Origin of the sequence: Psychrobacter piscatorii, assembly GCF_904846415.1 — a bacterium.
Classification (GTDB): Bacteria; Pseudomonadota; Gammaproteobacteria; order Pseudomonadales; family Moraxellaceae; genus Psychrobacter; species Psychrobacter piscatorii.
Genome location: NZ_CAJHAR010000011.1, coordinates 1 through 57,671 on the forward strand (window position 1 = coordinate 1; position 57,671 = coordinate 57,671).

Annotated in this window: 46 protein-coding genes, 1 tRNA gene and 1 pseudogene (1 of these 48 running past the window's edge); 13 read left to right on the forward strand and 35 right to left on the reverse strand. The window is 43.8% G+C overall.

Annotated elements, in window-relative coordinates; translation table 11 throughout:
• Window positions 1–99: pseudogene (locus JMX83_RS06655) on the forward strand (IS1 family transposase); the annotation flags it as partial.
• A gap of 97 nt (window positions 100–196) precedes the next feature.
• On the opposite strand, the gene JMX83_RS06660 reads toward JMX83_RS06655, so the two are convergent.
• The 8 genes from JMX83_RS06660 to pilM form a co-directional block, all read right to left on the reverse strand.
• Window positions 197–1,285, reverse strand: coding sequence for a hypothetical protein (locus JMX83_RS06660; protein WP_227675766.1), 1,089 nt, complete (start codon window positions 1,283–1,285; stop codon window positions 197–199).
• Between the two features lie 135 nt (window positions 1,286–1,420).
• Complete coding sequence (gene aroB, locus JMX83_RS06665; protein ID WP_201599879.1) at window positions 1,421–2,530, reverse strand: 3-dehydroquinate synthase; 1,110 nt, start codon at window positions 2,528–2,530, stop codon at window positions 1,421–1,423.
• A 78-nt stretch (window positions 2,531–2,608) separates the two neighbouring features.
• Window positions 2,609–3,169: a shikimate kinase AroK gene (aroK, locus tag JMX83_RS06670; RefSeq protein ID WP_201599881.1), complete on the reverse strand. Its 561-nt coding sequence runs from the start codon at window positions 3,167–3,169 to the stop codon at window positions 2,609–2,611.
• Window positions 3,170–3,374: 205 nt separating this feature from the next.
• Window positions 3,375–5,747, reverse strand: coding sequence for a type IV pilus secretin PilQ (gene pilQ / locus JMX83_RS06675; RefSeq protein WP_201599883.1), 2,373 nt, complete (start codon window positions 5,745–5,747; stop codon window positions 3,375–3,377).
• Between the two features lie 27 nt (window positions 5,748–5,774).
• Window positions 5,775–6,308, reverse strand: coding sequence for a pilus assembly protein PilP (locus JMX83_RS06680; RefSeq protein WP_201599884.1), 534 nt, complete (start codon window positions 6,306–6,308; stop codon window positions 5,775–5,777).
• On the reverse strand, window positions 6,308–7,045 hold the full coding sequence (locus tag JMX83_RS06685; protein WP_201599885.1) for a type IV pilus inner membrane component PilO: 738 nt from the start codon (window positions 7,043–7,045) through the stop codon (window positions 6,308–6,310). Before JMX83_RS06685 ends, JMX83_RS06680 begins: the two co-directional genes overlap by 1 nt.
• Window positions 7,042–7,692 carry a PilN domain-containing protein gene (locus tag JMX83_RS06690; RefSeq protein ID WP_201599887.1) on the reverse strand — a complete coding sequence of 217 codons (651 nt, stop codon included), beginning with the start codon at window positions 7,690–7,692 and terminating at the stop codon, window positions 7,042–7,044. Before JMX83_RS06690 ends, JMX83_RS06685 begins: the two co-directional genes overlap by 4 nt.
• On the reverse strand, window positions 7,692–8,747 hold the full coding sequence (gene pilM / locus JMX83_RS06695; protein ID WP_071002928.1) for a type IV pilus assembly protein PilM: 1,056 nt from the start codon (window positions 8,745–8,747) through the stop codon (window positions 7,692–7,694). The genes JMX83_RS06690 and pilM overlap by 1 nt, the downstream gene beginning before the upstream one ends.
• Window positions 8,748–8,939: 192 nt before the next feature.
• Here pilM and JMX83_RS06700 point away from each other — a divergent pair, with 192 nt between their 5' ends.
• On the forward strand, window positions 8,940–11,573 hold the full coding sequence (locus JMX83_RS06700; protein WP_201599889.1) for a penicillin-binding protein 1A: 2,634 nt from the start codon (window positions 8,940–8,942) through the stop codon (window positions 11,571–11,573).
• A 99-nt stretch (window positions 11,574–11,672) separates the two neighbouring features.
• Here JMX83_RS06700 and JMX83_RS06705 read toward each other — a convergent pair whose 3' ends face one another.
• The 15 genes from JMX83_RS06705 to JMX83_RS06775 form a co-directional block, all read right to left on the reverse strand.
• Window positions 11,673–12,197, reverse strand: a complete 525-nt coding sequence (locus tag JMX83_RS06705) for a DUF6586 family protein (RefSeq protein ID WP_201599891.1) — start codon at window positions 12,195–12,197, stop codon at window positions 11,673–11,675.
• Between the two features lie 165 nt (window positions 12,198–12,362).
• On the reverse strand, window positions 12,363–16,580 hold the full coding sequence (gene rpoC, locus JMX83_RS06710; protein WP_201599893.1) for a DNA-directed RNA polymerase subunit beta': 4,218 nt from the start codon (window positions 16,578–16,580) through the stop codon (window positions 12,363–12,365).
• Window positions 16,581–16,731: 151 nt separating this feature from the next.
• Window positions 16,732–20,850 (reverse strand): DNA-directed RNA polymerase subunit beta, encoded by a 4,119-nt coding sequence (rpoB, locus tag JMX83_RS06715; RefSeq protein ID WP_201599896.1) that lies wholly within the window; start codon window positions 20,848–20,850, stop codon window positions 16,732–16,734.
• A 764-nt stretch (window positions 20,851–21,614) separates the two neighbouring features.
• Window positions 21,615–21,986 carry a 50S ribosomal protein L7/L12 gene (gene rplL / locus JMX83_RS06720; protein WP_057761722.1) on the reverse strand — a complete coding sequence of 124 codons (372 nt, stop codon included), beginning with the start codon at window positions 21,984–21,986 and terminating at the stop codon, window positions 21,615–21,617.
• A 120-nt stretch (window positions 21,987–22,106) separates the two neighbouring features.
• Entirely contained in the window at window positions 22,107–22,634 is a 528-nt protein-coding gene (rplJ, locus tag JMX83_RS06725; RefSeq protein WP_025652244.1) for a 50S ribosomal protein L10, read from the reverse strand.
• A gap of 474 nt (window positions 22,635–23,108) precedes the next feature.
• Window positions 23,109–23,810 carry a 50S ribosomal protein L1 gene (rplA, locus tag JMX83_RS06730; protein WP_201599898.1) on the reverse strand — a complete coding sequence of 234 codons (702 nt, stop codon included), beginning with the start codon at window positions 23,808–23,810 and terminating at the stop codon, window positions 23,109–23,111.
• On the reverse strand, window positions 23,810–24,241 hold the full coding sequence (rplK, locus tag JMX83_RS06735) for a 50S ribosomal protein L11 (protein WP_058025423.1): 432 nt from the start codon (window positions 24,239–24,241) through the stop codon (window positions 23,810–23,812). Before rplK ends, rplA begins: the two co-directional genes overlap by 1 nt.
• Before the next feature lie 90 nt (window positions 24,242–24,331).
• Window positions 24,332–24,862, reverse strand: coding sequence for a transcription termination/antitermination protein NusG (gene nusG, locus JMX83_RS06740; protein WP_201599900.1), 531 nt, complete (start codon window positions 24,860–24,862; stop codon window positions 24,332–24,334).
• Window positions 24,863–24,933: 71 nt separating this feature from the next.
• Entirely contained in the window at window positions 24,934–25,419 is a 486-nt protein-coding gene (gene secE / locus JMX83_RS06745; RefSeq protein WP_201599902.1) for a preprotein translocase subunit SecE, read from the reverse strand.
• A 51-nt stretch (window positions 25,420–25,470) separates the two neighbouring features.
• Window positions 25,471–25,546, reverse strand: a tRNA-Trp gene (locus tag JMX83_RS06750).
• 355 nt (window positions 25,547–25,901) lie between these two features.
• Window positions 25,902–27,092: an elongation factor Tu gene (gene tuf / locus JMX83_RS06755; RefSeq protein ID WP_201599904.1), complete on the reverse strand. Its 1,191-nt coding sequence runs from the start codon at window positions 27,090–27,092 to the stop codon at window positions 25,902–25,904.
• A 223-nt stretch (window positions 27,093–27,315) separates the two neighbouring features.
• Window positions 27,316–29,442, reverse strand: a complete 2,127-nt coding sequence (gene fusA, locus JMX83_RS06760) for an elongation factor G (protein ID WP_201599905.1) — start codon at window positions 29,440–29,442, stop codon at window positions 27,316–27,318.
• A gap of 351 nt (window positions 29,443–29,793) precedes the next feature.
• Window positions 29,794–30,267 carry a 30S ribosomal protein S7 gene (gene rpsG / locus JMX83_RS06765; protein ID WP_057761735.1) on the reverse strand — a complete coding sequence of 158 codons (474 nt, stop codon included), beginning with the start codon at window positions 30,265–30,267 and terminating at the stop codon, window positions 29,794–29,796.
• A 207-nt stretch (window positions 30,268–30,474) separates the two neighbouring features.
• Entirely contained in the window at window positions 30,475–30,849 is a 375-nt protein-coding gene (rpsL, locus tag JMX83_RS06770; RefSeq protein ID WP_011281154.1) for a 30S ribosomal protein S12, read from the reverse strand.
• Between the two features lie 410 nt (window positions 30,850–31,259).
• On the reverse strand, window positions 31,260–32,348 hold the full coding sequence (locus tag JMX83_RS06775; RefSeq protein ID WP_201599906.1) for an EcsC family protein: 1,089 nt from the start codon (window positions 32,346–32,348) through the stop codon (window positions 31,260–31,262).
• A 525-nt stretch (window positions 32,349–32,873) separates the two neighbouring features.
• Here JMX83_RS06775 and JMX83_RS06780 point away from each other — a divergent pair.
• Window positions 32,874–34,109, forward strand: coding sequence for a beta-ketoacyl-ACP synthase II (locus JMX83_RS06780; RefSeq protein ID WP_201599908.1), 1,236 nt, complete (start codon window positions 32,874–32,876; stop codon window positions 34,107–34,109).
• A 3-nt stretch (window positions 34,110–34,112) separates the two neighbouring features.
• Window positions 34,113–35,801 (forward strand): anthranilate synthase component I family protein, encoded by a 1,689-nt coding sequence (locus JMX83_RS06785; protein ID WP_201599909.1) that lies wholly within the window; start codon window positions 34,113–34,115, stop codon window positions 35,799–35,801.
• A 114-nt stretch (window positions 35,802–35,915) separates the two neighbouring features.
• On the opposite strand, the gene hisC is transcribed toward JMX83_RS06785, so the two are convergent.
• From hisC to JMX83_RS06825, 8 genes are all read right to left on the reverse strand, one after another.
• Window positions 35,916–37,049, reverse strand: a complete 1,134-nt coding sequence (gene hisC, locus JMX83_RS06790; RefSeq protein WP_201599910.1) for a histidinol-phosphate transaminase — start codon at window positions 37,047–37,049, stop codon at window positions 35,916–35,918.
• 76 nt (window positions 37,050–37,125) lie between these two features.
• Window positions 37,126–38,421, reverse strand: coding sequence for a histidinol dehydrogenase (gene hisD, locus JMX83_RS06795; RefSeq protein WP_201599911.1), 1,296 nt, complete (start codon window positions 38,419–38,421; stop codon window positions 37,126–37,128).
• A gap of 251 nt (window positions 38,422–38,672) precedes the next feature.
• Entirely contained in the window at window positions 38,673–39,365 is a 693-nt protein-coding gene (gene hisG / locus JMX83_RS06800) for an ATP phosphoribosyltransferase (RefSeq protein WP_201599912.1), read from the reverse strand.
• Window positions 39,366–39,461: 96 nt separating this feature from the next.
• Window positions 39,462–40,730: a UDP-N-acetylglucosamine 1-carboxyvinyltransferase gene (gene murA / locus JMX83_RS06805; protein ID WP_201599914.1), complete on the reverse strand. Its 1,269-nt coding sequence runs from the start codon at window positions 40,728–40,730 to the stop codon at window positions 39,462–39,464.
• Window positions 40,731–40,841: 111 nt separating this feature from the next.
• Entirely contained in the window at window positions 40,842–41,087 is a 246-nt protein-coding gene (locus tag JMX83_RS06810) for a BolA/IbaG family iron-sulfur metabolism protein (protein WP_178379289.1), read from the reverse strand.
• A gap of 169 nt (window positions 41,088–41,256) precedes the next feature.
• The gene (locus tag JMX83_RS06815) at window positions 41,257–42,249 is read right to left on the reverse strand and encodes an alpha/beta hydrolase (RefSeq protein WP_227675767.1); all 993 of its coding nucleotides are present in this window, start codon (window positions 42,247–42,249) and stop codon (window positions 41,257–41,259) included.
• Window positions 42,250–42,584: 335 nt separating this feature from the next.
• On the reverse strand, window positions 42,585–43,385 hold the full coding sequence (locus JMX83_RS06820; RefSeq protein WP_201599917.1) for a BON domain-containing protein: 801 nt from the start codon (window positions 43,383–43,385) through the stop codon (window positions 42,585–42,587).
• Between the two features lie 192 nt (window positions 43,386–43,577).
• Window positions 43,578–44,063 carry a YraN family protein gene (locus JMX83_RS06825; protein WP_201599919.1) on the reverse strand — a complete coding sequence of 162 codons (486 nt, stop codon included), beginning with the start codon at window positions 44,061–44,063 and terminating at the stop codon, window positions 43,578–43,580.
• Window positions 44,064–44,194: 131 nt separating this feature from the next.
• On the opposite strand from JMX83_RS06825, the gene rsmI reads away from it, so the two are divergent.
• Both rsmI and JMX83_RS06835 read left to right on the forward strand, forming a co-directional pair.
• A complete protein-coding gene (gene rsmI, locus JMX83_RS06830) occupies window positions 44,195–45,151 on the forward strand; it encodes a 16S rRNA (cytidine(1402)-2'-O)-methyltransferase (protein WP_201599922.1) in 957 nt (318 codons plus the stop codon).
• Between the two features lie 54 nt (window positions 45,152–45,205).
• Window positions 45,206–46,225, forward strand: coding sequence for an adenosine kinase (locus tag JMX83_RS06835; protein ID WP_201599925.1), 1,020 nt, complete (start codon window positions 45,206–45,208; stop codon window positions 46,223–46,225).
• Between the two features lie 115 nt (window positions 46,226–46,340).
• Here JMX83_RS06835 and JMX83_RS06840 read toward each other — a convergent pair whose 3' ends face one another.
• Together JMX83_RS06840 and nfuA are read right to left on the reverse strand one after the other, a co-directional pair.
• Window positions 46,341–47,651, reverse strand: a complete 1,311-nt coding sequence (locus JMX83_RS06840; protein WP_201599928.1) for an O-acetylhomoserine aminocarboxypropyltransferase/cysteine synthase family protein — start codon at window positions 47,649–47,651, stop codon at window positions 46,341–46,343.
• Window positions 47,652–47,853: 202 nt separating this feature from the next.
• Window positions 47,854–48,516: a Fe-S biogenesis protein NfuA gene (gene nfuA, locus JMX83_RS06845; protein ID WP_201599931.1), complete on the reverse strand. Its 663-nt coding sequence runs from the start codon at window positions 48,514–48,516 to the stop codon at window positions 47,854–47,856.
• Between the two features lie 488 nt (window positions 48,517–49,004).
• Here nfuA and JMX83_RS06850 point away from each other — a divergent pair, with 488 nt between their 5' ends.
• The 4 genes from JMX83_RS06850 to JMX83_RS06865 are packed head-to-tail and all read left to right on the forward strand — an operon-like array spanning window position 49,005 to window position 52,471.
• The gene (locus tag JMX83_RS06850) at window positions 49,005–50,072 is read left to right on the forward strand and encodes a bifunctional nicotinamide-nucleotide adenylyltransferase/Nudix hydroxylase (RefSeq protein ID WP_201599934.1); all 1,068 of its coding nucleotides are present in this window, start codon (window positions 49,005–49,007) and stop codon (window positions 50,070–50,072) included.
• A gap of 29 nt (window positions 50,073–50,101) precedes the next feature.
• Window positions 50,102–50,251, forward strand: coding sequence for a hypothetical protein (locus JMX83_RS06855; protein WP_201599936.1), 150 nt, complete (start codon window positions 50,102–50,104; stop codon window positions 50,249–50,251).
• On the forward strand, window positions 50,238–51,635 hold the full coding sequence (locus tag JMX83_RS06860) for a nicotinate phosphoribosyltransferase (RefSeq protein ID WP_201599938.1): 1,398 nt from the start codon (window positions 50,238–50,240) through the stop codon (window positions 51,633–51,635). The genes JMX83_RS06855 and JMX83_RS06860 overlap by 14 nt, the downstream gene beginning before the upstream one ends.
• Entirely contained in the window at window positions 51,629–52,471 is an 843-nt protein-coding gene (locus JMX83_RS06865) for an SGNH/GDSL hydrolase family protein (protein WP_201599940.1), read from the forward strand. The genes JMX83_RS06860 and JMX83_RS06865 overlap by 7 nt, the downstream gene beginning before the upstream one ends.
• 96 nt (window positions 52,472–52,567) lie before the next feature.
• Here JMX83_RS06865 and JMX83_RS06870 read toward each other — a convergent pair whose 3' ends face one another.
• Window positions 52,568–52,846: a type B 50S ribosomal protein L31 gene (locus JMX83_RS06870; protein WP_201599942.1), complete on the reverse strand. Its 279-nt coding sequence runs from the start codon at window positions 52,844–52,846 to the stop codon at window positions 52,568–52,570.
• A gap of 481 nt (window positions 52,847–53,327) precedes the next feature.
• On the opposite strand from JMX83_RS06870, the gene JMX83_RS06875 reads away from it, so the two are divergent.
• On the forward strand, window positions 53,328–53,933 hold the full coding sequence (locus JMX83_RS06875; RefSeq protein WP_201599944.1) for a YceI family protein: 606 nt from the start codon (window positions 53,328–53,330) through the stop codon (window positions 53,931–53,933).
• Window positions 53,934–54,151: 218 nt separating this feature from the next.
• The gene (locus tag JMX83_RS06880; protein ID WP_201599947.1) at window positions 54,152–55,240 is read left to right on the forward strand and encodes a peptidogalycan biosysnthesis protein; all 1,089 of its coding nucleotides are present in this window, start codon (window positions 54,152–54,154) and stop codon (window positions 55,238–55,240) included.
• 180 nt (window positions 55,241–55,420) lie between these two features.
• Here the strand turns inward: JMX83_RS06880 and JMX83_RS06885 are convergent, their stop codons facing one another.
• Window positions 55,421–55,855: a COG4315 family predicted lipoprotein gene (locus JMX83_RS06885; RefSeq protein ID WP_201599949.1), complete on the reverse strand. Its 435-nt coding sequence runs from the start codon at window positions 55,853–55,855 to the stop codon at window positions 55,421–55,423.
• A gap of 515 nt (window positions 55,856–56,370) precedes the next feature.
• On the opposite strand from JMX83_RS06885, the gene JMX83_RS06890 reads away from it, so the two are divergent.
• On the forward strand, window positions 56,371–57,671 hold the 5' portion of the coding sequence (locus tag JMX83_RS06890; protein ID WP_227675768.1) for an FAD-dependent oxidoreductase. The gene runs 328 nt beyond the window's last position; 1,301 of the gene's 1,629 nt are visible here — the first part of the coding sequence; its start codon is at window positions 56,371–56,373; its stop codon lies beyond the right edge, outside the window.

Consider the following 57,671-nt stretch of genomic DNA (forward strand, 5'->3'; position numbering starts at 1 on the left):
CGAGCCGTTAGAAGAACCTGTTGTTTCTCTAAGAAGCTCGATAATCACTTAAAAGTGTTTGATCTGGTGTTCTTTTATGTCAATTATGGCTACGTCTGATGCCAGCATACTTTTTAGAACACCACCAAAAAACGAAGTATAAAAAAACCCCACTAACCAATTAGCTAGTGGGGTTTTCGATGACAGAAAATGCGTATCAGTTGCTTTTATCTTCTATGAGCGCTTTTATACTGTCACTATTATTGTTTTTAGGAGTATTTGCATTATTACTAGCACCATTGTTACTTGTGCTTGGCGGTTTTGGCGCAGGTACGACGGGTGGTTTTTTGATACTGCTATTGTTATCCGTTCCCGATGCTACTGGTTTTTTATTATCCTGTTTGGGCTTGTTGGCATTACCTTCGTTTTGAGTTGGTGCTTCAGAGACTGACTGTGACTCATTACCAACCGTCCGCTCTTCGGTAACGGATAACGTTTCAGAAGTATCAGCTGACTGGCGAATACTCTCCTCTGAAATACTTTCGTTAAAGCTTCCTTGACTATCGCGACTGGTATTACTATTGGCAGCTTGGTCATTGTTAGTATTGTTGACTGCTTGGGCTTGCTGACGTGCTGGTATTTCACGCTTAGTCGGTTTTAGATTGACAGCGCGCGTACGCTTCGTACTTAAGTCTTTTACCGGATCAGGACGCTCGTAGTTATCGATAATACTGACGTATCGATTGATCTCCTCCGGTAGCACACGCACATTAGCAGGCAGTTTAAAATCTATGAGCTTTGCTGCACCAACCGCCTCCTGTGGACTACTCATGATTCCGTAAGTCAGCATATAACGAACTTGATTTTCACTATCAAGATAACGGAAATAAGCGAATTTATCGCGATCTTCACGGCCCTCTAAATAACTGACAATCACGTCATTTTCAGCGACATTCATCACCTGCACGGTCCACTTACCCTTGTTGGCAAGTAGATAGCGCTTGTCTTTAAACTCGTCAGGATAATTACGCAAGTCACGGACAGTCGTATCAAAACTAATCGGCTGTACATCGGTATCCAGCTCGTGAAGCGACTCGATTTTTAATGGTTGCTCAAACTCATCAGCCAACATTTGCGGTGCTGATACTGGTTCGTTTTCAATTTTGGCACCCATCGCTGGCGTTTGGCTTAGCATCCAGACTAACGCTGTCACAACACCTAATAGTAACGTCGCGACCAGCCAGATCAGGGCTTGACGACTGTATGATTGGCCAGCGGTACGCGCCTTCGATTTTGATGCTGCCATGGGGAGGTCCTTGGTAAAAACATATTTAAAAGCATTATATCAATGCTCATTCAAATAGAAGTGCAGTTAGTGCAGCCTATGAATCTGCTGTACATATCAAATTTTAGTACAAATACTCACTAAAATTTTGATACATTATGCGCTGTGTTGTGACAATACTTTGAGCAATAGATCGTTATCGAAGTCATTGGTCAATACTGCACTCCCTATTGATTTTAACAAAATCAGCCGAATTTGTCCGTGTTTCACTTTTTTATCGTGTCCCATTAAGTTCAGAGCAGTTTGTACATCAATGGTAGGCGGTTTGGTTGGCAGGTTACCTAGCATCAAAACACGCTTAATACGCTCAACCTCATCAAGGGTCAACCAACCAATTTTTTGGGACAATTCAGCCGCTTGCATCATGCCCGCCGCTACCGCCTCACCATGCAACCAATTGCCGTAGCCTTGATGGGTTTCAATCACATGACCGAATGTATGCCCAAAGTTCAACAGAGCACGCACACCTGACTCTCTTTCATCTTGAGCGACCACATCTGCTTTGTATTGACAGCAGCGCTTCACGGCTTCACCAAGTACTGCCAGATCTAGCGCCATCATTGCAGGTAAATTCTCTTCAAGCCATGTCAGAAACGCTTCATCCATGATAAGCGCATACTTGATAATTTCAGCGATTCCTGCTGACAGCTCACGTGCAGGCAACGTTTTGAGCGTACTCATATCAGCGAGCACCATTTGCGGCTGCCAGAATGCGCCAATCATATTTTTGCCTTGCGCATGATTGATGCCCGTTTTGCCGCCAACGCTAGAATCGACTTGCGATAATAAGGTCGTTGGAATTTGGATAAAGTTGACCCCGCGCATAAAACTTGCCGCAGCAAAACCTGTCATATCACCCACTACGCCACCACCAAGTGCGATAAGCGTGACATCACGATTGAAATGCTCTGCCATTAGTGCATCATATATTTGGTCAATGCTTGTCTGGTTCTTATATTGTTCACCATCTGGTAACACGCAAACTTTTACCGTAAATTGCTCTGCTAGCTCGTCTTCTAAAGTTTGCAAGTATAGAGGTGCCACGGTATCGTTAGTCACAATCAATACTTGGCAACCCTTAATATAAGGTGCGACTTGCTTTGCCATACTGCTATCTTTTGACGTCGCATCTTCAGTAATAATGATTGGATAATCATGACTTTGCGTACGAACTGTTAAGCTATCATGAAACAGTGACGTTGCCATGAGACACTCCTTAAGCATTTATAATTGGGTAAAAGTAGCTGAGTATACCTACCTATCATATCAATAGATAATATCGGTCTACTCTTTATTGTCTTTTGGTGTTGTGTCAGTACAATCAAAAAATGCGTTCAGCTGCTGCATTAATTGGCTGACCATATGACGCGGATAAGTGTGACCAGTGGGCATAATAATATGCGCGACCTGACGATATAATGGATCGCGAATACTATATAGATCTTGCAGTATTTTTCTAGGATTAGGCTGTTGTAAAAGAGGCCGTGACTTGTCTTTAGAAGTGCGGGCCATTTGCACATCGACTGGGGCATTGAGATAAACCACGATGCCACGCTGTTTTAAGAACTCTCGGTTTTCAGCAGCCAATACTGCGCCACCACCAGTTGCTAATACAATTTGAGGGGCTTGAGTCAGCTCATCAATGGCACGCGTTTCACGCTCACGAAAACCCGCTTCACCTTCTTTGGCGAATATCCAAGCAATGTCAGCACCAGTTTGCGATTCGATATACCAATCACTATCTACAAAAGTGCGACCTAACTGCTTGGCCAGTAACTTACCGATCGTCGTTTTCCCCGCTCCCATCGGACCCACTAAAAACACCGACGGCAATTCCTGCACCATAATACTCACTCAGCTAAATTAGCTATCATACAACGTCATTGATATTCTGGCTAGTAATGCGCTGTGATTATTGTTAGTAATATTTAGAGCTTATCATCCATTAATCCATGCATATAGCTCGCAACATTAAAGATGCTAAGTTTATGCACAAAAAAAAGTAAGCACTAAGGCTTACTTTTTTAGCGAATAATCAACAGATTTATGATTAATTCAAGCGACTTGTGCCATCATTGATCAATTTTGGTGTTACAAAGATAAGTAACTCCTCTTTATCATTACTACGCACATCTCGGCGGAATGCGCGACCAATATACGGTAAATCGCCTAAAAACGGTACTTTGTCCACGCCATTATTAGTACGGTTTTTAAAGACACCACCTAATACCACCGTTTGACCATCTTCAACGATCACATTGGTTGAGATAGAATCCTCAGAGATAGCCACCTGATTGTTGATAATAGTCGGCGTACCGTTAGTAATAAGTAATTGCAAACCAATCTTGCCATCGGGCGTGATGTTTGGTGTCGCCTCTAAACTCAGTGCCGCTTCTCTAAAGCTGGTCGTTGTTGCGCCACTGGCTGAGGCTTCCTGATAAGGGATCTGGGTACCAGAAGAAACTTTTGCGGTTTGCTTGTCAGCCGTCAACACTTTCGGGGTCGAGATGACTTCACCGCGGTTATCGGCTTGCAACGCTGACAATTCAAGATCAAGCATCACATCAGATAGGCTCAGTAAACCAAAGGCGATACTACCAGCTGCTGGATTAGTAACACCCAAATCAACGTTTAGGTTATCAGGACGGCTGATGTCATATGAAGGATAAGAAACCGTTTGTCCATTGACAGTCGTGGTCTCTACGTCAAAATCTTTTAAGTCCCATAAAGTTTGATCACTACCACCAACCAACAAACTACGATTATTGGCTGCACCATTTGATAAGATTCCCCAGCGAACCCCAATCTCCTTACTAAAGCTGTCAGTTGCACTCACGATACGCGCCTCAATCATAACCTGACGTACAGGAATATCAATCTTGCCAATTAAGGTACGAATATTTTCAATACTATCCGCCACATCTTTGACGATCAAGGTATTGGTACGCTCATCAACTGTCACCGTACCACGATCCGACAATAATGTATTATTGTCATTGCCACGATTTGTAAGTCCGTTCGTGCCGCCTATACCGCTGCTACCAGATGAACCACTTCCTTGAGAAATCAAAGTCAGGACATCTTGTGCTTTTGCGTAGCTCAAACGAATATATTCAGTACGTAATGGCGCATAAGATTGAACGGCTTGCTTCGCTTCAAGCTCACGTGCTTCTTGTTCAGCGAGTTCAGTAGAAGGCGCAACCAAAATCACATTACCATTTTCGCGCTTGCCTAGATTTTTACTTTTTAGAATAATATCGAGTGCTTGATCCCAAGGCACATTGATCAAACGCAAAGTGATATTACCAGCGACTGAATCACTCGCAACGATATTCATTTCGGTAAACTGCGCTAAAATATCTAACACGCTGCGAATTTCAACGTCTTGGAATTCCATAGATAGCGGTTCCCCACTATATACTCTCTCCTCAAGAGTCGGTTCACGTAGTAGCTCAGGCTTGCTAATACTAATATTTAACTGATTGCCTGACTGGTAAGCTTGATACTCGTAATCATCAGACATGTTAATGGTGATGACACCATTTTGTCCTTGGTTTTTAGTATCGATGCTACTCACCAGACCACTATTAATATTTAATCGACGTAGCAAATTTCTTGGGACTGTACTGCCTGTTAAACGTACGACAAGCTTATTACCTTGGCGTTGTACATCTACCGGAATGGCTTCGTTGGCAAGTACCATGCTGACATTACCGCCACCATCATTACCTGCCGAAAAATTGACCGCACTGAGACCATCATAGCTGTACTGTTTACTTACTTGTGCAGAAGCAAGTTGTGGGTTCAACAACGGGTTAACTCTCACCACCATCGTATCAGCTGGCACGTCATTTTTTACGACTGTCGTGCTAGTGGTGCGAACAGCCGCAACAGGAACCGTACTAGTCTCGACGATTGGCGTGACGACTGCAGTGGTGGTGATACCGCTAGAGTTATTAAGGACATCTTGTATAGGGTCACTAGTAATCACTGGGCGATCAGGATCGGTAATGGTCAGTAGCAGATCGTTACCCTCAATCGCTGTTGTATAATTGCCTGACTGCTTGAGGCCAACGATAAGACGCGTCGTACTGTCGCTACTCAACGTGGTGACATCATTGACCATACCGATATTGTATTCGTTAAAACGACTGGCAAGACCGTTTTGTACTTGTTCAAAGTCTAATACCAAGCGGCTAGGATCATCAAGCTGGTAGGCTGCAGGCAATACTGGTAAACCTGTGAACCCCAAACGCATTTGTGTCACTGCTGGTGCAGTTTGCACTACAGACACATTATTGATGCGCTGTGCAGCGTGGGCGCTACTACTTACTGCCACCATGCTGACTGCCAGTGCTGAAATGGCAAAAGCAGAAGAAACGCGGTTGCTCATCATCATTACCTTGTTATTGCGTACTGTCATTATTTATTCCTCAAAAAATCTGCCGACTTAGCTTATAGGGGATACCAGCGACTGGGGTTTTTCAATAAACCCAGCGCGGCTGTCTGGCACAATTTCAATCAAGTTGATCTGGGTCGGCGTGATTTCAACAATACGGCCGTCATTCAATCCAAGATAATCACCCACCTTCACACTAGCAACTGAACCATCAGGACGTTGGACTAATGCATATCGCTGACCTTCGGGAGAAACGACTACACCTCGAAAAACCAGTTGCGATAACTCGTATTGTTCAAGTGGTTCTTTCACACGTGTAATGTCTGGGCGCACGCCATCAATAGAAGTGGTAGGACCCTCTACATTCACCAAGCTCGGTGGCAAAAACGGGCTACGCTGTGAGCTTGCACTATAGACGAAGTCTTCTACCAGTTCAGCTTTGGGTGGTGGTTCGATAGGCTGCGCTGGCTGGTTACGGATATCAGTCATCGCTTGCTCTGCCATACCGATACGATCCGTACAGCCAGTTATCGCTAGCGCTGCGATACTTAAAGTCAACATCATGGGTAGTTTTTGCATACTCATTAGTTACCTCCTGCATTTGCATCAGTAGCGGCGGCGGCATCACCTGCAGGAGCCGTTTCATCTTCAGGAGTCGCTTCTTTTGAACGATAGGTTTTGGTTTGCAAGACTAGATTAAGCTCAGGTAAGACATCTAAGCTCGGTTGTGGATTACTCACCTCAAAATCATGCATGGTGATGATACGAGGCAGCGCTGCAAGGCCACTGATAAAACTACCAAACTGATGATATTCACCTAAAGCAGCAATGCGAATCGGCTGCTCAATGAAAAATTCATTTTCAATTTCAGGTTCGACAGAGATGTCTTGAAAACGAATATTACTGCCGACACCTGTCATATTGATACCTTCTACCAGCTCTGACACACGCGTATCTTTTGGCAACTGGTCTAACAAGGTATTAAACTCCGTTTCCATCTGAATGACCTGTGCTTGATAAGCTTCTAGGTGACGCGCGCGCGATTCTTTTTCACGATAGCTTTCAAGCAAGGTCTGTTGCTGACTTTCAGCAGCATTGATCTCATCGATTTTGCTACTAATCGGTAGCGCCCATGATAGGGCCGCTATAAAGGTAATAATAAGACCGATCACCGTCACCTTCACTGGTAGCGGCCAGCTGCCATAGTTTTCAGAGTCTAGTGACTCAAAACTGCGACGAAATTCATTAAGATCAAACTGCTTCTTTGGTTTTGAAGCAGTTTTTTTGGTCTTAATTAGGCTTTTTTTACGGACAAGTTTCATAACTCCCCTCCCACACCATCTTCCGCAGGGACAGGCGTTTCTGATTGTACTTTAGTCGTCACCACGAACTGTACATAACTGTCTTCAGGATAAACTGGACGTGTTGTCTCACCAGCCGTAGTGACTGTATTATTCAGTACAGGGGCCGCTTCATAAGCGCTAATGTTCTGTTGAATATTGCTAACTGCTGAGTTACCCATCCATTTACTACTATCCAAATTACGAATCAGGCTAGATACAATATTTGGGTTATCAGCCAGACCAGTCAATGTTAATACATCGCCTTCGCGTTTGAGATTGGTTAGATAAAGCGCTGGTGGAATCGCTCTTGCCAGATCATCCCACAAGCGTACTGGTACGGGACGCCGACCTTGCAAATCTTGAATGACCTGCATACGTGAGATAATATCTTCACGGCGCTGCTCTAAACTGTCAATCTCAGTCAATGCGGTGTCTAAACGTGCATTTTCTTGCTCAATCAAGGCATTAGCATCAAGCTGTTCATCAAGCTCATTGTTAAAATAGCTCCATGAAGCAAAGGCCGCCAATAAAGTGAGCAAAGTCACTGCAACTATCAGAGTCATAAACTCTTTGTTGCGACGTTCACGCTCTTCTTGTCGCCAAGGTAAAAGGTTAATACGAGCCATTAGTCAAAGCTCCTTAACGCAAGACCGCATGCGGCCATTAAGCCTGGCGCATCAATGGTCAATTGCTCATTATCAATATTAGGCGCAATGGTCATATTGGTAAACGGATTGGCAACACTAACGCTCACACCGAGTTTTTGTTGTGCCATCCCAGCAAGACCTGCAATGGAGCTACTACCACCCGCAAGTACCACGTGGTCAATACTACTATACTGACTTGATGAGAAGTAAAACTGTAAGGAACGAGTGATTTGCTGAATGGTATTTTCTATAAAAGGGGTCAAAACTTCAGGATAATAGTCATCAGGCAATGTGCGCTCACGTTTGCTCAGCGTTGCTTCTTCAGCTGACAGTCCATAACGGTTTTGAATCGCTTCTGTTAACTGAACGCCGCCAAACAATTGCTCGCGACTATAAATAAACTCACCATTCTTTGCGATGTACAAAGTAGTTTGATTATGGCCGATATCAACCAAAGCGACCAGTTCCGGCATATTGGGCAGATTGTCTGCCATTAGTCCAAAAGCACGCTCTATCGCATGTGATTCGATATCCATAACCTTGGTTTGCATACCACCAAAGGCCAACGCATCAACACGTTGATCAACGTTTTCTGAGCGAGAGGCCGCAAGCAGTACTTGTACCATATCCTCACTCACTAAAGATGGACCTAGCACCTCAAAATCTAAATTGACATCTTCTAATGGATAAGGCACATATTGATCAGCATCCAAACGTATTTGTGCTTCACGCTCAACATCGCTTAGCATCATATCCATATCAATAATTTTGGTGATGACGGCAGATCCTGATACGGCCGTTGCAGCATTACTGCCCGCAACTTGGCAACGTCTTGCTAGACTCGCTATAATGTTGCCAACCGCTTCTGTATCAACTAGGAGTTTGTCTACGACTACACCTTCCGGTAGTCTCTCAATACCGTAGGATTTTAGGTGGAACATGCCTTGTTGACGCTGTATGTCCACTATTTTTACTGAAGTGGCACAAATATCCACACCAATCAAATGTCGACTTTTTGAAGTAAATAGCCTCACAAACTCTATACCTTATATTAAGTGTACAATCTGATAGTTATTTGTAATAATTCAATACAATACTTTACTTAATTGATAGATTCAAGCGTTTAAAAATATATTAAGGCCTACTTACACATTTATTATGACCTGTTGATTTTGTTCAAGGTATAATAAGTTATCCGCTACAAATTCTAATTAATAAGTCTTATTATGGCCAAAAAAAATGCTACCGCTCGTCTCATTCATTTCTTGGTGGGACTTTTTGTCGCTTGCCTAGCATTGGCAGTTATCTTAGCGCTTGCTGTACCTATTGGTTTTTATGGTATGGCGATGTATTTATCGCCAACTTTGCCAAGTATTCAAGAGATAAAAACTGCCAATTTAGAAATGCCATTGCAGATTTATAGTAGCGATGACAAATTAATCGGCCAATACGGCAATCGTTTATCGTTACCAGTCACATTTGATGAAATTCCTGAAGATTTGACTCATGCTTTTTTAGCAGCAGAAGATGCTTCTTTCTTTCAGCATAGTGGCATCAGTATTAAAGGTCTTGGGCGCGCGGTCACTGAGGTTGTGACTGATGATGACAGTCAGACTGGTGGCTCAACTATTACGATGCAGGTCGCCAAAAATTACTTTTTAAGTCCTGAGCGCACGCTAAACCGCAAACTGACAGAGCTGTTTGTGGCGCGAAAAATGGAAGATGAGCTTAGCAAAAATGAGATCCTTACTCTCTATGTCAATAAGATTTATTTGGGTGAAGGCGCTTATGGTATCCGCGCTGCTGCCAAAAAATACTATAGTAAATCACTAGATAATCTCACTATTGCTGAAATGGCAATGCTTGCCGGTTTACCAAAAGCCCCTTCTAAATACAATCCTGTTGCCAATCCTAGCCGCGCGTTGACTCGACGTAACTGGATTATTGGCCGTATGCATGAGTTGGGCTATATCACAAAAGCTCAGTATGATGAGGCCGTTAACTCCCCCGTTGGCATTAAGCTATATCAAGAAAAACTCGACGTTAATATGCCGTATTTGGCAGAAATGACACGCGCGACTCTAGTCGAGCGTTACGGTGAGCAGGTAATGCATGGTGGTTGGCGTGTTCGCCTGACTGTTGATAGTAAGGCACAAACCGATGCAGAAGCTGCCGTATTAACAGGCTTAGTAGCTTATGAGCATCGTCATGGCTGGCGCGGCGCAGAGGCAAATGACGAGCCTCTCGAAAACTTTCAGCGCTATAGCAATATGTCTCCTGCCAAAGTCACCAAAGTCAACTCTCGTAGTTTTGAAGCGACATTACAGTCTGGTGAAAGCGTGACGGTCAATTGGCCTGGCATGAGCTGGGCACGCAAATACATCTCTGCCAATCGTATCGGTTACTACCCTAATAATGCTAGCCAAATAGTGAGCAAAAACGATATTGTTCGCGTGATACCTACCGCAAATGGTAATTGGCAGCTAGGGCAAATACCCAAAATACAAGGTAGTCTGGTCTCATTAAATCCAGAAACTGGCGCAGTCAATGCATTAGTAGGCGGTTTTGATTTCAAACATAGTAAATTCAACCGAGCCTTACAAGGATGGCGCCAACCTGGCTCAACCATCAAACCATTGGTCTATACCGCCGCTTTGGAAAAAGGCTATCATCCAGACAGTATTGTTTCAGATCGCCCTATTCAAGTAGGCGACTGGAAACCTAAAAACTCTGATGAACGCTTCTTAGGTGATATTACCTTACGTCGTGGTTTGTATTTATCTCGCAACTTGGTTTCTATCCGTCTTCTGCAAGCCATTGGTATTTCTGATGCGCGCAATCTGTTAGATGAGTTCGGCCTAGATAAAGAAAAACTACCAACAACTTTATCGTTGGCTCTAGGGGCAGGACAAGCAACCCCATTGCAAATGGCAACGGCGTATTCGACCTTTGCTAATGGTGGTCACCGCGTACAACCTTACTTTATTGAGCAAATTTATAACTATAAAAACGAGTTATTATTTCAGGCCAATCCACTTCAGGCTTGCGCCTTATGCTTCAATGAGCAACTTGAAGCGGTTAATAAAAACCTGATAGAAGAATATAACAAATCATTAGAAGACGAAAACAGTACTACTGATAAATCAGCTAATGAGAGCGCAGAGCTAGAAAGTAGTGAAATTGATGAAGGAATCGACCTTACTGTCTATGATGCTGGTCCACAATCAGATCGCCTAAAAGCACCTGTCGTACAATACGTAGCAGCCAAACAAGCACCAAGAATATTAAAGCCTAGAGTAGCATTTGAGATGGCAGATATTTTACGTGATGTGGTGCAGCGTGGTACAGCAGTACGAGCAAAAGCCTTGGGCCGTGATGATATTGGCGGCAAAACCGGTACAACCAACGAAGCCAAAGACGCTTGGTTTGCAGGATTTCATCCTACCAATGCAACGGTTGTATGGATGGGGTTTGATCAGCCAACATCTATGGGTCGCCGAGAGTATGGTGGTGTGGCTGCCCTGCCCGTCTGGATGGACTTCATGAAAGCTCAGCTCAAAGACACGCCAAATCAATGGGTGTCTATCAATAACCGCTCAAAATCTAAAAAGCAGCAGCAGCAAATTATAGAAATGACCGATGATGGTATTATAACTGATGATGACGACATCTCTGATAATAGCGCACCAGCAAAACCGGTCAAGACTCAAACTCAGCAGCGTAAGCCGACCCTACCTGAACCAACTACAGATACTAACAACTCAGCAGCTCAAGCAAATAATAGCCGTAGTAACGATAGCGTGCCGCAAAACCCTTTATCGGTCACACCGGTCCAGCGTATGCCCCCGATGCCAGAATAATCTACCAGTATCTCTAATTACCGATATAAAAAAAGGCTTGTTCAGTCATCACTGAGTAAGCCTTTTTGTAGATACTATACTTCGGATAGACTCATCTTGCTAAAACTCAACCATCCCTGCACGTAGTTGCTCGATCAGCTCTAAAAGCTGATTACGCCATTCTCTTATCGTTGCCTCATCAGGTAACCATTGATTTGACAAAGTAACGACATTCACAATAAGGTCGGGCGCAGATAAATCGTTACTTGGTTTTTCATCCACAACCGTATCTGGTGGTACCGCATAGAGACAACGCTCATAAGCGCGCTCTATGTTTGCAATAAAGCCTTGCTGCTGTAATTGCTGCAAGCGCTGAATCTCAGGAGATACCTGCGTGCGCTCGCTTAGTGCTTGCTCAATATCTGACAAAGTTGGTGCGGTCATATTTAAACTATAAAAATGACCCAGCTCTTGAGTGAATGCCAGCAACGCACCATATAAATGAAAAATAGCAGTTTCGCAATGGGCTTGATATAACTGCTTATCGCTAGTATTGCCTGCTGTTTGGCAGGATAGACGACAAAAATACAGTTTTTGATTGGTACGATCTGCTTGATATTTGGCAACGCGAGTTTTACCTGCCATTTGCGACTTATCCTTCTATAGATAGTAAATTGAGGCTTGTTTTCCAGTGTACTATTTTTTTAGATAATAGCACCATGCCTTTCTCAGTTTTTATACACACAAAAAAGCCAGCGACTTAGGCTGGCTTTTTCTTAAATTGGGAATGAATCAAAATACTCAATACGATTAATTATTTTGATTTAACTCTTGAGCAAAGGCTTCATCAAAGCTTGCAAAGTCTTTGCTGTCAGTGCTTGCAGTCATATCAAACGCTGCATTAAGATCATTGTCTTGTAGCTTCTGATCCGCTTTCTCTTTGCGTGCCTTGTGATAAGCAAGACCCGTACCTGCAGGAATCAAGCGACCAACGACCACGTTTTCTTTCAGACCACGTAGCTCATCCACTTTACCAGTCACAGCAGCCGCAGTTAGTACACGGGTGGTTTCCTGGAAAGAAGCCGCTGAGATAAAGCTTTCAGTTGCCAGACTTGCTTTAGTGATACCTAGTAATTGACGCTCGAACTGTACTGGGAATTTATCTTCCGCTTCTAGTTTCGCATTCAATGCTTTGATATCTGCATACTCGACCTGATCACCTTTGAAGTGGCTTGAATCGCCGCCATCAGTAATCTCAACTTTACGGAGCATCTGACGAATGATAACTTCGATGTGCTTGTCGTTGATTTTTACACCCTGCAAGCGATAAACGTCCTGTACTTCGTTGACGATATAATCAGCAAGTGCAGTCTGACCTTTCAAACGCAAGATATCATGTGGGTTCTGTGGACCATCAGCGATCACTTCACCACGTGCTACCGTCTCGTTTTCAAAGACGTTGATTTGACGCCATTTTGGAATCAGCTCTTCATGTACTTCACCATCTTCATTGGTAATAATGAAGCGGTTCTTACCTTTAGTCTCTTTACCAAAGCTTACGACACCAGTCATTTCTGCCATGATGGCGTGATCTTTTGGACGACGTGCTTCGAATAGATCAGCAACACGTGGTAGACCACCGGTAATATCTTTTGTACCAGAAGACGCTTGTGGTACGCGGCCTAGAATCGAACCGGCTGCTACTTTTTCACCATCGCTCACGCGGATGATGGTTTCAGCTGGTAAGAAGTAAACCACTTCTTTGCCTTCGTCAGTGTTCAAGATAATCGCAGGACGTAAGTCTTTTGCTGAGCTTGAACGGTCACGCGTGGCTAGAATCTCAAATGAGCTCATACCAGTCGCATCGTCAACTTTTACTGTTGCAGTCATACCATCAGTGATGTCACTGAAGCGTGCTGTACCAGCAAATTCTGTGATGATTGGATGCGTGTGCGGATCCCATTTAGCGATAGTTTGACCGCCTTCAACCTGCTCTTCATCTTTCACAAGTACGCTTGAACCATATGGTACTTTATAACGCTCACGCTCACGGCCAAGCTCATCGGTCAATGCGATTTCAGCTGAACGCGATACGATGACTAAGTGACCATCGGTATGCTGTACTGTTTTCATGTTTTCAAAGTGCGCTTGACCAGCATTACGTACAGAGATGCTATTGTCTACAGATGCTGAACTCGCAGCCCCACCTACGTGGAACGTACGCATGGTCAACTGAGTACCTGGCTCACCGATAGACTGAGCGGCCATAACACCAACTGACTCACCAATGTTCACTTTATGACCACGTGCAAGATCACGGCCATAACACTGTGAACAAACACCATGCTCAACATCACAAGTAATAACTGAGCGTACCCAGATATCATCAATCGCGTTGCTATCAAGGACGTTAACCCAATACTCATCAATCAACGTACCAGCTGGAACCAATACTTTATCAGCATCATCGTTATACGTCACATCACGTGCAGTCACACGACCAAGTACTAGCTCACCTAATTTCTCAATGATTTCACCACCTTGGATATGTGGCTTCATGAGTAGGCCTTCTTCAGTACCACAGTCATCACTCGTGATAACCAAATCTTGTGCCACGTCAACCAGACGACGAGTTAGGTAACCCGAGTTAGCTGTTTTTAGTGCTGTATCCGCTAGACCTTTACGTGCACCGTGAGTTGAGATGAAGTACTGTAGTACGGTCAAACCTTCACGGAAGTTCGCCTTAATCGGTGTTTCAATGATTGAGCCATCTGGTTTCGCCATCAAACCACGCATACCGGCCAACTGACGAATCTGTGCTGCACTACCACGAGCACCAGAATCCGACATGATAAAGATCGAGTTGAATGATTTCTGCTCGTCTTCCTCACCTTGCGCATTGATGACTTTATCTGTTGCCAAGTTATCCATCATCGCCTTAGCGACTTTATCATTGGTACGTGACCAGATATCGACTACTTTGTTATAACGCTCACCAGCGGTCACAAAGCCTTGCTCAAACTGATCTTCGATTTCGCGAACTTCGCCTTCTGCCACTTCGATGATTTGCTTTTTCAGTGGTGGAATGACCATATCGTCGATACCGATAGACACACCAGATAGCGTCGCTTGAGCAAAACCAAGATACATCAATTGGTCAGCAAACATAACACTTTCTTTTACGCCAACTTTACGGTAGCAAGAGTTGATCAAACGAGAGATGTTTTTCTTCGTCATCTCTTGGTTACACTCATCAAACGTCATACCTTTAGGCATGATGTTCCAGATAAGTAGACGACCAGCAACCGTATCTTTGATACTGATTTCTTTGGTCTCGTTACCTTCTTCGTCAATTTGCGTCTCAGTAACACGCACTTTGATCTTCGCGTTTACATGTAGGTCGTTTGAACCAATCGCACGTAATGCTTCATTAACGGTAGCAAAAATCATGCTCTCGCCTTTGGCATTGATCGACGAGCGACTGATGTAATATAGACCTAGTACAACATCCTGAGATGGTACGATGATCGGATCACCGTTCGCAGGTGACAAGATGTTGTTGGTAGACATCATCAGCGCACGTGATTCAAGCTGTGCTTCTAGCGTCAATGGCACGTGAACGGCCATTTGGTCACCATCAAAGTCAGCGTTGAATGCAGTACAAACCAGCGGATGCAACTGGATGGCTTTACCTTCGATCAATACTGGCTCAAATGCTTGCAAGCCCAAACGGTGAAGTGTTGGCGCACGGTTAAGAAGCACTGGATGCTCACGGATAACCATGGCCAGCATATCCCACACTTGTGGCTCTTCACGCTCTACCATCTTTTTGGCAGCTTTAATCGTCGTTGCCAAACCATGAGACAATAGTTTGTTATAAGTAAATGGCTTGAATAATTCTAGCGCCATTTTCTTAGGTAGACCACACTGATGCAGACGTAGTGTTGGGCCTACAACGATAACCGAACGACCAGAGTAATCGACACGCTTACCAAGTAAGTTCTGACGGAAACGACCTTGCTTACCTTTGATCATATCTGCCAAAGATTTCAATGGACGCTTGTTACTACCAGTGATGGCACGACCGCGACGACCGTTATCAAGTAACGCATCTACTGACTCTTGCAACATACGCTTTTCGTTACGTACGATGATATCAGGTGCGCTCAGCTCAAGAAGACGCTTAAGACGGTTGTTACGGTTGATCACACGGCGATATAGATCGTTTAGATCTGACGTCGCAAAACGGCCGCCTTCTAGCGGTACTAGAGGACGCAAATCTGGTGGTAGTACTGGCAAGATGTTCATTACCATCCACTCAGGCTTGTTATTAGAATCACGGAATGCTTCTAATAATTTAAGACGCTTAGACATTTTCTTAAGCTTAGTCTCAGAACCTGTTTGCGGAATCGCTTCACGCAGCTCATCAATCTCAAGATCCATATCGATATCTTTCAATAGATCTTGGACAGCCTCAGCACCCATCTTGGCAGTGAATTCATCACCAAACTCTTCAAGCGCTTTGTAATAATCTTCATCATCAAGCAACTGATACTTCTCTAAAGAAGTCAGACCAGGCTCAGTCACGATGTAGCTTTCAAAATATAGAACGCGCTCGATATCACGTAGCGTCATGTCTAACAATAGACCGATGCGGCTTGGTAATGATTTTAGGAACCAAATATGCGCAACTGGACTGGCTAGGTCGATATGACCCATGCGATCACGACGGACTTTCGCAGTGGTAACTTCAACACCACATTTTTCGCAGATAACACCTTGGAACTTACGGCGCTTATATTTACCACATAGACATTCGAAATCTTTTACTGGACCAAAGATTTTGGCACAAAAAAGACCGTCACGCTCAGGCTTGAACGTGCGATAGTTGATGGTTTCAGGTTTTTTTACTTCGCCATGTGACCATGACTTAATGACGTCAGGTGAGGCTAAAGTAATTTGAATGCTATCAAACTCTGTATTACCGTTGCCGGTAGGGCTTTGCATGATATCGAGTAAATCTTTCAAGTTGCTTCTCCGTTATCTTTATAATCATCTGACAGCGTACCATTGACGCAGATAAGATGAATGAAGGCAATGAATAGGGTTGAGACAAATCACTAAAAGCAGCAGCAATAAAGCAGACTGCCTTTAGTGGACAACTAAGTTAAACAACGGGCTAGTTGCTTTGTTTTAACTCAATATTAATACCCAGTGATTTGATTTCTTTGGTCAGTACGTTGAACGACTCAGGCATGCCTGGATCCATATACTGCTCACCATCAACGATGTTTTTGTACATACGAGTACGGCCTTCAACGTCATCCGACTTCACCGTTAGCATTTCTTGCAACGTGTAAGTCGCGCCGTATGCTTCTAGTGCCCATACTTCCATCTCACCGAAGCGCTGACCACCAAACTGAGCTTTACCGCCGAGTGGCTGCTGCGTCACTAGAGAATAAGAACCCGTTGAACGCGCATGCATTTTGTCATCAACCAAATGGTTAAGCTTGAGCATGTACATGTAGCCGACAGTTACTTTACGGTCAAACTTCTGACCCGTACGACCATCATATAATGTCTGCTGACCATCGCGATCCATACCAGCAAGCTCGAGCAAGTCTTTAACTTGGCTTTCTCTTGCGCCATCAAATACTGCTGTGCCCATCGGTACACCGCCACGTAAGTTGTCTGCTAGCGCCATGATGTCATCATCACTTAAGCTATCAAGATCAACTTGTTCGCCACCGACTTGGTTATAGATTTGATCCAAGAAGTCACGTAGCTCTTTGATCGCTGCTTGAGATTTGAGCATACCATCAATCTTCTCGCCCAATCCTTTCGCTGCCATACCCAAATGCGTCTCTAGAACCTGACCGATGTTCATACGAGATGGTACACCAAGTGGGTTCAACACGATGTCAACGGTATTACCATTTTCATCATAAGGCATGTCTTCAACTGGCATGATGCGCGATACCACACCTTTGTTACCATGACGACCGGCCATCTTATCACCAGGCTGAATACGACGCTTAACCGCTAGATATACTTTAACGATTTTTTGTACGCCATGTTGTAAGTCATCACCAGCAGTCAATTTGCGTTTTTTCTCAGCAAACTTCACATCGATGTCTTTCTGCTTATCAACCAAGTAATCAGCGATTTGCGTTAGACGCTCAGAGATTTCTTCTTCTACTGGTTGAATATCAAGCAAGGTCTCAAGGCTCATATCTTTCATATCAGCCAATGCCATAACCGTACCAGCTTTTAGACCAGCACCACCGCTGACTTTTTGGCCATCTAATAGATTACCAATACGACCACGTGCCGCTTCTTCGAAGATACGTAGCTCTTCTTTTAAATCTTTGCGATAGCTATCAAGCTGCGATTTTTCAATCGCTCTTGCGCGTGCGTCTTTTTCAACGCCATCACGGGTGAAGACCTGTACATCAATAACCGTACCTTTACTTGAAGTCGGTACGCGTAGTGAAGTGTCTTTCACATCAGCCGCTTTTTCGCCAAAGATAGCCCGTAGTAGTTTCTCTTCTGGCGTTAGTTGCGTTTCACCTTTTGGCGTCACTTTACCAACTAGAATATCACCAGCATCAACTTCAGCACCGATATAGACGATACCTGCTTCATCAAGACTTGATAGTGCTGCTTCACCAACGTTTGGAATATCAGCAGTGATCTCTTCTGTACCTAGCTTGGTATCACGAGCCACACAAGTTAGTTCTTGGATATGAATCGTAGTGAAACGATCTTCTTTAACTACTTTTTCAGATAACAAGATTGAATCTTCGAAGTTGTAACCATTCCACGGCATAAATGCGATGCGGATGTTCTGGCCCAGTGCTAGCTCACCAAGATCCGTTGATGGACCATCAGCCAAGATATCACCCAGAGCAATCTCGTCACCTTGGTTAACAATGATACGTTGGTTGATACAAGTGTTTTGGTTAGAGCGCGTGTATTTGATCAAGTTATAGATATCGATACCCGCTTCACCAGCAGTCATCTCGTCTTCGTTTACACGAACAACGATACGTGATGCATCAACATCTTCAATCACACCGCCACGCTTAGCGATCACACAAACACCAGAGTCACGAGCAACGTGACGCTCCATACCAGTACCTACTAACGGCTTATCAGCACGTAGGGTAGGAACAGCCTGACGCTGCATGTTCGAGCCCATCAAGGCACGGTTAGCATCATCATGCTCTAGGAACGGAATCAGACCTGCTGCAACCGATACTACCTGACTTGGTGATACATCCATATGCGTTACTTTTTCTGGCGGCATACGAACAAATTCACCATAGCTACGTACACTGACCATCTCGTCAGATAACGCGCCATCTTCAGTCATCGGAGAATCAGCCTGTGCAATGACGGTGCCGACTTCTTCGATTGCTGATAAATACTCAATAACGTCTGTTACTTTACCATCAACCACACGGCGATAAGGCGTTTCTAAGAAGCCAAAGCTGTTGGTTTTAGCAAAGGTCGCTAGTGAGTTGATCAGACCAATGTTTGGACCTTCAGGAGTCTCAATCGGACATACACGGCCATAATGCGTATCATGTACGTCACGTACTTCAAAGCCTGCACGTTCACGAGTTAGACCACCAGGTCCTAACGCTGATACACGGCGCTTATGGGTAACTTCAGACAACGGGTTGTTCTGATCCATAAACTGTGACAACTGGCTTGAACCAAAGAATTCTTTAACCGCAGCCGCTACTGGCTTAGAGTTAATCAAATCTTGTGGTGACAAGTTGTCTGATTCTGCTGAGCTCAAACGCTCTTTAACCGCACGCTCGACACGCACTAGACCAACACGGAATTGGTTTTCTGCCATCTCGCCCACTGAACGAATACGGCGGTTACCCAAATGGTCAATATCATCGACATCGCCGCGACCGTTACGAATCTCGATAAGTTCTTTTAGAACGTTAACGATATCATCGTTGGTCAATACACTGCGTTCGCGCTGCACGTCTGGGTCATCGGTGTTTTCAAATGGCAGACCAAGGCGACGGTTGAACTTCATACGACCGACGTTGGATAGGTCATAACGATCTGCGTTGAAGAACATGCTCTCAAACAGTTTCTCAGCAGTTTCAACCGTTGGTGGCTCACCTGGACGCATAACTTTATAGATTTCGATCAATGCTTCTTCACGGCTTGAGGTACTATCAGCACGTAGCGTATCGGCAATATAACTACCTTGGTCGATATCGTTAGTGAACAGAATACTGAACTCTTTGATGGCACCACTGGCTTCAAATGAGTTCAATTTCACCAATAACTCGTGGTCAATTGGCGTATTTGCTTTAGCGATGATTTCATCATTAACAACGATGTCTTCAGCTAAGATACGCTCATATAGATACTCATCAGGCACAGCAATTTTCGTCATACCTGCTTCTTCAAGCTGACGGATACGGCGTGCGTTGATACGTTTGCCCTGCTCTACAATAACGTCACCTTCAGGTGATACGATATCAAACTGAGCCATCTCGCCACGTAGACGATCAGCAACTAGATCAATCTCGAACGTCTCTTCAGCTTTATAAACAGCCACTTTATCAAAGAACAAATCTAGAATTTCAGATGTGGTCAGACCAAGTGCACGTAAGATGATAGAAGCCAATAGTTTACGGCGACGGTCAATACGAGCAAAGACCAAGTCCTTTGCATCAAATTCAAAGTCTAACCATGAACCACGGTAAGGGATGATACGTGCGTTATAAAGCACTTTACCACTTGAATGCGACTTACCTTTATCATGGTCAAAGAACACACCAGGTGAACGATGTAGCTGAGATACGATAACACGCTCAGTACCATTAATGATAAAAGTACCGTTAGCTGTCATCAAAGGCATCTCGCCCATGTAAACGCTTTGCTCACGGATATCTTTGATAGCAGCTTTGCTATCTTTGTCTTTACTGTCTTTGTCTTTGATGATCAAACGGATTTTGACACGCATTGGCGCCGCAAACGTTGAACCACGTAAGATACACTCACGCTCATCAAATTCAGGCGTGCCTAAATAGTACTCAACAAATTGCAACTCGGCGTTACCAGAGTGACTCTCAATTGGGAAAATAGAGGAATACGCAGCTTGCAAACCAGTATTCTCACGAGCTTTTGGCTTTTTGTGCTCTTGCAAAAATTGCTCATAAGAATCTACTTGAATAGACAGTAAATAGGGAACGTCCATTACAGTGGGCAATTCAGCAAAACTTTTGCGAATACGCTTTTTTTCAGTATAAGAATATGCCATCGAGAGTCCTTACAGTAAACGTGGAAACAAATTAAAAGCGTGGCCAGTATGCATAAATACGATGCAAACATGGCGACGTAAACGATAATATAAAACGGGTTTTCGTGTTCAGTTCATGTCTTTTCTGTCAATTACTACTTTACTCATCAGTGCTTACCTAGCACACTTCACTTAATCTCGTCGTTGCTTGCTAAATTCATGGTAAGTGAATCAATCTATATGACTGTTGCAACCAAAAAATTCAATATTATATAATCTATAATGCATTGCCTATGAGGCTTAATTTACAAATACATTGCTGGAAAATAACGTCTATTAAGATTGCATATAAACCACTTGCCATCTAGACTGCTTATTTTACCGAACTATGTTCCCTACACATACAAACTGTCTATAAGACTAAATATCGACAGTCATGCCACACTAAGTAGGCAACTTATGATCAACAGCTTTTTCAGAATACCGCTTTTTTCAGGATTAATAATCGGGGTAACTATAACTTTAAGAATCAGTATAAACTATAGTGTTGATAGGAAAGCATGCAGACACAAAAAAATGCCAAACATCTACAGACGTTTAGCTGATATTAACTGATTTTAAAAAATGGTATGTGTACTTGCATGTATATCGTCTGTCCTTTTGATGGGTATCCACCGTTAATGCATACGTATGTTGGCAGACACAAAAGGTCAAGCTACGAATTATAATAAAAAAAAGCTGGCAATGCAAGGCATTACCAGCTTTTTTTCTGTACAGCGTTAAACTTATTTTAGTTCAACAGTTGCACCAGCTTCTTCAAGTTTCTTTTTCAACTCTTCAGCTTCAGCTTTAGATGCGCCTTCTTTGATTGGAGCTGGAGCGCTTTCAACCAAATCTTTCGCTTCTTTTAGGCCAAGACCAGTTGCTTCACGTACGGCTTTAATTACGCCAACTTTCTTCTCGCCAAAGCTAGCAAGAACTACGTCAAACTCGTCTTTTTCTTCAGCAGCAGCAGCAGCAGGACCAGCAGCAGCAGGTGCAGCAGCAACAGCAGCTGTTACGCCGAATTTTTCTTCCATGTCGCTGATTAACTCAACGATATCCATTACTGACATTTCAGCGATTGCATTTAACACGTCATCTTTAGATAGTGCCATGAGAACTCTCCGTTATCTGATAAAAATTAATTGATTCTAATATCGCTTTGATTGATTGCCGAATGTGGCAATAAAATTCAACCAAAATTAGCGATGTTAAAGTTACGTTAAAACAAGCAATTAAGCAGCTTCTTTTGCGTCTTTGATTGCCGCTACAGTGCGAACGAACTTGCCAGGAACAGCGTTCATAGTCTGGACAAGCTTGGTCACTGGTGCATTCATAGTAGCCATCAAGATAGAGATTGCTTCGTCGCGAGTTGGTAGCTTCGATACGCGCTCTAGCTCTTCTGGACCATAAACTTCACCACCGACTGATACTAATTTGGTCTCTAAAGCTTTGTTATCTTTGCTAAAGTCGAAAACGACTCGTGCTGCAGATCCCAAATCTTCCATAGAGAAAGCCAAAAGTAGTGGACCAGTCATACGGTCTGACATGCTCTCAAACTTAGTGCCTTCAAAAGCGCGTTTTGCTAGTGTATTTTTTACCACTTTCAAAACAACACCTTTATCACGAGCTTGTTCGCGAAGCTGAGTAAGCTTAGCAACACCAATTCCGTGATACTCGGCAGCTACTGCTGAGTAAGCATTAGCAGCAACTTCAGACACTTCAGCCACAACTTGTTGTTTTTGCTCTAGCGTTAATGCCATAAGTTGACTCCTTTAATCTTATCAATCTGCTTATCATAAAAGCGCTAAAAATCGAAATTTTCGCAGGCTTAAATTTTAAGCTGGGACTGACTTGATACGACACATTACCAGCGGATTCAATTAATGAAAAAAGCATCTACTGGTAACGACTGATTACGGCACCGTTATCAGAATGACGTTGAGTAATAGTTTGAAGGTTATATAAATAACCTTACCGCCCTATTCGCTCGTGTCTTAAACTGTGTGGGCCACCGTCTGCGTAGGACAACTAAGATTTTCATCTGTCGTCGATTAACAAAAGTGACTCAGTATCATATTTAACCATTCGAAAATTGCTATCTATGACGCTAAACCACTCTCTACCTACGGTCTTAGACAGCGTAGCAAATACTACGCTGACCTAATTTTTAAATATAGTGTGTGCTCATCATTCAAAATACTTGAAGTTCAAGTACTCAAAAATAGAGACTTTAATTATTTTGCAGTACGATAAGGAACAGCGTCGATCGTTAGACCAGGGCCCATCGTGCTAGACAAGGTAATTTTCTTAATGAAAGTACCTTTAGAAGTAGCAGGCTTAGCACGCTTTAGATCAGAAAGAATCGCTTGCGCGTTTTGCTCGATTTGATCAGCAGTGAAACCAACTTGGCCGATAGTTGCATGGATGATACCAGCTTTATCAACACGGTACTGTGCTTGACCTGCTTTCGCGTTAGTCACAGCTTCAGCAACGTTTGGCGTTACCGTACCAACTTTTGGGTTAGGCATTAGGCCACGTGGACCTAGGATTGTACCTAACTGACCAACAACACGCATAGCATCTGGAGCTGCGATAACAACATCAAAGTCCATGTTACCGGCTTTGATTTCTTCTGCTAGGTCTTCAAAACCAACGATGTCTGCACCAGCTTCTTTAGCGGCTTCAGCAGCAGCGCCTTGAGCAAATACAGCAACACGTTTGGTTTTACCAGTACCAGCAGGTAGGTTAGTTGCACCACGAACCACTTGATCAGATTTACGTGGGTCAACACCCAAGTTTACTGCGATATCAATAGACTCTTTGAATTTTAGCGCTGGCAAATCGTTTAGGATTTGAACCGCTTCTTCAATAGTGTACTGTTTTTCGTTATCAATACGGCTTTGAATTTCTTTTTGACGTTTGGTTAGCTTAGACATTATACACCCTCCACGGTAATACCCATTGAACGTGCAGTACCAGCGATGGTACGAACAGCAGCGTCAAGATCAGCTGCAGTTAAGTCTGCATTCTTAGTCTTAACGATTTCTTCTAGTTGTGCACGGTCAACTTTACCAACTTTAGCAGTGTTCGGTGTACCTGAACCTTTAGCAATACCAGCAGCTTTACGTAGTAAGTACGCAGCTGGTGGTGACTTCATGATGAAGGTAAAAGATTTGTCGCTGTATACCGTGATCTCAGTTGGGATCGGTAGACCTGGCTCTTGGCCTGAGGTCGCAGCGTTAAATTCTTTACAGAACGCCATAATGTTCACGCCTTTTTGACCCAAAGCTGGACCAATAGGTGGTGAAGGATTTGCTTTGCCTGCAGGCACTTGCAGTTTGATGTAACCATCAATCTTCTTAGCCATGATACTCTCCTAAATGGGTGATAGCGCCAAATCAATGTGGTATATACCTAATTGACTAACAGCTCCCCGGTTGATGAACTTTTTGCTGATTTAGTCTAGTTTTTCAACTTTACTAAACTCAAGCTCAACCTGTGTAGGTCGATTAAATACGTTTACCGTTAGATGTAGTTTAGACTTCTCATAATCCACTTTTTCTACCAACCCTTTAAAGTCAGTGAATGGACCATCAATAACCAACAATTCTTCGCCTGGCTCAAATAGTGTTTTAGGACGTGGGTCAGTTTCAGTCTGGTTCAAACGGTTTAAGATACGATCAGCTTCTACTTGCGTAATTGGCGCAGGCATCTCAGGCGTACCACCGATAAAGCCCATAATACGCGGACAGTCTTTTACGATGTGCCAAGTATTGTCGTTCATTTCCATCTGGATCAATACATATCCAGGAAAGAACTTACGCTCACTCTTACGTTTTTTGCCGTCTTTCATTTCGACGACTTCTTCAGTAGGCACCAATACATCACCGAACGACTCAGTAAAGTCACTACGGTTAATACGATCAGTTAATGAACGTTGTACTTGTTTTTCATATCCTGAAAACGCTTGGACAATATACCAACGCATATCACGCTCCTGATCATTATAAATAAGTTGTTAAAAGTAAATATCTCGCCAATAATCACTAATACGTGCTATTAACCGATAAAGATACCAACAAACCAATTAAAAAAGTTATCCAATAACCAAATAAAGAACCCAGCAATCGCAATCACAACAATAACTTGCCATGTGTATTGAAAGGTTTCGTCTTTACCTGGCCATGTTACTCGGCGAAGCTCAACACCTGCGTCTCTTAATAATATTTTAAAAGCACGGCCTTGATGCGTCATTGCCAAGCAAATTAATGCAAATACAATAAGTGCGACAATGATACCAATACGTACCCAGACGTCGTTGGCTGGTTGCCAATAGCCTGGTAAATATTGATTAACTAGAGTCGCACCGATCAAAACAATTGCGGCAAGTAGCCACAAAATCAAATCTTTGATTGAGCCAGTCTTAGCAACTTCAACAGCAGAAGTACCGTTCGCTGAGATGTGCTTATCTTTAGACAGCATTCCACCAGCAACCGCCTTGGCATCAGATAACTTAGTCTCGAGGTTATCTTGATTATTGCTCATAAAGAACTCGCTTCGGAGATGGTGGGGTACAACAAAGATGAGATAAGAAGATGGCAGGCGATGTAGGACTCGAACCTACAACCCTCGGTTTTGGAGACCGATGCTCTACCAATTGAGCCAATCGCCTATGGGTGTAAAGGACAGCATTATACAATATTTAGCATAGAATGCAAGCCTTTGGCGGTAAAATTGTTAATTTTTACCTGATATTGCATTTACCAAAAGTCACTATATTAATCATAGGCTTTCTCACTATGGTTTAGATTAACCATACACGTTAAATGCAGCGCTAATATAGCAAGCTATGCGCCAAATTACAATACAGTATATTATAAATAAATGGCCAGTATCAAAAGAACCATTTTACCAAAGCTTAGATCTAATTGTGCAAACACCTCTATTTCAACACCCAAAAAAAAGCCACCCTAGATAGGATGGCTCTTTTATGACTAATTCATAAGCTCATTGCTGAGACTGATTGATTAGTTCAATACGTTAGCAACAACACCAGCGCCTACAGTACGGCCGCCTTCACGAATTGCGAAGCGAAGACCTTTGTCCATAGCGATTGGGTGGATAAGCTCTACGCCCATCTCAACGTTGTCACCAGGCATGACCATTTCAGTACCGTCTTGTAATTGGATTGCGCCAGTTACGTCAGTGGTACGGAAGTAGAACTGTGGACGATAGCCGTTTAGGAATGGTGTGTGACGACCACCCTCTTCTTTTGACAGTACGTATACTTCTGCGTCAAATTTGGTGTGAGGCGTGATTGAACCTGGCTTAGCTAGTACTTGGCCACGTTGTACGTCTTCACGCTTAGTACCACGTAGTAGTACGCCACAGTTTTCGCCTGCACGACCTTCGTCAAGCAGTTTACGGAACATCTCTACACCAGTACAGGTGGTTTTTTGAGTGTCACGGATACCAACGATTTCGATTTCGTCACCAACTTTTACGATACCAGATTCAACACGGCCGGTTACTACGGTACCACGACCTGAGATTGAGAATACGTCTTCGATTGGCATTAGGAATGCTTTGTCAACGTCACGCTCTGGCTCTGGGATGTAGGTGTCTAGTACGCCTAGTAGTTCTACAACGGCTGGTTGGCCGTATTTTTCTTGTGAGCCTTTTAGGGCTTCAGTAGCAGAACCGTGGATGATTGGGGTGTCATCACCTGGGAAGTCATAGTCGTTCAATAGTTCGCGAACTTCCATTTCTACTAGCTCAAGTAGTTCTTCGTCATCTACCATGTCACATTTGTTCATGAATACGATGATGTATGGTACGCCAACCTGACGTGACAACAAGATGTGCTCACGAGTCTGTGGCATAGGGCCGTCAGTTGCTGATACAACTAGGATTGCGCCGTCCATCTGGGCTGCACCGGTGATCATGTTTTTAACATAATCGGCGTGACCTGGGCAATCTACGTGTGCATAGTGACGGCTGTCTGTGTCATATTCTACGTGTGAGGTGTTGATGGTGATACCACGTGCTTTTTCTTCTGGTGCTGAGTCAATAGACGCGTAGTCTTTGGCTTCGCCACCAGAGGTGATTGCAGCTACGGTTGCGATTGCAGCGGTAAGGGTGGTTTTACCATGGTCAACGTGTCCGATGGTACCGACGTTGACGTGTGGCTTGCTACGTTCAAACTTGGCCTTTGCCATGGGTATTTCCTCTTTTTTTTGGTTCCAAGGCTTAATTCATATAAATATGACAATTAAGACAATCTTGGTCACCTTAAGATAATTGTTAAAAGGTCGCACATACTAATGTGCAGATATTATAAGAAAATTGCGACCAATAACAAGTCTTTTAACAAGTTATTGGCCTATTCTTTAGTGACAATACACAGAGATACTCTATATTGCCACCTTCAGTAAGTTTTATTTACTCGTCATCATCTTTAGAATTGAACTTAGAGATGATTTCAGCAGCAACTGATTTTGGAATTTCAGCGTACTTTTGGAATTCCATTGAGTAAGTTGCACGGCCTTGTGACATAGAGCGCATTTGAGTGGCATAGCCAAACATTTCCGCTAATGGTACTTCAGCACGAATCTGTTTAGTACCGCCAGGTAAATCTTCCATACCCTGTACCAAACCACGACGACGGTTAAGATCGCCCATGATATCGCCCATGTAGTCTTCAGGTGTTTCAACTTCTACTTTCATGACTGGCTCAAGTAGTGCTGGGTCAGCAGCTAGGAAACCTTTTCTGAAGGCCATAGAACCGGCCATTTTGAACGACAATTCATCAGAATCGACGTCATGGTAAGAACCATCATACAAGGTGGCTTTTACGCCAACAACTGGGTAGCCAGCAAGTACGCCGTTTTTCATGCGCTCTTGGATACCTTTATCAACAGCACCGTGGAATTCTTTTGGTACCGTACCACCAACAACTTCTTCAGCGAATTCATATTCAGTGTCGCCAGCTGGATCAAGTGGCTCAAGACGTAGCCAAACGTGACCAAACTTACCACGACCACCAGTCTGACGTACGAATTTACCTTCTTGTTCAACCGTGTTACGAATCGTCTCACGATAAGCAACCTGCGGCGCACCGATGTTGGCTTCAACGTTAAACTCACGCTTCATACGGTCAACAAGAATCTCTAGATGTAGCTCACCCATACCACTGATGATCGTCTGACCAGACTCTTCGTCAGTGTGTACACGGAACGATGGATCTTCTTTTGCCAAACGGCCAAGAGCGATAGACATTTTTTCTTGGTCAGCTTTGGTTTTTGGCTCGACAGCTAGAGAGATAACTGGATCTGGGAACTCCATACGCTCAAGCGTGATCACATTGTCTTCGTCACATAGTGTATCACCAGTAGTCACATCTTTCATGCCGACTAAAGCTGCGATATCACCAGTACGAATTTCTGCAAGCTCTTCTTGAGAGTTTGCCATCATCTGTACGATACGACCAACACGCTCACGCTTCATTTTAACTGGGTTATAAACACTGCTACCCTGCTTCATGACACCAGAATAAACACGTACGAAGGTTAAGTTACCAACGAACTTGTCGTTCATGATTTTGAACGCTAGTGCTGAGAAAGGTGCTTCATCTGATGCTTCACGGCTGCCTTCGCTTTCGTCTTTGTCATCAAGAATACCTTTAATAGCAGGTACGTCAATTGGTGCTGGTAGATACTGGATAACCGCATCTAGCATCTTTTGTACACCTTTGTTTTTAAAGGCAGTACCACAAAGAAGTGGGATGATTTCGTTATCGATAGTCAACTGACGAATAGCACTGTGGATCTGGTCTACAGTCAATTCACCGTTTTCTAGATATTCGTTCATCAACTCTTCGTTGGCTTCAGCAGCGCTTTCTACAAGATATTCACGGTATTCTGCTGCTTTGTCTTGTAGTTCAGTTGGGATATCACGCTCATCATACTGCATACCTTGAGACGCTTCGTCCCAATAGATAGCTTTCATGGTCACTAGATCAACAACGCCTTCGAAGTCATCTTCTTTCCCAATTGGAATAACCAATGGTACTGGCTTGCCGCCAAGACGGGTTTTGATCTGTTCGATCACACGATAGAAATCAGCACCAACACGGTCCATTTTATTTACAAACGCAAGACGTGGTACTTTGTATTTGTTCGCCTGACGCCATACGGTCTCAGACTGTGGCTGAACGCCGCCTACTGCACAGTAAACCATGCAAGCGCCATCAAGTACACGCATAGAACGTTCAACTTCGATCGTGAAGTCAACGTGACCTGGGGTATCGATGATGTTAATGCGGTGTTCGTCAAACTGTTTAGCCATACCTGACCAAAAACAAGTTGTTGCTGCTGAGGTAATAGTAATACCACGCTCTTGTTCTTGCTCCATCCAGTCCATAGTGGCTGCGCCATCATGTACTTCGCCAATTTTGTGGCTAACACCGGTATAGAATAAAACACGCTCAGTAGTGGTCGTTTTACCAGCATCGATGTGCGCTGAAATACCAATATTGCGATAGCGTTTTAGGGGAGTTTTACGAGCCATAGTGTTTTCCTAGGAAAAGTCGTGTATATAATAATGTATTGTGTCTCTACCTCATACTCTATGACAAAGCGTTCAGCTTCGTAATATTACTTACTGATTATTGAGCCTAATACGGACAAAAAAAGAGCAAATACTAAGAATAGTGTGGCATCAAATTTGGGATGTTCTCTAATGAAAGGATGAAAGTCATACTTGTTAAGAGAGACATCTGGATAGATGTCCGCCACCCCAGTCATTAATAAATAACATTTATATATGACCGAATGATGATGGCGGCAATCAATAGAATAAACAACAATGTAAGATTAATGAGTATGAGCCACTAATCTCAAGCTACTGTTAAAAAGTAGCTTAGAAACGGTAATGAGAGAATGCTTTGTTAGCATCTGCCATGCGGTGAACTTCATCACGCTTTTTCATAGCAGCGCCTTTGCCATCAGCAGCATCATTCAATTCGCCAGCTAAACGCAAAGCCATTGATTTTTCAGAACGCTTAGCAGCAGCTTCAGCTAACCAACGCATAGCCAAGGCAGTACGACGGGAGGGGCGTACTTCCATTGGTACTTGATAGGTTGCACCGCCAACGCGGCGAGCTTTTACTTCTACCATTGGGCGTACGTTTTCAAGCACTTCTTCGAAGAAAGATACTGGATCTTCAACTTTACGCTTCTCACTTACTGTCTCAAGTGCACCGTAAACGATACGCTCAGCAGTAGATTTTTTACCATCACTCATTACATGGTTGATGAATTTTGCAACAGTTTGGCTACCAAATTTAGGATCCGGTAGGATCTCACGGGCAGCAACGACGCGACGTCTTGGCATAATAAATTTCCTTATCTTCAGGAGTGTCTAACATTCACAACATCGACTACTATCATTAAGATATAGCAGTGAGTTATCAGTTAGCCTTACTGCATGGTGGTATGTTTTAGAAGCAAATTACTGATATGATAATAATATTACTGCTGACACCGAACCCATGCACAGTTATTGGGTAGTGCAGAAAGCTTATTTAATAACGTTTAGTTATTAAACCTTAGGCTTCTTAGCACCGTACTTAGAGCGACCTTGCTTACGGTCTTTAACGCCTGCGCAATCTAATGCACCGCGAACAGTGTGATAACGTACACCTGGTAGATCTTTTACACGACCACCACGGATTAGAACAACACTGTGCTCTTGTAGGTTATGACCTTCGCCACCGATGTAGCTTGATACTTCATAGCCTGAAGTCAAACGTACACGACATACTTTACGCATGGCAGAGTTAGGTTTTTTTGGCGTGGTAGTATATACACGAGTACATACACCGCGACGCTGTGGGCACGCTTCCAACGCAGGAACTTTTGACTTTTCCTTGATGGTTTTGCGACCTTTACGAATCAATTGGTTAGTTGTTGCCATAAGGCATCCTTCTCCCGTTTGGTATAAAACAAAAAAATGGGCCAATGCACCATCTATCTGACAGTAATTGCAGATTTCGGGGCACCCATTTTTAGGACAGTGTATTATAAAGAGTTGTTGCTGCTATTTCAACCACTTATGAATGGTTTTGCTTTACAACATTTGATAGATATGCATTCAACCTCGCATTGTATCACTTTATAACTTTTTCGCCGAAAAATAGCGTGATAAATAAAGTAAACAAGACAAGCTCAAGCATCATTAAGAAGAGATATTCGAATATAAATGCTACTTGATAGTAACTAAGTGGTGGTATTTATCCTAATTTTCAAGTCACTCTACTCAATCAGACCAAGATAAATACCATTGTGCTTATTAATATACAACCCAACTAGCAAATAATATGTCTATTACTTGGCTTTTTTATCAGACGTTTGCTTGTCTGAGTCTTTTTTGCTGCTGGTTTCTTCTGTATCGCTATTTTCTTCTGTCTTTTCTGTGTCTTTCTGCGCATCGTTATTGCTAGATTTTTTTACTTCAGCCTCGCTACTACTGTCATCAGTAATGGCACGATTGGCAAGTTTTGCCTCTGGCGCGAAAGTCGCTTGAGCAACGCCAATCACTTCATCAATCAACTGACTGTTGTAATGTACGCCGATAGCTACTGCTGTAACGGGAATGAAACGGCGAACCCATAATAGGTTTATTTTATCCAAATCGATCCCTACTTGGCTAGCAATACTGTCTATTTGCTCAGCATAGTAGTTTACGTTTTGATTTTTTAGACCCAAGTTCTTGAGTTCGCTATGCAACCCGCGGCTCTGAGCATTATCAAGTAAACCTTTACCGATACCCATACCTGCTAGCAATGCTTGTTTTTCTTGCATTTTGCTTAGGTCTGCATTCGAGAGCAATTCGTATGCCATTTTCACACCTTGTTTACCTGTGAGCGGCTTATTGTATATAGCTGCAATTTGGTAGACAGTACGTAGAGATACCAATAATAGCCATAAGGTATCAGCAAGTAGACCTGGCAACCCTGCTAGACCCGTCAGGCCGCCCATTGCCGCAAGTGCTCGGTTCTGGTTAGCGATGTCAGTTGCAAGTGCATAACGCTCTTCATCATCTAAAGTAGCAATATTGGCAAAGCGATGCTCGTTCGGTAAGTCTAATTGACTCCAGTTTGATGCAAGCTTCGCAACTTGAGCAAACGCGCTATCTACTGTCGATTGGAAAAAGCTATTTGGCACGACTTTTTTGGCATATTTACCATAAGTAGCAAAACGTGGGCCCAACAGTTGCTGCGTAGCCTTTAAGGTTTGCTCACGAAATAAATCTTGTTGATAATCCTCATCGCCTAGATCTACCGCTTTATATTGGCGCGGTTTGCCTGTTTTGGCATTCACGCTATCAATCATGGAGCCTACGCGCTCTAGGTTGTTGCGTGTAAAAGAGCCAATAGTATTGATACTTTTTGAAAGAGTACTACGCTTTGCCATCGTGATGTCCTTAATATGATGATTGGTTTTATTCTAATATTAGTAATCTTAAGCAATTATTTTAGTCAATCGCTATAGTCTTTGTCAGTGCGAACAATGTTATCGCTATCACAAATTTTGTATCTAAAAGTATAACTTAATTTTTGTCTGACTTAACCATAGCCTTTAGCTCACCCATATTGTTTTTCATAAACAGTAAAGCAACTGCTTAAAAAAAGGGCTTTATAGCCACTCACCTTCTTACTATCTTGTAGCGATAGAGGCTATTTCGCCATTATTTTACACTTGTCCAAAGATTTTCAACGCTTGATACGTTATCATGTGCCGTAAGTTAGAGCATAATTGTACACTGAATTGATATCGTCTTTAATAGGCTGTAGTTATCTTAATTCATGCTATCGTTATCTACATAGACTATTTTTTCACTATAATGCTCAAATTCATTCATCGTTAAACCTCATATATAGATTTACAACGATTATTGCCTGTCAATAGCGGCAAATCGTTACTTACAAGGAATAGAATATGCGTCGCGTCGTTATCACTGGAGCAGGGATTGTCTCTTGTATCGGACATGATCTAGCCACGGTCACTACTGCTCTTAAAGAAGGAAAGTCTGGTATTACGTTTAATGATTCTTATGCTGAGCACGAGTTCAAATCACACGTGAGCGGCAGTATTAATCAATCAGAACTGGATACTAGTGGTATCGATCGTAAGCTCAAACGCTTTTTTAGTGATGCCAGTCTGTATGCTTATGTCAGTGCACTAAACGCCATCGAACATTCAGGACTGTCACTTGACACCATCAATAACAATCCACGCGTGGGTGTCGTCGCCAGCTCAGGCGGTGCGTCAACAGAAAACATCGTGAACGCTGTGGATGCCATGCGTGAAAAAGGCCTACGCGGTGTCGGTGCGATGGCGGTACCTAAAACCATGGGCAGCTCAGTATCAGCAGCCCTAGCCACTGGTCTAAAAATCCAAGGTGTCTCCTACTCGCTTGCCTCTGCTTGCGCGACCTCGACTCATTGTATCGGTCATGCCGCTGAGCTTATCCAATTGGGTAAAGCTGATGTAATATTGGCTGGTGGTAGTGAAGCTGAGCATTGGACACAGTCTTGTATGTTTGATGCGATGGGTGCAGTGAGCACTCAATATAACGACACGCCAACACTCGCTTCAAGAGCTTATGACAAAGATCGCGACGGTTTTGTGATTGCTGCTGGTGGCGCAATGGTTGTGGTAGAAAGCTTAGAGCACGCACAAGCACGTGGCGCCAATATCTTGGCTGAAATCGTGGGTTATGGTGCTACCTCTGATGGTGCTGAGATGGTTGCGCCAAGTGGTGAAGGCGCTGTACGCTGTATGCAACAGGCCTTAGCTGAAGCTGGCCTAGAAAGCGTTGATTATATCAATAGCCATGGCACCAGCACACCACTAGGCGACATCACAGAACTCAAGGCGATTGCCAAAGTTTTTGATAACGATGTCAGTAAAGTACCGGCTATCAGCTCAACCAAATCGATGACTGGTCATAGCTTAGGCGCTGTTGGCGCGCAAGAGCTGATTTACTGCCTACTTATGCTACAAGATAGCTTTATTGCCCCAAGTATCAACGTTGACAACCTAGATCCTGCAGCTGAAGGTTTCGATATCGTCACTCAAATGCGCGAATCCAATCTTGAAACCTTGATGAGCAACAGCTTTGGCTTTGGTGGTACTAATGCCACGCTCATCATCAAAAAATTCGACGCTTAAACCATGGTCGCACCAAATCAAACGATAACTGAGCAGACAGATTCTGCGCCATCGCCAGCTAGTAAATCTAGCTGGCGTTTTGGTGATGTGTCAGCTGCTGAATTAATGCCACAGCTAAGACGCCATTTACTCAATCAAGATGATGCAGCAAATTGGCAATTGGCTTGGTTAAATAATGATGGACGACCAGTGATTGGCTTACTGCCTAAAGTCAGCTGGTCGGTTTATGCTGCTGATCAAAAACCTTTTAAAGATTCAAACCCTGTCTATAGAGTGGTTAAAAACTGCCGTGATAACTGCTCTACTCATAGCGAAAATACCACGACAGCTTATATGAGTTATCTAGAATGGCAAAATGAGCTTATTGCTTACAGCAAAGCTTATGATACCGATAGTAATAGCTCAAACAATATAAATTCGAAAAACACAAAACCTAATTATCATCATGGTCTGATTGGTTTTATCAGTTACGATATCGCTGCTTATGAATTAAGTCCTGCAGACAGAATCGAATTGGCAAATCAGCCTTGCGCCTCATTAGGGCATTACGATATCTATCTAACACCTGCTGCAGATACTGATACCGATTGGGAGCTAAAAAGCATTCAAACCAATAGCAGCTCTAATGAAGCTATCGGCAATAAGGTAAAAGATGAGTTCATAGTTACTCTGACATCCTACCTAGATGAACTGGATAAAAAGCTATCCGACAAATATCTTAATCAAGCACAATCTAAGCGCACATCACATACTATACCTGTCGTCCTAAAGGCACGATGGAGCAAGCGTGATTATCAGCAAGCATTTGATCGTACCCAAGACTATCTACAGCAAGGCGATTGCTATCAAATTAACCTGACGCAAAAGTGGTCTGGCTATCTGCCATATAAAAACGATGCGACTCAACCAACTTCAGCACTTATCGATTATCTACCTTCACTGCATCACAATACGCAAGCGCCTTTTGCAGGCTATTTGAGTGTTGATGGTGCGAGCGTTGAGCACGTTGATGCCCTTAACAACAGTTTTGAGCTATTAAGCTGCTCCCCTGAGCTGTTTTTTACTTTTACCAGAGACAAGGCTAATAACAAACATCACATCCTGACCAAGCCAATCAAAGGCACTATGCCTCGTGGCACTACTGACAAGCAAGATGAATCGTATAAGCAACAACTGGTCGATAGCGAAAAAGACCGTGCCGAAAATGTGATGATTGTGGATTTGCTACGCAATGACTTGGGTAAATATGCCAAGATTGGTAGCGTAAAAGTACCGCAACTGTTTGCGATTGAAAGCTTTAGTAACGTACACCATATGGTCAGCACTATTACTGCTGAGCTAAAAATTGATACTCACCCATTGGCTGTACTGTTTGGTAGTCTGCCTGCTGGCTCTATCACTGGTACACCAAAAAAACGCGCTGTCGAAATTATTGCCGAACTCGAATCCACACCGCGTGGTGCTTATTGCGGCACCATGGGTTATATGAATTTTGATGGCAGTGGTCAGTGGAATGTGTTGATTCGCACGCTACAAGCCAATGCGTTATCACATAATGAATCCGTCAAGGAAAGGCAAATCAATCTATGGGCGGGTGGCGGTATTACGGTCGCGTCTGATTGTGATGCTGAATATCAAGAGTGCTTAGATAAGGTAGGTAATCTACTGGCGGTGTTGGCGAAAAAAGTATAAATTACTGAAGTATTATTTCGAGCTGGTCTCTAGTAAGAAAAGCCTGCTTAACATTGCGTTAGCAGGCTTTTTTAGTACTTATCGATAGCATCTACTACACAAGCAAGTAAACCATTAATCAGCAGTAATACTAGTCTCTGTATGCAGCTCTTTTAGTGCATTAATCAAACGCTCATGCTGATCTGAGGTGCCAACAGTAATACGCAAATACTCATTGATACGTGGCTTATCAAAATGGCGAACGATAATTCCTTGATCGCGCAATATACTCGCCACAGCACTTGCATTACCATCTTTTGGACGGGCAAAGATAAAGTTGGCATGCGAGGGCAATACTTTATAGCCTAGCGCTGTCAACTCTGAGGTCAATGACGTGCGCAAATCGATAACCTGTTGACGAGTTTGCTCAAAATAATCCACATCTAGCACACTCGCCGTCGCACCAGCTTGCGCTAACTTATCCAGTGGGTAGCTATTAAAGCTATTTTTCATACGCGTCAATGCTTCAATCAACGAGGCACTGCCAAAGGCCATACCAACACGTAAACCAGCAAGTGACCGTGATTTTGAAAAGGTCTGCGTCACGATAACGTTGTCACACTCATTGATCAAGCTGACCGCTGAGACTTGCGCGTCTGTACTGTCTGCATCAGCCTGAGCAAAATCAATATATGCTTCATCAATTACAATCACGGCGTTAGAATGCTCGCTTGCTAGTTTACGAATATCAGCAAGTGATAAGAGCAAGCCTGTTGGTGCATTCGGGTTGGCAATGATGATACCGCTACAAGGCTGGCGATAAGCATCAGGATCAATACTAAAATCGTCTTCTAATGGGATTTTGACGAGATGCACACCAAAAGTCTGCGCATAGACAGGATAAAAGCTATAGCCAATATCAGGTGATAAAAGCGGACGCTCTTTTAGGAAAAAACTGGCAAATATAAGCGCCAATACTTCATCTGAGCCATTACCTACAAACACTTGGCTGACATCAAGGTCATACGCTTGTGCCAGTGCAGCACGTAGGTCATTGGACTCAGGTGCCGGATATAAACGCAGCTCTTGCGCTTGCTGGGTAAGTACCTTAGCGATTGCCTCCCCTACTTTTGGTGAGGGCGGAAACGGGTTTTCATTGGTATTCAGTTTGCATAAATTGTCGTGCTGTGGCTGCTCACCCGGCACATAAGGTGACAAGTTGCGTGCTTTAGATGACCAAAGTCTGGTATCTATCTTTGACTCACTCATAAATTATCCTACTAATTAGCCATACAGACTATTAAAAATATCTATCAAAAGTAACAACGAAGACGCTCAAAATATCTTACTGATAACGATAACGGGCTGAGCGCGCATGGGCTTCTAGGTCCTCACGTTGCGCTAGAATATCAGCCGTCTCAGCCAATGGCTTGCTACCTGATTCACTGCAATAAATAATTGATGATTTCTTCTGAAAGTCATAGACACCCAACGGTGAAGAAAAGCGCGCAGTACCGGATGTTGGTAGCACATGGTTCGGTCCTGCACAGTAATCCCCAATGGCCTCAGGCGTGTGACGACCCATAAAGATAGCACCCGCATGACGAATATCATCTAGCAATGCATCAGGGTTATCAACGGACAACTCCAAATGCTCAGGGGCAATACGATTGATCAGCGCCATACCCTCGCTACGATCTTTCACTAAAATAAGCGCGCCACGGTTTTGTAGCGAATCGCGTGCGATATCTGCTTTTGGTAGCTCAGCGAGTGCTCTTTCTATCTCTAACGCGACTTCTTTTAACTGCTCTTCACTGGTCGTCACAAAGATGGCTTGAGCGATACGGTCATGCTCTGCTTGCGACAACAAATCCATTGCGAGCCAATCAGCTCGATCTTGCGCTTCACCCTCTGCATATACCAACACTTCTGAAGGGCCTGCAATCATATCAATGCCGACTTGTCCAAATACTGCGCGTTTGGCTGCCGCGACATACTTATTACCCGGCCCTGTGATTTTGTCCACGGCTGGAATGGTCTCAGTGCCATAGGCTAAGGCTGCTACCGCCTGTGCGCCGCCAATGGTAAAGACACGGTCAACTTGGGCCAAATGTGCTGCTGCCAATACCAAAGGATTGAGCACCCCTTTCGGCGCTGGTACGACCATGATGACTTCAGCGACGCCAGCCACTTTGGCAGGAATGGCATTCATCAACACTGATGATGGATAAGATGCCAAGCCACCCGGCACATAAATGCCAACGCGATCAAGTGGCGTAACTTTTTGACCTAAGCGATTGCCTAACTCATCTTCATATTGCCACGTTTCTTGTACTTGACGTTCATGAAAAGTCTGTACCCGAGTAGCTGCTGTGGTCAATGCCGTCTTTACATTCTCATCCAGATTGGCAAATGCATCGGCAAGTGCTTCTTTAGACAGCTCTAACTCTTGCATCGTTGTCGCTGGATGCTGATCGAACTGCTGAGTCAATGCCAATACGACGCTATCACCATCCGCACGTACTTGTGCGATGATATCGTCAACGGTATGCAATAATTCAGCATCATTGACGGTTTCAAAGGCAAGCAGTTGTGTCAATTGATTGTCAAAATCGGCATCTTGGGTACTTAACTGGCGCATGACCTAATCCTATATCTGAGCATAAAATACTGCTGAAAATAAACGGCGTGAATATAGCTAAAGTATGCTTATTATTCACAAATATGGCGACTTACTGGCTGTCTTCTTGTCTAAATTTTACGGTGATTTTATTTTTTCGCAAGCTAAGACAATAAAACCAGTTTAGCACGCTATATCACTCATAGCCTGCTAAACTGGTTTAAAAATTCGCATCATCATGCTTTATATTACCAATGATTAACACCGGTTTACTAGGCATTGGCAATACTGTTTTTAAAGCTATCTAAAATGGGTTCTAGTAATGCAAATTTGCGCTTGTAGCTGACTTGATTGACAATAAGACGTGATGACACATCACAAATATGATCGCGCGCTTCAAGCCCATTCGCGCGTAGAGTATTACCCGTATCAACCACATCGACAATCAAATCGCCCAAGCCGACCAATGGCGCAAGCTCCATTGAACCATAAAGCTTGATGACATCAACTTGCTGACCTTGACTCGCAAAATAAGCGCGCGCTACATTGACATATTTGGTCGCGATACGCAGACGACGATTGGGCAGTGGTGCGTCTTTTACGCCAGCGGTCATCAATTTGCATTGAGCGATTTTTAAATCAAGCAATTCATACACGTGGTTCGCGCCATGCTCAAGCAGAACATCTTTACCCGCCACACCAAAGTCAGCCGCGCCGTGTTCGACGTAGGTCGGTACGTCACTTGCACGCAAGATTAATACACGCACATTTGGGTTTGAGGTTGGAAAAATAAGTTTGCGCGAGGCTTCAGGGTCTTCTAAAAGATTGACACCCGCTGCACGTAGCAGTGGCATCGTTTCTTCTAAGATACGGCCTTTTGATAACGCCAAGGTCAGACCTGAAAACGCATCGTTTACTTCGTTTAATAGACCGTCGGCTGGTGAAGGTTTGCTTGTCTCAGTCATAATGACATCGTGTCCATGTGCAGTTAATTTCCCCATTTAAGGGAAGTTTTAATGTATAACGTAATTCATGTATAAACTACGGTTGACCTATCAATATTAGCCGTTGGTATTGACACGCTGGATATTGACACCAAGGCTACGCAGCTTTTCTTCAACATGCTCATAACCACGGTCAATATGATAAATACGGTCAATCAAGCTCTCGCCTTCTGCCGTTGCAGCCGCCATTACCAGTGACATAGAAGCACGTAAATCTGTTGCCATAACAGGTGCTGCAGTAAAGTTCTCGACGCCTCTGATTACCGCAGTATGACCATCCACTTGGATAGATGCACCCAAGCGGTTTAGTTCAGGTACATGCATATAGCGGTTTTCAAAAATGTTTTCGATAATGGTGCTCGTTCCATCAGCCAGACAGCAAATCGCCATCAACTGAGCTTGCATATCTGTTGGAAAACCTGGATGTGGCTGAGTCCGGATATCTACTGGCTTTGGACGCCCTTTCATTTGCGCGCGAATCCAGTCATCACCTGTCGTAATCACCGCACCCATCGCTTCAAACTTCTCAAGTACTGGGTACAATAAAGATGCCGTAGTGTTTTTGGTCAGCACATCACCTTGAGTCATCAAGGCACCAGCGAGATACGAGCCTGTCTCAATACGATCCGGTACCACTGAATACTCACAACCTTGTAGACGTTCTACCCCTTCGATAGTCATCGTCGAAGTACCGATGCCGCTGATTTTGGCGCCCATCGCAACTAACATATTGGCTAAATCGACTACTTCTGGCTCTAATGCACAGTTAGCCAAAACTGTTGTGCCTTTAGCCAATGCTGCTGCCATGATGACGTTTTCCGTACCGCCAACTGTCACCATATCAAATGAGAAGTGGCAACCAATCAGCTTACCACCTTTAGGCGCTTGCGCTTTCACGTAACCATTCTCTACGCTGATCACCGCACCCATCGCTTCAAACGCTTTTAGATGCTGATCAACAGGACGTGAGCCAATCGCACAGCCACCAGGTAGTGACACTTCAGCTTCGCCAAAACGTGCCAATAGTGGACCTAATACCAAAATTGACGCACGCATGGTTTTTACCAAATCATACGGCGCATAAAAGTTATCGATGCTTTTTGTATCGCAAGTGACCGTGTCGCCCTGCTTTTGGATATCAACTCCCATGCCACCGATCAATTCAATCAATGTACGCACGTCTTTTAGCGACGGTACATTGTGCAATGTCGTTGGGGTCTCGGCCAGTATCATAGCGGCAAGTAATGGCAAAGCAGCATTTTTGGCGCCTGAAATAGTAACTTCCCCTGCGATACGACTACTACCAGTGATTAAAAATTGATCCATAAGGGTGACAACCTAGCGATGAGTATAAAAAATGATGAAAACCAGATGGATAGAATTCATCTATTGATATGACGAATTCTATATTGTCTGGTCGTGTAGAGAGCTATTTAATTAGCCTTTTGATTGAGCGTCCCATTCAGCAGGCGTTAGCGCTTGAATATTGAGGGCATGAATATCGCCACTCGCAATCTTATCATTGACTAGCGCATAAATGGCTTGCTGACGTTGAACGGCTCGTTTACCTTCAAAGCTTGCATCAACCACGCGCACATCAAACTTGTTACCTTGATTGGCAGCTTGGATAAAAGCGTCTGGGAAGTGAGTCTGTAAAAATGCGATCAAATCGTCAGCGTTCATGCTCATAGAATAGTCTGCCTTAAAGTTTAGAATAGGGTATAGATGTAAAGTGATGACATTATAACAAGAGTTTGCATATCTTACAGTACTGTCTTACCCCAGTGTATTTGAGGACTGAGACAATATGAAACATCAAGCACTCTCAGCCACTCATACAGACAGGGATAAACTATTTAAGCGTTTTATCCAAGTACGTTAATACTTGCGCGCGTACGTCATTGACCCAGCGTAGCGGCGGTGCCATTGCTCCAATGCTAGTTGCGTGGCTCGCGCCTTCAATCTCGCCAGTCTCAACGGTGACGCCTGCTTTTTTGAATGCTTCTGTCATTTTGATTGCGTTTGTCGGATGTACGACTTTGTCTTTTTCTGCTGTTAATAACAGGTACGGTGGCTGTGCACCCTTAATCTGACGATCGGGCATCACTTGATCAGGCGTCGCATCTGGAGCAAAGGCTGTCGCACTATCGAATTTACGAAAGTCGTAGCTATAAGGCCCTGCAATACCAATCACAGTTGCAACGTCTGTTGGCTTGATGCCATAAGGCGCCAAAAAGTCTTCATTTGATACTGCGGCAACGGCATTAAAAGCGCCAGCAGAGTGTCCCATGACAGCGACACGCGATGGATCAGCATGTAAGCTGGTCGCATTCTCGATACTCCAAGCAATCGCTTGTGCGGCATCTTCAACATAATCGGGATAGACGTGCTCAGGTGCTTTGCGATAATTAATCACTGCGGTGACATAGCCTGCCTGCGCTAAGCTTTGACCGACAAAAGCATACTGCTCTTTATTACCACTCTCCCATGAGCCGCCATGAACAAATACCACCATAGGGTAGTTGCTATTGATAGCGCTTTGGGCTTTCATTGCTTGCGCCAAGGGCTTTGGATAATAAATATCCAAATCTTGCAAAGGCTCATCACCGTATAAGATGTCTTTACTCACCCCTACACCGCCACTAGAAGTAATACCATTGACGATAGCGAGTGGTGATAATGCCTGTGCACTTTGCGTCGCAAGTGCAATACTCCCTAGTGCCAGAACTGCCGCCCCTGTGAATCTCAGCGTGCGTACTTTTTTACCAGTGTAAGAGCCGATGCTATTCATAGCATCTCTGTTGATGTCTTCACTCTGTTGTATACGGTTTTTTGAATCCTTCATTGCCAGTATCCTATTATATTTATTAATCAATAATGAGTAGCGTTATAGCAGCTATGCTGTTTCGTTAATTGGTCAACGATATACTTTCACTTGAAAACATAAGTGACCAATATGCTGCTTCTGCTACTTTTCACTATTGATATAGTACTCACTGGCTGAGGATTTCTCGTGCTTTTACTGTTATATCTATTTAGGCTTATTGTGATTAATATCAAAAAAAGCTACTAGCATCATATGATGTGACTGGTATCACATATAGCTAAGTAGCCATTATATAGGCTCTTATTTATCGTCAATCATCGCTTGGTAGACTCAGCTTAGCAGACTCAGTAGTTTTACTGATTTTGATAAAGGTCGATATATGGGCTTGATGATGGTTGCGCCGTAGTAGCCTCTTCTTCCGTTATTACTATCGGCGTTGCGGTACTAACAGCGGCATCTTGGACAGCTGGTGCGACTGCCGGATTGGCTAGGTTATTCTCGTACATAATATCATCATCGTTTATCTTTACACCTCTATCATCGACAACGGTCGTCAGCAGTACCAGCTCGGTCACTCCAACAGTGCTGTTCGCAACATCAATTAAGTTGCTTTGCTGGGTGGGTGTCATGCGACCCATGATATAGACCACGCCATTGTTGGTGACTGCTTTGATTTGTGAGGTTTTGACGCCATCACTGGCGGCTATTTTTGCCAGTAGTTTTGAGGTGATATAACCATCATGAACCGTTGAGCTATAGCCTTTTGAGGCACTTACTTCCATCTCGTTGTAGACACGGCGTACATCTGGCATAGAGCTGACGACCTTTTCTACTTCTGCTTTGAGCGCTTCAGACGGTACTTCCCCTGTGAGCAGCACTTCGCTATTGAAGCTATCGATACCCATACGACTGGTCTGCTGTAGGTCTTCTTTTAGGCCATACACGTTGATTTTGGCAGTATGCTCGATACTGCGGTCCAGTAGACGCTGCGGAATGGTACGCTCAGTCATTGGCACACCGTAAGTTCCTTCTGTACTGTTGGTCAGATAATTGGTGGCACAGCCTGTACTGACAGCACAAGCAGCAAGCATAATGCCCGTCGTAATACCGCGTGATGAACCAAAAATAGCAGTGCGCAAATGCATCCGTGTCATTGTTTACCTCTTAAAGCATGATTGTGACGATTTTATCAACTCAACATATTGAGCAAATCTGAATCTAATGGCGGTTGACTAACAGCTACTTTACTTAATTTTGGCCAGCAGCGGTTAGGTTTTTGGTAACGAGTATTGCGCGCCAGATTCAGTCAGGCGCGCGAGTCATCCAGTATTGACGTTATATATTTACTACCATGCACTGGCTACAAAGGCACCTTTAAGCCATTCCGGCTCATCGCTCAACGGATTCTCTTTTGAGCTGAGCTTACCCGCCGTATTATAAGCAATGACATCAAAGCGGCATTCATAGCGAGCGTACTCAGGATGCTGCTGTAAAAAACACTGCGCCGCTTTAATCACTTTGCGTTGCTTGCTTGTCGTCACGCTGAGTGCTGCATCGCCATAGACTGACCGCTTGCGTTGACGAACTTCGATAAATACTAGCGTTGACCATGCGGGTCCTGCTTCCATCATGACCAGATCTAGCTCGCCTATTTTTGGCTGTTGCCAGTTTTGCGCCACCAACCGCAACCCTTGTGCTTGTAAATACTCACATGCCTGCTGTTCAAACTGACTACCTTGGCGTTGTTTTGGTGAGGTTAAGCTCAAGGGTTTGTGATTCGCCATAAGGTTAATTCGTCTGCTTAACATTTGAGAATTATCATAGCACAACATGCTAAACTAGCTATTTCTGCGCTTTATGCTCTCCAAATCTATCGATTTCTTCACTCACTATTTGACTGAAAAACCATAGATAACGACTGGATATAATAGCGCACTATTATTGTTAATAACCCGAGGTTTTCATGTCTACCCCTACTGCGATGCCAGCTTGTCTCTATATCGTTGCCACGCCGATTGGTAACTTGACCGACATGACGCCACACGCGATTGATGTCTTAAAGCAGGTCGCAATCATTGCCTGTGAAGACACTCGCACTTCAGGTAAGCTGTTGTCGCATTTTGGTATTGATACTAAAGGAAGCAAAACGGATGAGGCAAAAAGCTCAGAGACCCATCATGCCACAAGTAGTGTAGAAGATGATGAGACCACAACGAAGCAAAAAGGCCATAATAAGCTATGGGCTTATCACGAACACAATAGCGCTATTCAAACGCCTAAAATCATTGAAATGATTGAGCAAGGTCATTCGGTTGCCTTGATTAGTGACGCTGGTACGCCACTGGTCAGTGACCCAGGTTATCAATTGGTACAGGCTGCACATGAGGCAGGCGTGACCGTATCACCTATCGTTGGGGCTTCTGCTGCTATTGGCGCATTGTCAGTCGCAGGGTTGCCATCAGATCGATTTAGCTTTATTGGGTTTTTACCAGCCAAAACTCATGGTCGTCAAAAACAACTGAACGACTTGATCGCACGTACCGAAACTCTGATATTTTACGAAGCACCGCATCGCATCGTAGCTAGCCTAGAAGATATGGCGACGGTATTTGGTGCAGACCGTGCAGTGACTTTTTGTCGTGAATTGACCAAGACGTTTGAAACCGTACATAAAAGTACCCTTGGCGAGTTGGTCGAGTTTGTCAAAGCAGACGACAATCAGCAACGCGGTGAGATCGTCGTAGTCGTCGCTGGCGTCGGTGTCGCAAAGGATACTGACGACATCAGCACCCATGATAAATTGTTAAAGCGTTTGTTAGAAGATTTATCGGTCAAAAAAGCAGCCGCACTGGCCTCTGATATCACTGGTGTAAAAAAGAATGCACTTTATCAGCGTCTACTAGAGTTACAAGCTGACTAGTTTTTAACAATAAGAAAGATAACTGTTTATAAATTAATTGAAGAGAGGTAAGCAATGTACGATGTAATGGCGATAGGTAATGCGTTGGTTGATCACGAATATGTGCTGTCAGATGCTGCGCTAGAAGAGACCGAGCTGACCAAAGGTAATATGACACTAGCAGAGTTTGAGGAGCAGCAGCAACTACTTGCTTACTTTAAGTTGGCTGAGATTGAGCCATCAAAACAAGCCGGCGGTGGCTCAGCAGCCAATACGATGTTTACCTTTGCCAGCCTCGGCGGTAAGCCGTTTTATGCTTGCCGCGTTGGTGATGACGATCAAGGGGCGTTTTACCTCAGAGACTTGCACGAAGCAGGTGTCGCAACCTCAGACAAATCTATCCATGAAGGCGGCGTGACCGGCTCCTGCGTGGTCGCTGTCACCGAAGATGGCGAGCGTACCATGCAGACCTATCTTGGCACCTCAAGCGAAATCGCAGCTGACAATGTTGATTTTGACGCGTTGACGCAAGCAGACTGGCTATATTTAGAAGGCTATTTGGCCATGTCTGAAAGCATCCAACCAGCAATGACGCAACTGCGTCAACAAGCCGGTATTCATAATGCAAAAATTGCAGTGAGTTTTGCGGATCCTGCCGTAGTGAAGTTTGCCAAAGATGGCCTACTTAATATGCTCGGCAATAAAGTCGCGGTGATATTCTGTAATAGCGAAGAAGCCAAGCTATTCACCGATAAAAAACAAGTCAAAGCCGCTGCCCGTGCCCTGCTTGATTATTGCCAAACAGCGGTCGTCACTGATGGTGCTAACGGCGCGGTCATTGCCCACAAGCCTGATGACGAGTCGGAGATTGAAGTTTACGACGTGGCAACGCCAGCAGTAACCAGTGTCATTGATACCAACGGCGCAGGTGATAACTACGCGGGTGCCTTCTTATATGCGCTATCGCAGCATTATAGCTTGTCAGAGTGTGGACGTCTTGCCAGCGAAATATCGTCACAAGTCATCCAGCAGTTTGGACCACGTCTTGCCTCGCAGGATTACCGAGATATCGCTCAGCGTGTCCTATCTGCTTAAATGCTGAATATGTATATTTGACGCAAATAAAAAGCCCATATCAAGTTGATATGGGCTTTTTTGTTTATGGATTATAATCACTCAAATAACTTTCCCAAATGAGCATGCTTTTATATTAAGCAGTAGCTAATGCTTGCGCAAGATCGGCTTTGATGTCTTCAATATGCTCGATACCAATAGACAAACGTACCATATCTTCACTAACGCCAGCTTGCTCAAGCTCTTGCCCATTTAACTGACGATGCGTCGTCGAGGCAGGATGACAGGCCAGTGACTTGGCATCACCGATATTCACCAAGCGCGTAATCAGCTGTAGCGCATCGATAAAGCGTGACCCTGCCTCCAAACCGCCTTTTACCCCAAAGGTCAAAATAGCAGAGGGTGTACCTTTCATATACTTTTGGGCAAGCTCATGCTCAGGATGGTCAGATAGGCCTGCATATTTTACCCAAGCGACCTTGTCATGGTCACGCAAGTACTCCGCAACGGCTTGTGCGTTTTGTACATGACGCTCCATCCGTAGGCTCAGCGTTTGCATCCCTTGCAGAATACTAAACGCATTGAGCGGACTAAGCGCCGCACCCGTATTGCGTAACGGTGCGACACGAGCACGCGCGATAAAGGCAGGCGCGCCCACGTCTTTGACAAAGTTCACCCCATGATAACTGGCATCTGGCGTGTTCAGTAATGGGAAACGCTCAGGATAATCGCCCCAAGCAAACGTACCGCTATCGACAATCGCACCACCAATCGACGTCCCCGTGCCGCTCATATACTTAGTCAACGAATGCACCACAATGTCCGCACCAAACTCAAATGGACGGCATAGCGCAGGTGTGGCAACGGTATTGTCAATCACGACAGGCACACCATACTCATGAGCAATATCACTGAGCGCCTGAATATCTACGATATTACCTAGTGGGTTACCGATACTCTCGGCAAAGACCATTTTGGTCTTGTCATCGATTAAATCACGAATGGCTTCTGGGTTTTTGTGATCAAAAAAGCGCACCTCAATGCCTTGACGCGGCAACGCATGCGCAAACAAATTATAAGTACCGCCATATAGGGTCGATACGGCGACAATATTGTCACCTGCTTCACAAATGGTCTGAATCGCATAAGTGATGGCAGCCATACCAGAGGCAACCGCAAGTGCTCCGATACCGCCTTCAAGCGCGGCAACGCGCTCTTCTAGTACCGCATTGGTCGGATTCATGATACGCGTATAGATATTGCCCGCGACCTTTAAATCAAACAGGTCAGCACCATGCTGAGTGCTATCAAACGCATAGGAGCTGGTATGGTAGATAGGCACAGCGACGGATTTGGTCGTTGGTTCAACACTATAACCAGCATGAATCGCCAAGGTCTCAAGACGCTGGTGGCTCTTTAATTCTTGGGCTGCTTGTTCATCACTCATCGTACATTCCTTTGTATGGATTAAATGTATTGATCAAAAATTACTGATTCAAGAGTTCGCGTTTAAAGGCCATCTCAAAAACCTGTCTGCTAAATCATAGCAATAAAAAAAGCTGAGTTCATCATAACTCAGCTTCTTTATGAATAAAACCATCTATTGTTGACAGCTTAATGCTTGATTGTAATAAGCGGTCAATAATGGCTTATTTGTAGTACGCATTCTCTGTACGCGTATGATCGGTATCATCAACCACTTGCGTCAGCTCTGGTATTTGCTGCTTAAGCTGCACTTCAACACCTTGGCGCAGCGTCATATCAACGGCTGAACAGCCTTGGCAACCACCACCGAATTTTAAGACAGCGGTCAGGCCGATACCTTCTTCATCAATCAGCTCAAGCAACTGTACATCGCCACCATGCGCGGCCAATCCAGGATTAATCTCTGACTGCAAGACATAGTTAATACGTTCTTCGACACTGGCGTCAGCGCCTACTTTCGGCACTTTAGAGTTTGGCGCGCGGAACGTCAGCTGACCACCAAAACGATCTTTATTGTAATCGATGACCGCATCTTCTAGATAAGGAACCGATGCCGCCTCGATAAAGGCCGAAAAGTCATCATAAGTAAAACGTAAATCAGCGCTGTCTTCTTCGCCCGGCTGGTTGTAGGCCATGCAGCACTCTGCGCGCGGCGTTCCTGGATGCTCAACGAAAATACGCACACCAATACCATCAGTGTCTTGCTTAGCTAACAAATCTGCCAAATAGCCTTGAGCAGATTCAGTGATGGTGATATTGCTTTTTGCTTCAACTTGCTCAGTATCTAATGCTGACTCATAGTCAGCGGCTTGATTTTGCTCAGTCATAATATTTCCTATGCGTTGTGACACAAGCGCAATATCTATTATAGCTACTGTGTCGTGAATTTGAATTTTTCAAAATTTTTACGGCTTATATCAGTTTGCAAGCCCTCAGTGCTTGAGGTTTATTATTGTAATGCACCGACAGCAATGGTCATAAAATTTAATCCGTCTATAATGACCATTATACCTGAATCAAGCATCAATTCCGACCGCGCTACTGTGAATTGAACCGTGACCGCTGCAAATGGTTGTCATTGGTTTTTTTAATGACTTCACTCAGCGGTAGATTAGATAAGGTTGGCATAATTATCGACAAGCTACCCTCTATATAAAGACATCTGCATTATTTATCAAGCAGACTAAATGCAAATAATGCCTACTAAGGATACACCCCTAAACATCTTTCCACTTGTCAGAAAGTCACAGGCTGTGTCAGTATTAGCGTCATTAATTTTTTATCAATAAAAATAAGTTGTAGGAAATTGGCGTCTATGAATGAATTATCAGAGCAAGTTTCAGATAAGCAAAACCCCGATCAGAAAAACAGTACACACTACCGTTATTTGGTTTTTATCGGGCGTTTCCAGCCATTTCATTGTGGACACAAGGCAGTCATTGACGAAGCGCTCAAACGCTCTGATGAAGTGATTATGCTGATTGGTTCGGCCAATCTACCACGCAGCTTACGTAATCCGTTTAGCGTCGCTGAACGCGCTGCGATGATTAAGGGCGCTTACTCAGCAGAAGACGCCGCTCGTATCCATTGCGTCGGCCTAGACGATGCGCTCTACAATGACACGCGCTGGCTACAATACGTCCAAGCAGGCGTGAAATCGGTGACGGGTGACTTGCAAACAGATATTGGCTTGATTGGTCACTCAAAAGACAGCTCCTCATATTACTTATCGCTATTCCCTAACTGGGCATCGGTGTCAGTACCCAATTATCATAATCTATCAGCCACGCCTATTCGCGACAGCTATCTGATGGGCGCTACGCCAACACCTGAGCGTACGCCTGAGTCAACACGCAGCGTCCTCGATGCATTCAAAAAAACGGACGATTATCATCAATTGCATGAAGAAGCAGACTTTATTGATAAATACAAAAGACAGTGGCAATCTGCCCCCTATCCACCGACTTTTATGACAGCCGATGCGTTGATTGTACAATCTGGGCACATCTTGCTAGTCGAGCGACGCAGTATGCCAGGACGCGGATTGTGGGCGCTACCGGGTGGATTTTTAAACCCAAAAGAGACGCTATTTGACGCTTGTATTCGCGAGCTGCGTGAAGAGACGCGCCTCAAAGTCCCTGAGCCTGTATTGCGTGGTTCTTGCCATAGTCAGCATACCTTTGACGATCCGTATCGTTCAGCGCGCGGACGCACGATTACCCAAGCGTTTTATTTTCAGCTAAAAAACGACCCAAAAGGGCTGCCAAAAGTAAAAGGTGGCGATGATGCGACCAAAGCATTTTGGTTACCATTGGCAGAGCTTGATGCCAAAATGATGTTTGAAGATCATTATGCGATTATTACCAAAATGGTTGGGTTGTAGTTTTTCGTTATTGGACGGATGAGCAGGTCATGTTCAAATCAGCCCTCATTGATATCTACACAATGTATTTTTTAACTTTTTATACCAGTGCCGATAGACGGCACTCAACCGCCGCCACTGTTCTTTCAACGCAGCTGCGGCATCTCAAAGCAGAGGAGTTCTGTGATGTACACCAGTAATCTAAACAATTTAATCTTAAATAGTGACAGCTATAAAACCTCACATTGGGTGCAATATCCAAGTGGTAGCGAATATCTGTCCAGCTACATTGAAGCGCGCAAAGGCGACTACGATGTGGTGTTCTTTGGTCTGCAGGCCTTTATTAAAGAATACTTAAGCACCCCTATCACGCACCAAGATATCGACGAAGCCGAAAAAGTGGTTAAAGCGCACGGCTTGACTTTTAATCGTGCGGGCTGGGAGCACTTGATTGAAAAACACAATGGCTACTTGCCACTGCGTATCCAAGCTGTACCTGAAGGCAGCATCGTTCCGGTATCCAATGTAGTCTGCCAAGTTATCAACACTGATCCTGAGTTTTATTGGCTACCAAGTTATATCGAAACAGCGCTATTACGCGCGATTTGGTATCCATCGACGGTCGCTAGTGTCTCTCGCTATTGCAAAGAAATTATCCGTCAAGCGCTAGAAAAGTCAGCAGACAATACAGAGTCGCTGCCTTTTCGCTTACATGACTTTGGCGCGCGCGGTGCGTCGAGTCAGGAGACGGTTGCCCTTGGCAGCTTAGCGCATTTGGTGAACTTTGCTGGTACTGATTCAATGACAGCACTTATTGCGGCCAGCCGCTGGTATCAGATGGGTGATGACATGCCTGCGTTTTCCATTCCAGCGGCTGAACACAGTACGATGACGGCATGGGGACGTGATGGCGAAACCGCTGCTTTTCGCAATATGATTGAGCAGTTCGGCGGCGAAGATAAGGCTTTTTCAGTTGTATCTGACAGCTATGACCTATGGAATGCGATCGACAATATCTGGGGCGATGCCCTAAAAGATGACGTCAAAAACATGGGTGGTACCTTAGTCATTCGACCAGACAGCGGCGAGCCCACCAAAGTCGTTCGTGAAGCGCTAGAGCGCTTGGCAGTGAAGTTTGGCACTACGGTAAACAGCAAAGGCTATAAAGTCTTGCCTGACTATGTGCGAATCATCCAAGGCGATGGCATAAGCTCACAAAGCTTAAGCAAAATTATTGACGTGATAATCAAAGCAGGCTTTAGCATAGAAAACGTGACATTTGGTATGGGCGGTGGTTTATTGCAACAAGTCAACCGTGACACCATGAGCTGGGCGATGAAATCGAGCGCTATCTGTATCGATGGCACATGGAAAGATATTTATAAAGACCCTATCACCAGCCGCTCAAAGCGCTCGAAAAAAGGACGACTAGCACTGGTACAAGATGGCAGTGGTCAGATCAAAACCATAAAAGAGCAAGCATTGGGTACACCATCAGACAACCTATTACGCGATGTCTATATTGATGGTCAATTATTAATTGAGGACAGCCTCACGATTATTAGGGAACGTGCAGGATGGTAGACACTAATAAACTAACATCTATCGCAAAAGATGTATTATTTGCGCCTGTTTACCTTTATCAGGGTCGTAAAATCAAGCGTGAAACTGTTCGTTTGCCGGAACCAAACGGCGAAAGACATGGTATGGTTGAGCTATCAAAAGCAGATGATGGAGTATCATCTAAAAGCCAAGAGACGCTCAATTTGATGGTCGTCGGCGACTCAGCAGCAGCAGGTGTCGGTAGCCAAACTCAGCAAGAGGCACTGGTTGGTAAGCTGATTCCGATATTAGAACAGAATGCCGTTATTCGATCGAATTTTGCACAGCTCAACTGGTCATTACAAGCGACGACTGGTCATACTAGCTTTGATATTTTGCGCAGATTATATGTCCTCCCTACTCCTGATCAACCTATCGATGTGATGTTGCTGAGTGTTGGGGTCAACGATACGACGTCCAACGTCTCTTTGCATCAATGGCAGCAGCAGATCGAAGATATCATTAATATTGCGCAGCGTAAATTTGGCGTACGCGAGTTGATCTTTTTAAGCTTACCACCGATGGCGCAGATGCCTGCGATTCCCTCCCCACTCAACAACTTTGTTGGGGCAAAAGCCTCAATACTTGATGAGATATTGCAAAAAGTCTGCGCTGCTCATGACGGTGTCAATTATATGGCGACTGACTTTGCGCGCATGATATCAGAGCATGGCAATGGTCAGCCCATTGATATTGCGGTGATGTTCGCCAGTGATGGCTTTCATCCGAGTAGCCTCATGTACGGCTATTGGGCACAGCAGATCGTAGAGAACATGACCCAACTGTTAGACTCACCCACCGCTCAGACGGATTGCTAAAAACACGCAAGTATTGATTTATCGACACAAAAAAACCGCTGAATCATCAGCGGTTTTTTATTGCTTAGCAAAATACATTTACACCATAGGTATAAATTATTCAGCAGCGTCAGCAGCTTTCTTGCTACGGCCACCAAATGCACCAAAGCGTTTGTTGAAGCTTGCAACACGACCTTCAGTAGACGTTTTACGTTGCTCACCAGTATAGAATGGATGCGACGCACTTGAGATATCAAGTGGGTAGTATGGGTACTCTTTACCTTCATATTCGCGAGTTGCTTTAGTCTTGACCGTTGAACGAGTCAAAAAGAACACGTCAGCATTCGTGTCATGGAATAAAACTTCTTGGTAATCAGGATGGATATCTTTACGCATAATAAACTCTCTAGGTCCGATGTATGTATGGCAATTTGCGTCAACATCATGAGCGATGTCTCAAACATACGTAACTGAGGCACTAAGGACATTATAAGTATGGCAACTGCGTCACTGGCTTATTCCAGCACAAAGCACCACTCTTCTGCTCACTTAGCCTTTCCCCAGCGGGAAAATTAAACCGCGATTTTAACGGTTTTTGTCACCCAACGCAAGCCGCAGTTATGATAGATATATGTGATAAGTTGTCACTAAAAGAGAAATAGTGTTGAGATGTATGAATTAACCCAGTACAATATTTTGGTTAGTTAAATTAATCAATTATACAGATATCTGTAGTTGAGCTAACGAGATTTAGCTTTTCTCTGTCATTTATCTACCGCCTTTTAGATGATATGGCCAGTCAGTTTTCTACAAAAAATATCGCACTTTTTACTTATCGTTAAGCACGACTTCTCTAATACTAAATAAGGATTATTCAATGATAAACACTGCCATCAAAACCACTACTAAGGCACTATTGATCAGCTCAGCACTTGCTATCACGACCATGGCAAGCGCTGCCCTACCAACTCAGTGGCAACTAGACAATTCACATACTCGTGTCGGTTTCTCTGTGGAGCATATGGGATTTTCTACAGTTATGGGGCACTTTAGTGATGTCGACGGTACGGTTCAGTTTGACCTAAAAAATCCAAACCAAACCCAGCTTAACTTTGTCATTGATACAGACAGTATCGATACTGCTTGGGCAGCCCGTGACAAGCATCTAAAAACCGACGAGTTTTTCAATGTAGAGAAGTACCCTACCATGAGCTTTAAATCCACTCAGGTTAACTTTATCAATCCACAACAAGCAAAAGTCACTGGCGACTTCACGTTACTCGGTCAAACCAAACCATTAACACTCAACCTAACGCTAAAGAAAATCGATAACAGCCCTCTTACGAAAGAGCCTGTGATTGGTTTCCGCGCTACAGGTAATATCGATCGTACTGCTTATGGCATGGATGCGTACTCGCAAGGTGTTACCACCAATGTGCCTATTCAGATAGACGGCGAATTGGTAGAGAAAAAGTCAAAATAGACGTCATTCGCTATTAATTACTTTTACTAGCAACAACAAAAAAGCAGCCCTTTTATAGAGGCTGCTTTTTTTAGTATTAAAATCTTCTCTTACTACTTTTTAATATATTCATTAAATTACACAAAATACTGCTCCATGCTTGTTACCCTTAAACTTTATTGATATATTCGTATATACGGATTTACGAATATATAACGAGATACTGAGGGAGTAGCAACGTGGATACAGTAAAAGTAGATTTCATAGCGATAGATACTGAATGGGATAAGAAAGTATCGGAACATCATTTTGACATATATCACTTATCTGGTTGGATTCACGCCTCAGCAATTGTCGATAAAGGCAAATCCCAAGGTGTCATTGCTCACTATAAAAATAAAGAGGTATTATTACCTCTCATAATTAGAGACATCGACTCAATATATTGGGACGCCACTTCGACTTATGGTTATGGTGGCCCTTTGATGGATAAAACGTTAACTGATGCCGAAGTAGACCTCATACTCGATGAGATCAAAGTGTTTCTTTTCAAAAAAGGCTGCGTTTCTCTATTCATGCGGCTACACCCAATCATTAATAAAGGGTGGATTCCTACCGTTGGCAGGGCGCTGACTCATGGGTTAACTTTGATGTCTGATTTGAGAAAATCTGAAGAAGATCACTGGAATGAAACTCAGAATCGACATCGCAGAGGGATAAAGAAAGCCCTAAAAATGGATGTCATGACAAAAACGGAATATTTAACCAAACAAAATACTATGATGTTTTCGAGCATATATAAAGAAACGATGCGACACGTCAAAGCGAGCGACTATTACTTTTTTGATGACGATTATTTTTTCAATTTGCTTAAGCATCTTCAAGACAGAATATTACTGATAACCGCTTATCAAGATAATAAAGCGATCGGCTCCTCTATATACACGATATGTAAAGAATCCGGCATTATGCAGTTTCATCTTGGAGGTACGCTCAATGAATATACTCATATGCAACCATCCAAACTTATTACTCATGTCGCTCGAGACTGGGGTCGAAACAACAACTATAAAGTGCTACACCTTGGCGGCGGGGTCGGATCAAACCTAGATTCTTTGTATGAGTACAAAAAAGGATTTAGCTCACAAGAACTGCTATTTAAAACTTACAGGCTTATCGTCAATGCGGAAAAATATGCAAATTTAGTAGCGGGTATCTGGTTCAGTGACAGTGACTTGCGCTCTGATTTCTTTCCGTTATATAGAAAAGAATCTACTGAAGAAGTGCTAGAAGTGGGTCAAGCAGAACCCTTAGTGAATATGTTGTAGCAGACGCTGTATTTACAATATGGCGTTAGGTTTATAGGATTTATGATTAATTCTGAGCATCCTTTGAGCTTTCATATAAGTATGCGTTGAAATACAAACAATACTACAAGTCTGAATAAATAAAAAAGCAGCCTCCATAATAGGGCTGCTTTTTTTGTCCAACAATATTGTTATAAGATACTATTTGGTTGGGATAACATGCCAAACGTCAAATTTGTCATCGCCATCTTTATCGCCCATTTTTGTATCATTAGCATAGAAGTATAATGGCTTACCATTCATAGCCCATTGATACTTACCATCTTCACGCTTGAACGCCGCAAACTGACCAGAAGCTTTAGCATTGCTTGGTGCTTGGAAGATTGGCCACACAACTTGACACGCTGCGCCGCAATCTGACTTATTCATTGAATCTTTGTCATAAGTATAAAGCGTCATGTAATTGGTTGCATCAACCAACACGCCATTTTTGCTAGCGACAGGGGCAGTGTTTTTATTGGTCGCTTGGACTTCGTGCGTGCCTGACATGTCATTTCCAACGACGCTTTTCAACGTTGTACAACCCGTCAATGCTAATACGCCAGTTAGTGCAGATAACATCATGATATTTTTCATAGCAACTTCCTTGTCATTTTGATAATTGTAATAGTAAATTTTATGAGCCGTTTTTATTTTTTGATGTGAAAGTGATAAAAACAAAGCTTTAACCTCACTTGAGCGAAATAAATATAGCACACAGTTTTTAGCGATGATGGCCATCAATATACAAACTTACAAAAGTGGCTGAATTTTACAAAATGCTTAAACACAAGCCTTTTTGGCTACAGAAAACTGACCTTATCCCCATTCTGCAGATATTGCACTCAACCTCGCCTATTAGAAACTGCCCAAGACCACCTTACCTCGTTGACAAAACTCATGCATCTACTTACGTATTTGCCATCATATTGTCTGTAGTTCTTCGTAAAATGAACTTATAGAAATGAAGTGTTACTACACAATAGAAAACACATCTATTGTGGCTTATAAATAAATATTGAACTTAGCGGCCTTCGCACGCATATCAATAGTTACAAGACATTTAACGATTACACCGAGCATGGCCTGATGCAAATGCTACTAAGGATATAATGACGACAATGACTCAGTCTTCTAATAAAAATCACGCTCATTCTGTCAAACAAGATGATTCTTCTAAGGTGCTGTCTTATGGAGATCATCAAAACTCGCCCACCAAACGTCCTACTAAACGCGTTGGTATTTTGGGCGGCGGTACTGCAGGCTCAACGATTGCTATTCGCCTTGCCGCTCTAGGGCTTGAGACTTACTTGTTTGAGAAGAAAAAATCACTCATCGATGGCCCACCAATGTGTCATTTGCATGCTGGCGGCAACTTGTACCGCGAGATACCTGATGAAGATTGTGTGGCGCTCCTCAAGCAATGTATTGATATATTACGTCTCTATCCTTATACCATCGATGTTCGTCCTACTGTATTTGCGGTGCCGACACGCGATGAAGGACTGCCTGAAGACTTGCTACCGCGTTTGGATATTTTGACAGAAGCTTATCAAGAGCTTATCGAGCAGGATGCCAACAATAAAGTACTTGGCGAACCTGAAAATTACTATCAGCTCTATAGTCATGAGCAGTTGCTTGAGTTGTCTGAGCGTGAGCAAGTTGCGGTGCCAAGCACGGTTGATGAGTGGATGATACCAGTAGCCAAATACTTAGACTTAAATAAAGTAAAATTCCCACTGATTGTCGTACAAGAGTACGGCTGGAATATCTTTCGCTTGGCGGCTTCTGCGCAGTTGGCGCTTGAGGAATATGACCACGCCCATGTCTTTACCGACACCACAGTGCAAAAAGTAGTCCCTGTGGATTGTGAAAATTGTACCAATGCCGATCACCATGTCACCAAATGGCGCATCGACTATCAGCAAGCAAACGACTCTCAAGCTGAATCTATCGAAGTCGATTATTTGGTTAATGCTTGCGGTTTTCGCACTGGTGTCATCGATGACATGGTTGGTGTGGAAGTCACACGCATGGTCGAGTTTAAATCCTCTTATGTCACCCATTGGGGCGATGCAGGCGGGCAGATTCCAGAGATTATCGTCTACGGTCAACGAGGTACGCCCGAAGGTATGGCGCAGTTAACCCCCTATCCGGGTGGGTATTTTCAGATACATGGCATGAGTAAAGCCATTACTTTATTTGATGATGGTCTGGTCGCGTCTAGCACAGACAGCGCTCAGCCCAAACTGCCACAGCAATACGTACACTATATCGAGGATGGCTGGGACAAAGCGCCGCTACAAGCGCGTAGCCAGCAAGCGATTGAATATGTGGCTGAGTTTGTACCGACATTCAATAGTGCGCGCACTGTCGGCAATGCGCTATATGGTGGGCAGCAAATTCCTGGAGA

Coding starts and splice junctions, on each gene's coding strand:
- rplJ (WP_025652244.1), bottom strand. CDS start 22,634: ATGGCATTAACGCTAGAGCAAAAACAACAAGTTGTGGCTGAAGTGTCT.
- JMX83_RS06660 (WP_227675766.1), bottom strand. CDS start 1,285: ATGGCAGCATCAAAATCGAAGGCGCGTACCGCTGGCCAATCATACAGT.
- JMX83_RS06785 (WP_201599909.1), top strand. CDS start 34,113: ATGGTCGCACCAAATCAAACGATAACTGAGCAGACAGATTCTGCGCCA.
- JMX83_RS06690 (WP_201599887.1), bottom strand. CDS start 7,692: ATGGCTCGTATTAACCTTTTACCTTGGCGACAAGAAGAGCGTGAACGT.
- hisD (WP_201599911.1), bottom strand. CDS start 38,421: ATGCGCCAGTTAAGTACCCAAGATGCCGATTTTGACAATCAATTGACA.
- JMX83_RS06855 (WP_201599936.1), top strand. CDS start 50,102: ATGTTCAAATCAGCCCTCATTGATATCTACACAATGTATTTTTTAACT.
- rplA (WP_201599898.1), bottom strand. CDS start 23,810: ATGTCTAAGCTAACCAAACGTCAAAAAGAAATTCAAAGCCGTATTGAT.
- JMX83_RS06680 (WP_201599884.1), bottom strand. CDS start 6,308: ATGAGTATGCAAAAACTACCCATGATGTTGACTTTAAGTATCGCAGCG.
- fusA (WP_201599905.1), bottom strand. CDS start 29,442: ATGGCTCGTAAAACTCCCCTAAAACGCTATCGCAATATTGGTATTTCA.
- rplK (WP_058025423.1), bottom strand. CDS start 24,241: ATGGCTAAGAAGATTGATGGTTACATCAAACTGCAAGTGCCTGCAGGC.
- JMX83_RS06865 (WP_201599940.1), top strand. CDS start 51,629: ATGGTAGACACTAATAAACTAACATCTATCGCAAAAGATGTATTATTT.
- JMX83_RS06885 (WP_201599949.1), bottom strand. CDS start 55,855: ATGAAAAATATCATGATGTTATCTGCACTAACTGGCGTATTAGCATTG.
- JMX83_RS06835 (WP_201599925.1), top strand. CDS start 45,206: ATGTACGATGTAATGGCGATAGGTAATGCGTTGGTTGATCACGAATAT.
- hisG (WP_201599912.1), bottom strand. CDS start 39,365: ATGACTGAGACAAGCAAACCTTCACCAGCCGACGGTCTATTAAACGAA.
- JMX83_RS06875 (WP_201599944.1), top strand. CDS start 53,328: ATGATAAACACTGCCATCAAAACCACTACTAAGGCACTATTGATCAGC.
- JMX83_RS06815 (WP_227675767.1), bottom strand. CDS start 42,249: ATGAAGGATTCAAAAAACCGTATACAACAGAGTGAAGACATCAACAGA.
- aroB (WP_201599879.1), bottom strand. CDS start 2,530: ATGGCAACGTCACTGTTTCATGATAGCTTAACAGTTCGTACGCAAAGT.
- JMX83_RS06775 (WP_201599906.1), bottom strand. CDS start 32,348: ATGGCAAAGCGTAGTACTCTTTCAAAAAGTATCAATACTATTGGCTCT.
- rsmI (WP_201599922.1), top strand. CDS start 44,195: ATGTCTACCCCTACTGCGATGCCAGCTTGTCTCTATATCGTTGCCACG.
- nfuA (WP_201599931.1), bottom strand. CDS start 48,516: ATGACTGAGCAAAATCAAGCCGCTGACTATGAGTCAGCATTAGATACT.
- JMX83_RS06700 (WP_201599889.1), top strand. CDS start 8,940: ATGGCCAAAAAAAATGCTACCGCTCGTCTCATTCATTTCTTGGTGGGA.
- JMX83_RS06840 (WP_201599928.1), bottom strand. CDS start 47,651: ATGAGTGATGAACAAGCAGCCCAAGAATTAAAGAGCCACCAGCGTCTT.
- JMX83_RS06780 (WP_201599908.1), top strand. CDS start 32,874: ATGCGTCGCGTCGTTATCACTGGAGCAGGGATTGTCTCTTGTATCGGA.
- JMX83_RS06870 (WP_201599942.1), bottom strand. CDS start 52,846: ATGCGTAAAGATATCCATCCTGATTACCAAGAAGTTTTATTCCATGAC.
- rpsL (WP_011281154.1), bottom strand. CDS start 30,849: ATGGCAACAACTAACCAATTGATTCGTAAAGGTCGCAAAACCATCAAG.
- rplL (WP_057761722.1), bottom strand. CDS start 21,986: ATGGCACTATCTAAAGATGACGTGTTAAATGCAATCGCTGAAATGTCA.
- aroK (WP_201599881.1), bottom strand. CDS start 3,169: ATGGTGCAGGAATTGCCGTCGGTGTTTTTAGTGGGTCCGATGGGAGCG.
- tuf (WP_201599904.1), bottom strand. CDS start 27,092: ATGGCAAAGGCCAAGTTTGAACGTAGCAAGCCACACGTCAACGTCGGT.
- JMX83_RS06825 (WP_201599919.1), bottom strand. CDS start 44,063: ATGTTGTGCTATGATAATTCTCAAATGTTAAGCAGACGAATTAACCTT.
- murA (WP_201599914.1), bottom strand. CDS start 40,730: ATGGATCAATTTTTAATCACTGGTAGTAGTCGTATCGCAGGGGAAGTT.
- pilQ (WP_201599883.1), bottom strand. CDS start 5,747: ATGACAGTACGCAATAACAAGGTAATGATGATGAGCAACCGCGTTTCT.
- JMX83_RS06705 (WP_201599891.1), bottom strand. CDS start 12,197: ATGGCAGGTAAAACTCGCGTTGCCAAATATCAAGCAGATCGTACCAAT.
- secE (WP_201599902.1), bottom strand. CDS start 25,419: ATGAGCAATAATCAAGATAACCTCGAGACTAAGTTATCTGATGCCAAG.
- rpoB (WP_201599896.1), bottom strand. CDS start 20,850: ATGGCATATTCTTATACTGAAAAAAAGCGTATTCGCAAAAGTTTTGCT.
- JMX83_RS06860 (WP_201599938.1), top strand. CDS start 50,238: ATGTACACCAGTAATCTAAACAATTTAATCTTAAATAGTGACAGCTAT.
- JMX83_RS06810 (WP_178379289.1), bottom strand. CDS start 41,087: ATGAACGCTGACGATTTGATCGCATTTTTACAGACTCACTTCCCAGAC.
- JMX83_RS06685 (WP_201599885.1), bottom strand. CDS start 7,045: ATGAAACTTGTCCGTAAAAAAAGCCTAATTAAGACCAAAAAAACTGCT.
- nusG (WP_201599900.1), bottom strand. CDS start 24,862: ATGCGTTGGTATATTGTCCAAGCGTTTTCAGGATATGAAAAACAAGTA.
- JMX83_RS06820 (WP_201599917.1), bottom strand. CDS start 43,385: ATGACACGGATGCATTTGCGCACTGCTATTTTTGGTTCATCACGCGGT.
- hisC (WP_201599910.1), bottom strand. CDS start 37,049: ATGAGTGAGTCAAAGATAGATACCAGACTTTGGTCATCTAAAGCACGC.
- rpsG (WP_057761735.1), bottom strand. CDS start 30,267: ATGCCAAGACGTCGCGTCGTTGCTGCCCGTGAGATCCTACCGGATCCT.
- JMX83_RS06850 (WP_201599934.1), top strand. CDS start 49,005: ATGAATGAATTATCAGAGCAAGTTTCAGATAAGCAAAACCCCGATCAG.